This is a genomic window from Streptomyces sp. AC1-42W (assembly GCF_003248355.1).
In the GTDB taxonomy this organism is placed as follows: domain Bacteria; phylum Actinomycetota; class Actinomycetes; order Streptomycetales; family Streptomycetaceae; genus Streptomyces.
The window spans coordinates 1934814-1992484 of record NZ_QKWY01000002.1; the positions used below are offsets into that span (position 1 = coordinate 1934814).

General features: G+C 71.2%; 45 protein-coding genes and 2 pseudogenes (2 of these 47 cut by a window edge). 36 read left to right on the forward strand and 11 right to left on the reverse strand.

Annotation, left to right across the window (positions count from 1 at the left end):
* The 4 genes from DNK56_RS26780 to DNK56_RS26795 all read left to right on the forward strand — a co-directional run.
* Positions 1–161, forward strand: the 3' portion of a protein-coding gene (locus tag DNK56_RS26780) for an AAA family ATPase (RefSeq protein WP_241990095.1). The gene continues 1051 nt to the left of window position 1, outside the view; the window shows 161 of its 1212 coding nt (coding positions 1052–1212); its start codon lies beyond the left edge, outside the window; it ends in the stop codon at positions 159–161.
* Positions 158–1069, forward strand: a complete 912-nt coding sequence (locus tag DNK56_RS26785; protein WP_158558469.1) for an RloB family protein — start codon at positions 158–160, stop codon at positions 1067–1069. The genes DNK56_RS26780 and DNK56_RS26785 overlap by 4 nt, the downstream gene beginning before the upstream one ends.
* A gap of 70 nt (positions 1070–1139) precedes the next feature.
* Positions 1140–3761 (forward strand): type I restriction-modification system subunit M, encoded by a 2622-nt coding sequence (locus tag DNK56_RS26790; RefSeq protein WP_111338370.1) that lies wholly within the window; start codon positions 1140–1142, stop codon positions 3759–3761.
* Positions 3751–4986, forward strand: coding sequence for a restriction endonuclease subunit S (locus tag DNK56_RS26795; protein ID WP_111338371.1), 1236 nt, complete (start codon positions 3751–3753; stop codon positions 4984–4986). The genes DNK56_RS26790 and DNK56_RS26795 overlap by 11 nt, the downstream gene beginning before the upstream one ends.
* Before the next feature lie 160 nt (positions 4987–5146).
* On the opposite strand, the gene DNK56_RS26800 is transcribed toward DNK56_RS26795, so the two are convergent.
* The 4 genes from DNK56_RS26800 to DNK56_RS26815 all read right to left on the reverse strand — a co-directional run bounded on the left by DNK56_RS26800 (position 5147) and on the right by DNK56_RS26815 (position 7568).
* The gene (locus tag DNK56_RS26800) at positions 5147–5947 is read right to left on the reverse strand and encodes an HARBI1 family protein (protein WP_446750395.1); all 801 of its coding nucleotides are present in this window, start codon (positions 5945–5947) and stop codon (positions 5147–5149) included.
* A 129-nt stretch (positions 5948–6076) separates the two neighbouring features.
* Complete coding sequence (locus DNK56_RS36850; protein ID WP_111338373.1) at positions 6077–6217, reverse strand: DUF397 domain-containing protein; 141 nt, start codon at positions 6215–6217, stop codon at positions 6077–6079.
* A gap of 242 nt (positions 6218–6459) precedes the next feature.
* Positions 6460–6702, reverse strand: coding sequence for a DUF397 domain-containing protein (locus DNK56_RS26810; protein WP_111338374.1), 243 nt, complete (start codon positions 6700–6702; stop codon positions 6460–6462).
* Positions 6699–7568, reverse strand: a complete 870-nt coding sequence (locus DNK56_RS26815) for a helix-turn-helix domain-containing protein (protein ID WP_111338375.1) — start codon at positions 7566–7568, stop codon at positions 6699–6701. The genes DNK56_RS26810 and DNK56_RS26815 overlap by 4 nt, the downstream gene beginning before the upstream one ends.
* 185 nt (positions 7569–7753) lie before the next feature.
* On the opposite strand from DNK56_RS26815, the gene DNK56_RS26820 reads away from it, so the two are divergent.
* The 4 genes and pseudogenes from DNK56_RS26820 to DNK56_RS26835 all read left to right on the forward strand — a co-directional run.
* Complete coding sequence (locus DNK56_RS26820; RefSeq protein ID WP_199563612.1) at positions 7754–8065, forward strand: hypothetical protein; 312 nt, start codon at positions 7754–7756, stop codon at positions 8063–8065.
* Positions 8066–8095: 30 nt separating this feature from the next.
* The gene (locus DNK56_RS26825; protein ID WP_241990096.1) at positions 8096–11992 is read left to right on the forward strand and encodes a type I restriction endonuclease subunit R; all 3897 of its coding nucleotides are present in this window, start codon (positions 8096–8098) and stop codon (positions 11990–11992) included.
* Between the two features lie 41 nt (positions 11993–12033).
* Positions 12034–12792, forward strand: coding sequence for a M48 family metallopeptidase (locus DNK56_RS26830; RefSeq protein WP_111338377.1), 759 nt, complete (start codon positions 12034–12036; stop codon positions 12790–12792).
* Between the two features lie 53 nt (positions 12793–12845).
* Positions 12846–12956, forward strand: a pseudogene (locus DNK56_RS26835) (aminomethyltransferase beta-barrel domain-containing protein); the annotation flags it as partial.
* 94 nt (positions 12957–13050) lie between these two features.
* Here DNK56_RS26835 and DNK56_RS26840 read toward each other — a convergent pair.
* Positions 13051–13851 carry an alpha/beta fold hydrolase gene (locus DNK56_RS26840; protein ID WP_111338378.1) on the reverse strand — a complete coding sequence of 267 codons (801 nt, stop codon included), beginning with the start codon at positions 13849–13851 and terminating at the stop codon, positions 13051–13053.
* 110 nt (positions 13852–13961) lie between these two features.
* Between DNK56_RS26840 and DNK56_RS26845 the strand changes: the two genes are divergently transcribed.
* From DNK56_RS26845 to DNK56_RS26900, 12 genes are all read left to right on the forward strand, one after another.
* Positions 13962–14501: an LOG family protein gene (locus DNK56_RS26845; protein WP_111338379.1), complete on the forward strand. Its 540-nt coding sequence runs from the start codon at positions 13962–13964 to the stop codon at positions 14499–14501.
* Between the two features lie 80 nt (positions 14502–14581).
* On the forward strand, positions 14582–15271 hold the full coding sequence (locus tag DNK56_RS26850) for an SDR family oxidoreductase (RefSeq protein ID WP_111338380.1): 690 nt from the start codon (positions 14582–14584) through the stop codon (positions 15269–15271).
* 58 nt (positions 15272–15329) lie between these two features.
* On the forward strand, positions 15330–16355 hold the full coding sequence (locus tag DNK56_RS26855) for a methionine synthase (RefSeq protein WP_111338381.1): 1026 nt from the start codon (positions 15330–15332) through the stop codon (positions 16353–16355).
* Positions 16356–16384: 29 nt separating this feature from the next.
* Entirely contained in the window at positions 16385–18637 is a 2253-nt protein-coding gene (ligA, locus tag DNK56_RS26860) for an NAD-dependent DNA ligase LigA (protein ID WP_111338382.1), read from the forward strand.
* 231 nt (positions 18638–18868) lie between these two features.
* Positions 18869–21046 (forward strand): putative bifunctional diguanylate cyclase/phosphodiesterase, encoded by a 2178-nt coding sequence (locus DNK56_RS26865; protein ID WP_111338383.1) that lies wholly within the window; start codon positions 18869–18871, stop codon positions 21044–21046.
* 261 nt (positions 21047–21307) lie between these two features.
* Positions 21308–21604, forward strand: coding sequence for an Asp-tRNA(Asn)/Glu-tRNA(Gln) amidotransferase subunit GatC (gatC, locus tag DNK56_RS26870; protein ID WP_018102521.1), 297 nt, complete (start codon positions 21308–21310; stop codon positions 21602–21604).
* Positions 21605–21609: 5 nt separating this feature from the next.
* A complete protein-coding gene (gatA, locus tag DNK56_RS26875) occupies positions 21610–23112 on the forward strand; it encodes an Asp-tRNA(Asn)/Glu-tRNA(Gln) amidotransferase subunit GatA (RefSeq protein WP_111338384.1) in 1503 nt (500 codons plus the stop codon).
* Entirely contained in the window at positions 23109–23351 is a 243-nt protein-coding gene (locus DNK56_RS26880; RefSeq protein WP_111338385.1) for a hypothetical protein, read from the forward strand. The genes gatA and DNK56_RS26880 overlap by 4 nt, the downstream gene beginning before the upstream one ends.
* A 15-nt stretch (positions 23352–23366) precedes the next feature.
* Positions 23367–24875, forward strand: coding sequence for an Asp-tRNA(Asn)/Glu-tRNA(Gln) amidotransferase subunit GatB (gene gatB, locus DNK56_RS26885; protein WP_111338386.1), 1509 nt, complete (start codon positions 23367–23369; stop codon positions 24873–24875).
* A 234-nt stretch (positions 24876–25109) separates the two neighbouring features.
* Positions 25110–27332: an MMPL family transporter gene (locus DNK56_RS26890; protein WP_111338387.1), complete on the forward strand. Its 2223-nt coding sequence runs from the start codon at positions 25110–25112 to the stop codon at positions 27330–27332.
* A gap of 88 nt (positions 27333–27420) precedes the next feature.
* Positions 27421–27696, forward strand: coding sequence for a hypothetical protein (locus DNK56_RS26895; protein ID WP_241990097.1), 276 nt, complete (start codon positions 27421–27423; stop codon positions 27694–27696).
* Between the two features lie 75 nt (positions 27697–27771).
* A complete protein-coding gene (locus DNK56_RS26900; protein WP_199563611.1) occupies positions 27772–30858 on the forward strand; it encodes a helix-turn-helix transcriptional regulator in 3087 nt (1028 codons plus the stop codon).
* 57 nt (positions 30859–30915) lie between these two features.
* Here DNK56_RS26900 and DNK56_RS26905 read toward each other — a convergent pair whose 3' ends face one another.
* Positions 30916–32112, reverse strand: coding sequence for a PQQ-dependent sugar dehydrogenase (locus DNK56_RS26905; protein WP_111339632.1), 1197 nt, complete (start codon positions 32110–32112; stop codon positions 30916–30918).
* Between the two features lie 189 nt (positions 32113–32301).
* Positions 32302–33258: an aldo/keto reductase gene (locus tag DNK56_RS26910; RefSeq protein WP_199563694.1), complete on the reverse strand. Its 957-nt coding sequence runs from the start codon at positions 33256–33258 to the stop codon at positions 32302–32304.
* A 111-nt stretch (positions 33259–33369) separates the two neighbouring features.
* Here DNK56_RS26910 and DNK56_RS26915 point away from each other — a divergent pair, with 111 nt between their 5' ends.
* The 8 genes from DNK56_RS26915 (at position 33370) to DNK56_RS26950 (ending at position 44219) form a co-directional block, all read left to right on the forward strand.
* Complete coding sequence (locus DNK56_RS26915) at positions 33370–34332, forward strand: 2-hydroxyacid dehydrogenase (RefSeq protein ID WP_111338389.1); 963 nt, start codon at positions 33370–33372, stop codon at positions 34330–34332.
* Positions 34333–34614: 282 nt separating this feature from the next.
* Positions 34615–37458 (forward strand): putative bifunctional diguanylate cyclase/phosphodiesterase, encoded by a 2844-nt coding sequence (locus DNK56_RS26920; protein ID WP_111338390.1) that lies wholly within the window; start codon positions 34615–34617, stop codon positions 37456–37458.
* Between the two features lie 213 nt (positions 37459–37671).
* Positions 37672–39528 (forward strand): acetolactate synthase large subunit, encoded by a 1857-nt coding sequence (locus DNK56_RS26925; protein WP_111338391.1) that lies wholly within the window; start codon positions 37672–37674, stop codon positions 39526–39528.
* Positions 39529–39551: 23 nt separating this feature from the next.
* A complete protein-coding gene (gene ilvN / locus DNK56_RS26930; RefSeq protein WP_111338392.1) occupies positions 39552–40079 on the forward strand; it encodes an acetolactate synthase small subunit in 528 nt (175 codons plus the stop codon).
* Between the two features lie 107 nt (positions 40080–40186).
* Positions 40187–41188, forward strand: a complete 1002-nt coding sequence (gene ilvC, locus DNK56_RS26935; protein WP_111338393.1) for a ketol-acid reductoisomerase — start codon at positions 40187–40189, stop codon at positions 41186–41188.
* 267 nt (positions 41189–41455) lie between these two features.
* Positions 41456–43048 carry a phosphoglycerate dehydrogenase gene (serA, locus tag DNK56_RS26940; RefSeq protein ID WP_111338394.1) on the forward strand — a complete coding sequence of 531 codons (1593 nt, stop codon included), beginning with the start codon at positions 41456–41458 and terminating at the stop codon, positions 43046–43048.
* Positions 43049–43128: 80 nt separating this feature from the next.
* Positions 43129–43734 carry a TetR/AcrR family transcriptional regulator gene (locus DNK56_RS26945; protein WP_111338395.1) on the forward strand — a complete coding sequence of 202 codons (606 nt, stop codon included), beginning with the start codon at positions 43129–43131 and terminating at the stop codon, positions 43732–43734.
* The gene (locus DNK56_RS26950) at positions 43731–44219 is read left to right on the forward strand and encodes a hypothetical protein (RefSeq protein WP_111338396.1); all 489 of its coding nucleotides are present in this window, start codon (positions 43731–43733) and stop codon (positions 44217–44219) included. The genes DNK56_RS26945 and DNK56_RS26950 overlap by 4 nt, the downstream gene beginning before the upstream one ends.
* Here the strand turns inward: DNK56_RS26950 and DNK56_RS26955 are convergent.
* Complete coding sequence (locus DNK56_RS26955) at positions 44158–45303, reverse strand: PucR family transcriptional regulator (protein ID WP_111338397.1); 1146 nt, start codon at positions 45301–45303, stop codon at positions 44158–44160. The two genes, DNK56_RS26950 and DNK56_RS26955, sit on opposite strands and share 62 nt — an antisense overlap.
* 190 nt (positions 45304–45493) lie before the next feature.
* Between DNK56_RS26955 and DNK56_RS26960 the strand changes: the two genes are divergently transcribed.
* Both DNK56_RS26960 and pruA read left to right on the forward strand, forming a co-directional pair.
* Complete coding sequence (locus tag DNK56_RS26960; protein ID WP_111338398.1) at positions 45494–46420, forward strand: proline dehydrogenase family protein; 927 nt, start codon at positions 45494–45496, stop codon at positions 46418–46420.
* A gap of 42 nt (positions 46421–46462) precedes the next feature.
* Positions 46463–48094 carry an L-glutamate gamma-semialdehyde dehydrogenase gene (pruA, locus tag DNK56_RS26965; RefSeq protein ID WP_111338399.1) on the forward strand — a complete coding sequence of 544 codons (1632 nt, stop codon included), beginning with the start codon at positions 46463–46465 and terminating at the stop codon, positions 48092–48094.
* 99 nt (positions 48095–48193) lie between these two features.
* Here the strand turns inward: pruA and DNK56_RS26970 are convergent, their stop codons facing one another.
* Genes DNK56_RS26970 through DNK56_RS26980 form a run of 3 tightly spaced genes read right to left on the reverse strand, consistent with a single transcriptional unit; the run spans position 48194 to position 50828 of the window.
* Positions 48194–49402, reverse strand: a complete 1209-nt coding sequence (locus DNK56_RS26970; RefSeq protein WP_111338400.1) for a lysophospholipid acyltransferase family protein — start codon at positions 49400–49402, stop codon at positions 48194–48196.
* A complete protein-coding gene (locus DNK56_RS26975; RefSeq protein WP_111338401.1) occupies positions 49399–50259 on the reverse strand; it encodes a phosphatidate cytidylyltransferase in 861 nt (286 codons plus the stop codon). Before DNK56_RS26975 ends, DNK56_RS26970 begins: the two co-directional genes overlap by 4 nt.
* The gene (locus tag DNK56_RS26980; protein WP_111338402.1) at positions 50256–50828 is read right to left on the reverse strand and encodes a CDP-alcohol phosphatidyltransferase family protein; all 573 of its coding nucleotides are present in this window, start codon (positions 50826–50828) and stop codon (positions 50256–50258) included. The genes DNK56_RS26975 and DNK56_RS26980 overlap by 4 nt, the downstream gene beginning before the upstream one ends.
* A 352-nt stretch (positions 50829–51180) precedes the next feature.
* Between DNK56_RS26980 and DNK56_RS36520 the strand changes: the two genes are divergently transcribed.
* The 6 genes and pseudogenes from DNK56_RS36520 to DNK56_RS27005 form a co-directional block, all read left to right on the forward strand.
* Entirely contained in the window at positions 51181–51309 is a 129-nt protein-coding gene (locus DNK56_RS36520; protein WP_274543550.1) for a hypothetical protein, read from the forward strand.
* Between the two features lie 94 nt (positions 51310–51403).
* A complete protein-coding gene (locus tag DNK56_RS26985; RefSeq protein WP_111338403.1) occupies positions 51404–52477 on the forward strand; it encodes a 3-isopropylmalate dehydrogenase in 1074 nt (357 codons plus the stop codon).
* Positions 52478–52707: 230 nt separating this feature from the next.
* On the forward strand, positions 52708–53796 hold the full coding sequence (locus tag DNK56_RS26990) for a branched-chain amino acid aminotransferase (RefSeq protein ID WP_111338404.1): 1089 nt from the start codon (positions 52708–52710) through the stop codon (positions 53794–53796).
* Positions 53797–54145: 349 nt separating this feature from the next.
* Positions 54146–55753, forward strand: coding sequence for a citramalate synthase (gene cimA, locus DNK56_RS26995; RefSeq protein ID WP_111338405.1), 1608 nt, complete (start codon positions 54146–54148; stop codon positions 55751–55753).
* 331 nt (positions 55754–56084) lie between these two features.
* Positions 56085–57065 (forward strand): LacI family DNA-binding transcriptional regulator, encoded by a 981-nt coding sequence (locus DNK56_RS27000; RefSeq protein WP_111338406.1) that lies wholly within the window; start codon positions 56085–56087, stop codon positions 57063–57065.
* A 127-nt stretch (positions 57066–57192) separates the two neighbouring features.
* A pseudogene (locus DNK56_RS27005) lies at positions 57193–57671 on the forward strand (ABC transporter substrate-binding protein) (it continues 1198 nt past the right edge of the window).

Below are 57671 nucleotides of genomic sequence, written 5' to 3' on the forward strand. Positions count from 1 at the left end.
CGGGAGCGACGGAGATCTACCCGCTCACCGCAGCCCGTCCGGCGGACGACGAGAACCTGGAGCGCGGCTATCTACGGGGCCGGTACGGCGGTACCCCGCGTGTGAGCGCGGGCGAGATCGCCCGCGAGGTGTCCTGGCAGGAGGCAAAGGCGTCAGCGTGAGTACGTGGAACGACGAGCAGCAGCTTCGGTTGGCGCAGGACGGGAGCGGGGACACTCCTGAGGCTGCTCCCCGGAAGCCGAAGAAGCGTCGGAGTGGCAAGGGCGATGAGCAGCCCCTGATCCCGGCCCCGACTCCACCGCCGGACGATTCCCGGGCGGTGCGCGTGGTGTACGTCGGTTGCGAGGGTGAGTCCACCGAGCCGGACTACCTCAATCACCTCAACGCCAGATTCGGGGACGGCAGCGGTTACGAGGGACAGAAGTTCCGCATCCAGCCCGTCTACAAGAAGAATGGCCACACCCCGGCGGAGGCTGTGGCCGCTGTGCGGGACACGGCCATGGAAGACGACGCCTGGGCCATGTTCGACCGTGACGCGCACACCGACATCCCGAAGGCATTGAGGGAAGCGGCGGAGGACTCCACCGAGGTCTGCTTCTCCCACCCCTCCTTCGAGCTGTGGCTGCTGCTCCATTTCCAGGACTTCGGCGGGCGCCAGAGCGGTAAGAACAAGGACATCCTTGAGAAGCTGCGGAAGGCGCACCCCGCGTTCAAGAAGTTCGACACCAAGAATGACAAGAGCGTCAAGGACGACCGGCGAGCCGCACTGGACGAAGACGGGCTTCTGGCAGAGGCGGTGTCCCGGGCGAAGCGTCTGGTCAGCCAGTGCGAGCACGGTTCGTGCAAGGCGAGCAACGCCAAGACGAACCGGTTTAGCCGCGACAGCCCGCCGAAGACCACGCCCGCGTGGGCGGCACGCTCGGGGCACGCTCACGACTGCGAGACGCTTCGACGCGATCCTTCGACCGATGTGTGGCGCTTGATCGTGAGCCTGGGCATCGTCAAAGACTCCTCACGGACAGCGACGAACCGGGGCCACAGTTACTCGGCAGGGGCTTGGGACGTCTAGGCTGCCGTAGCACTTCCGCTTCCCCGGGCCTCTGGCCTGCCGGTCTCCCAGTCGTACGAAGGAATGGCGCGTGGCCAGAATCACCCTGCCCGAGCTTGAAAGGCACCTCTTCTCGGCCGCGGACATCCTGCGCGGACGGATGGACGCCTCCGAGTACCGCGACTACATCTTCGGCATGCTGTTCCTCAAGCGGGCCTCAGACGAGTTCGAGCCCGAGTGGAAGCGGGAGTACACGAAGGCGCTGGATGCGACGGGTGACCCGGCGAGGGCGCGAAAGCGGGCCAATAACCCCGATCGCTACACTCGCGTCTTCTATGTGCCGCCGCGGGCCCGCTGGTGGAAAGGCCCGCATGTAGTCGACCCGGTCACACCGGACGGTGAGACCACGACCGTGCCGGGTATCCGATACCTCACGGACAAGGTGGGCGAGGGACTCGACGAAGCGCTGGTCGCCCTCACCGAAGGCAACCCGAGACTGGCCGGCGTCACCTCTCACATCACCTTCAACGAGGTCATCGGCACGAAGCCTCGCTTCACCAACTCCGAACTGCGCTCCCTCATCCGGCATTTCAGCCTCTACCAGCTGCGCAACGAGGACTTCGAGTTCCCCGACATGCTGGGGGCGGCGTACGAGTACCTGCTCGGCAGGTTCGCCGATTCGGCGGGTCAACGCGGTGGCGAGTTCTACACCCCGCGTTCGGTGGTTCGAATGCTGGTCCGGTTGATCGATCCGAAGCCCACAGAAACCGTCTACGACCCGTGCGCGGGCTCTGGCGGCATGCTCATTGCGGCACGTGAGTACGTGGAGGAGCACGGGGGCGAACCGAAGGAGCTGGGAGTCAACGGGCAGGATAAGAACGCCCCGTCTTGGTCCATGGCCAGCATGAACATGGTGCTTCACGGCATCCATGAGTTCGAGCTGAAGCACGGTGACACCCTGACCGAGCCGCTGCACCTGACGCCGGACGGCCGGCTTCGTAGCTTCACCAAGGTCCTTTCGAACCCGCCCTTTTCCCTCAACTACGACGCGGATCTCGTTGCCAAGGCCGATGAGCTGCACGGCACCCGGATGAGGTGGGGCTGGGCGCCGGAGGGTGGCAAGAAGGCCGACCTGATGTTCGTCCAGCACATGGTCTCGGTGCTGGAACAGCGAGGCACGGCGGCGATCGTCATGCCGCACGGAGTGCTGTTCCGTGGCGGCAAGGAACGGGACATCCGGGAAGGGCTGCTGAGGGACGACTGCGTCGAAGCGGTGATCGGCCTCGGTCCGAACCTCTTCTACGGCACCGGCATCCCGGCGTGCGTACTGGTCCTGCGGCCCCCGCGCCGCAAGCGCGGAGAGCGCGAGAAGAAGGTCCTGTTCATCAACGCGGACCGAGACTTCACAGCGGGACGAAACCAGAACGAGCTCGGCCCCGAACACGTGGAGAAGATCGTCACCGTCTTCCAGACGTGGCGGCAGCTCCCCGGCTACTCGCGCGCCGTGAAGGCCGAGGACCTGCTTGCAGCGGAGGCGAACCTCAACATCCGCCGCTGGGTGGACAATTCCCCACCGGCCGAACCCCAGGATGTACGGGCGCACCTGTACGGCGGAGTGCCGGTGAGTGAGGTAGCAGGCAGGGAACAGCTCTTCACGGCATACGGGGTCGACGCGACGGAGCTCTTCGCCCAGCGGGACGAAGATCCGGAGTACTACGACTTCCTGGACGAGGGCCCGGAGGTGACAGCCCGACGTATTCCGAGTCTGGCGGCGGCCCGCGAGGAAAAGCTGTGGGAGGCGTACGGCACCTGGTGGGAGGAGCACGCTCCGGGCTTCGCCCAACTCGCGGCGGATCAGAAGCTGATGGACCTCCGAGGCCGACTGGTGACCGGATTCACCAAGTCGGTGGGTGAGGTCGGCGTCCTGGACGAGTACACGACGGCCGGAATTATGGCCGACTGGTGGACGGCGAACAGGTACGACCTCAAGGCACTCGCGGCCGGCGGCTTCGAACGGGTGCTGGCGGGCTGGGTCGACTCGGTCGAAGCGATCATCGACCCGGCGCTGCCGCCGACGGAGGAGGGTGACACCCCGGCGAAAAAGCCGACGGTGTCCGGAGCCGACCGCCGCAGGGCGATGGACCACCCGGTGGTGCGGGCGCTGATCCCCGAGTTCCTTGACGCAGCTTCCTCGGCTGATACGGCGGTGACGGAGGCGGACGCGGCGTATAGGGCGGCAGTGGAAGCGGTGGCGGAGGCGAAGCCGGCTTCGGCGGCCGACGCGGAGGACGACGCCGACGCCGATATCGACGCCGACGTGCCGTCTGACGGTGATACGGAGGCTACGGCCCCGGTATCTCCGGAGGAGATCGCCCGCCTGGAGAAGGTACTGGCCGTACTGAAGCGGGAGCTGGCGGCGGCGAAGAAGAAGCGGAAGGCACTGGACGACCGCTTCCTGAAGGACCTGCGCGCAGGGGCTGAGGCCGCCGTGGCAGCGGCGGGCGAAGTGGAGCGAGTGGTCCTTGAGGTCCTGGACGGCGACCTGAGCCGCCGCCTGGGCGCGTCGGTCGCTTCGGGCCGCCGCGAATTGGTGGCGACATTCCGGCGCTGGGCCGAGAAGTACGCCGTGTCGCTGGAGCAGCTTGAGGCGGAGAGCGACGTGGCGGCGGGGGAGCTGGCGGGGTGGCTTAAGGAGCTTGGGTATGCGCGGTGAGTCCAGGGGGCAGGGCGCACCTAGCCTGTGGCCGTCCGGGTGGCGGCGGCTGACCCTCGCTGAGGCAGGGAAGTGGCTGTCTGGCGGCACACCGGCGACGTCAAATAAGGCGTACTGGGGTGGCGATATTCCGTGGATCAGCGGCGCCAGCATGAAGGAATTCCACATCAGGGATTCCGATCGGCGAGTCACGCCGCTCGGAGCCAAGAACGGCTCGCGTCTGGTTGGCAAGGGTGCCACACTCTTCGTTGTGCGCGGGATGAGCTTGAAGTCCGAGTTCCGTATTGGTGTCGCAGAGCGTGAAATTGCCTTCGGGCAGGACTGTAAAGCGGTGATTCCGGTCGACGGGATTGATCCGTACTTCCTTGCTTACGCGATCAAGGTGCGTACGCCGGAAATTCTCCGCATGGTCGAGGAGACTAGTCACGGTACGGGGCGGTTGGATACGGCGCGCCTTCAGGATTTGGAAATCGGAGTTCCGTCGATGGCGGAACAGCGTCGGATCGTTGCCGCTCACGCTGCCTTTGAGCGACGCATTTCTGGACTTCAAGGAATGCTCTCTAAAATTGGTGTTACCGAGCAGGCTGTTGTGGCGCAGTCGATTTTTGAGACGAGAAACAGAATTTCACTAGGGGACTGGCTGGATCGTATCGATGCAGGGAAGAGCCCGCTGCTCGAGGACGTTCCAGCCGGAGACGCGGAGTGGGGCGTACTAAAAGTAAGCGCAGTGCAGGCAGGATGGTTCAAGGGAGCAGAGAATAAGGTGGTGCGATCCCTTGAACTGATCAACCCTCAGTATGAGGTTCGACCAGGTGATCTGCTTATGACGCGGGCTAATACTGAACAGCTGGTTGGTCTTGCCTGTATCGCCCGTGATCCTGCGCCCAAACTCATGCTTAGCGACAAGACACTGCGACTCGTTCTGAAATCAGCGCGAGCAGAAGTTGGGTTTGTTGAGCTAGCTTTGTTGAGTTCCGATGTCCGCAGGCAGATTATGGGCTCCGCAACCGGAACGAGTGGCAGTATGAAGAACATCGGGCAGGCCGCAGTTAGTCAACTTCTCGTGCCGGATGTTCCTGTGAAGACTCAGCGTCAGATCGTTGCTGCCACGGCGGCGAGTAGACGTCGGTGCAGCAATATGCGTGACCAGATCGCCAAGCTGCGAACAGTGCGTCAAGGGATGGTTGAGGATCTGCTGAGTGGGCGTGTGCTTCTCGGCGCGTAAAGCGCCGGAAGCGCACTTGCTGTCGGTCTATTGTGCTTCCGATGCGTGCGCTGTGTTCTGAGTTTCGGGTGTGCGCAATATCACCTTGCCTGAAACGGGTCGCTCGGTCTGTCCAATGAATCCTTCTCGGTAACCATTCGTGACGTTTTGTGATCTTGGTTCAGGTGGTGCGGCTGTGTTCGAGCTGGAGCAGGACGAGGGCGGCTCGGGCGATCCTGGTGATGGCAGCGGGGTCGAGACTGACCCTGCGCAGCGCCTTGAAGGTGACCTCCAGCAGGGCGTTGGCGCGCTCGGCGACACCGTGGATGCCGCGGATGGCGGCGTTGAAAGTCCGTTGCTCTTCTGTGAGTTCGCCTCCCTTGGGCTTCTTGACGGGGTGACGGAAGCCATCGGCGGCGTTCTCGTAGCCGAGGTCGGTCAAAGTGGGGATGCCCAGAGTAGCGGCGAACCGGTTCAGGGCATCGACCAGACCGTGGGTGCGGGCGCAGGTGGTGTCGTGCTCACGGCCCGGCCGGACCGGGGAGACCCAGATGGGCCAGCCGTCCGGGGCGGCGATGACCTGCACGTTCCCTCCGTGATGCTTGTGTTTGCCGGACCACCACAGGTCGGCCTTGTTGGGGCCGGCGGCGGCCACGCGGTCGGTGCGGATGACAGTGCCGTCGAGGTTGAGGTGGGTGTACCCGGCCGCCGCCGCTCGTTCAAGAGCGGTGGACAGATCGGGTGCGTGGTCGGCCAGGACGGTCAGCCCCTCGTGCAGGTAGCGGTAGGCGGTCGGCACCGAAATGCCGTTGTCCCGGGCGAGTTGGGCCAGCCGGGTGCCGTCGACGAACCAGCGCAGCACGAGCACCGCCTGCCTGAAGACGCCCAGCGCGCGGGTGCCCCTGCGGGTCCCGAGCCGCTCGCGCTGTCCGAGCAGCAGCCTCGCGAGGTGCTCGGCGGTCGCCCTGCGGACATCGAGCACGGCGGTGTAGGTGATACTGGACGTTACGTGGAGCCTCTGGTTGTACGGAACGTGATCTTCGCAGACCCGTTCCTACCAGGGGCTTCACTCATGTCCGGCCTCGAGTCACCATCCCGCCGCCCGGCATCATCACGCACCGCAACCGTCACGTTGCCGAGAAGACCTCACTGTCCCGAAGAGTCGCGAGGCTTTCCCTGCCATGGCCACCTCCACGCAGTTATTGGCCGAGGCCTCGGAGTAGGACGACTTCAGCCACTTCGGGTCAGGCAAGACTCTTACCTCTCACAGATCTCTGGTGATTTGACGGATGGCGTCTCTCGACGCACTCGGATTCAACGCCACCTGTTCGACGGAGTCCGGTCGTGTTCGGAAGTTGGCCAACCACATAGACGGGCCGTGGCGGTTGAAAACAACAGGTGAGTCCACTTGTTTCGTGTCCCAAAAGTGAGATCAACCTGTGGCCTGCTGAGAGTTGGAGACCAGAGCGCGAACTGTAGGACAAGGAGCCTTGGCTATCCCTGAGCCCCAAGGTCGTCGAATTCGCCCGCTTTCACGCCCTTGAGCCAGGCGTCCATCTCGGTACGGGTGAAGAATACGGTCCCCGCTCCGGGGTGGTTGCTGTTGCGGACTGCTATGCGGCCGTCTTGCATTGGGGCGGCCTCCACGCAGGCTCCCTGGTCTCCGCTGAAACTGGACTTGCGCCAGGGAGCGGAGTCGAGTTCGGCCCGCTGGGGAGCGGATTCGGAGGTGGTCATGCGTACTCCTCTGCGATGTCGCGCACCATCTTCACTGACTCGTCCGGACTCAAGGCGAGTGCAACCAGGTGCTCGAAGGCCACCGTATGCGCTTCGATCTCGTGGGGAGCTTCGAGGTAGAACGCTCCCGCACGGTGTTCAACGTAAGCCACGCCGGAATCCGCGGGCCACGGGAAGCCAAGGATCTGGAACGGTCCTGCGGCCATGCCTGGGTGTGCGCCGTGAGAGAAGGGGATGACTTGGACGGTGATCTTTGGATGGCGTGCTATCTCGGCCACGTGTAGGAGCTGGTCCCTCATGGTGGCTGGGCTGCCGACGACTCGACGGAGTACTGCTTCGTTGAGCACTGTCCACAGGCGAAGCGGGTCGGATGCGCGGTTGAGGGCTCCCTGCCGGGTCAGACGCAAGTCGATCTGGCGCTCGACCTCGTCTTCTGCGCGTTCGGCTGTTCCCCGGCGGGTGATGGCGTCGGTGTAAGCGCGGGTCTGGAGGAGGCCTGGGATGGCTTCGCTCTCATACGCGCGGATCTGTGAAGCTCCCTGCTCCAGCCCGACGAAGAGCGAGAACCAGCTGGGAATGGGTGGCCCGCCGCGCGTCTCCCACCAGCCCTTCTTCCGTGCGTCCTTGGCTGCGCGAAGGTAGGCCGCCCAGCGGTTCTCTGGGACGTTGAAGAGGGGGAGTAGTACTTCATCGAGGTCTTTGACGACGACGGGCCGGTCTGCGGTCTCGTAGTACGAGACTTTGGCGACCGTGCACCGCAGTGCCTTGGCGACGTCCTTCTGCTCAAGGCCAGCTTCCCGGCGTAGCCGAGTGAGTTCGAGGGCGAGCCAGCGCCGCCAGACGGTGGGGCTGGACGGATCGGTCACGGCTCTGCCTCCTGCGCTCTGCTCATGAATCGGGAACGACGGTAGCGCCTGTGTCTCCCCGGCGTGCGATCGCGCTGTAACCCGCTCGGCTGGGGCCGGCTAGATGTCACCCGATCGTGTCATGGCGTTCCGTTGAATGAAAATTTAGACTTAACAAAAATGTGGCGACAGGCGAGGAGAGACCCATGACCGAGGTTCCGACGACGGAAGTCCGTTCAGAGCCCGAGCTGCTGCCCCCGCTCAGGCGCGACGAGTACGCGACCCTGCTCGCTGAGGTCGTGGCCGAGTCCATGCCCCGGCTCTTTGCCGTCGTTCAGGAAGTGGGCGACCGGGAAGACGGCTGGGTGGCCGCCTGGGGCCTGGCTTTCGACGATCGGGCCGAGGTGGTCCCGTACGGGAGGGGTGTCCGTATGAGTCTGCCGTCGGCCGAGAACGCCCTCCGGTACTTCGGACGGGGCGGAGGTGTCCGGGCGAGCCTGCACTGGATCGGCTCCTGAGCCGCCGGGGCGTGATATCGGCAGGTGCGCTTGACACCTACCCACGTACGGGCCGAGGCCGGCCTCGGTGGAAAGTACGCCGGCCTCGGCAACCGAATTGCCCCTTCCGCGCTGGTCAGCGCAGAAGCAGGCCGCCCGGCCCGCATTCCCGTCCCCCGCTCACCCGCAGGTAGAGTTTCGCGCACATGCTTTCGGGGAGTGCGCGGGACGTACGGCGACGGGCGGACGGGGAGACCAGCGATGGGGCAGCCGGAGTACGACAAGACCGAGAAGCCCCTGATCGACCAGCTGGTCGCGATGGGGTGGAACCATGTGCAGGGAGGGGCACCTGGCGAGCCCGCGACCCTCACAAGCGCTTCTGAGCGTACCTCCTTCACGCAGGTCGTGTACGAGCACCGGTTCCGTGACACCGTTGCCCGGCTCAACCCCGACCCACGCTTCGACGACGGCCGGACCTGGCTCTCCCCGGCGCAGTTGAGTCACCTTCTCGCGCGCATCCAGGGGACCGCGCCCGGCCAAGGGCTCGCCGGACGGGGATCGGCCGGGAACCGCGAAGCGACCGACATGCTGCGGAACGGCATCAACGCCCGTACCGTCCCCGGCTGGCGGCCCGAAAATCCCGAGCACATCCGCCTGATCGACTGGGACGGCCAGTTCGGGCCCGTAGCCAAGGGCGAGGAAGCGGGCACCGCGAGAGGAAACGATCTTCTCGTTGTTTCTCAGTTCCGGGTGGAACGCAAGGGGGCCGAGCCGGTCACCCCCGATCTCGTTCTGTTCGTCAACGGGCTGCCCTGGGTGGTGATCGAGTGCAAGGCCCCCCTGCTGACAGAGAGGGACAGCAGGGCGGCGCTGGATGCCGCCGTCGACCAGGTCATCGGTTACGCGGGTGCGGACTCCGCGGCTCCCGTCGCTGAGTTCGTGCGGTACGCGCAGGTGATCATCGGTACCGACCGTGACCATGCGGAGCTGGGTACGGTGACCGCCGGGCCGGAGCACTTCGCGCCCTGGCGAACGGTCCGGCCCCGTTCGGAAGCCGACGTGCGCGCCGATGTGGGTAAGGGCGAGAGCACGCCGCTGACGCCCCAAGATGTACTCGTAGCTGGTGTTCTGCACCCCGACCACCTGCTCACTCTCGTTCGCGACTTCACCACCTGGGCCGGACACGGCAACCGCGCGGGGAAGATCATCGGTCGCTATCAGCAGTTCCGGGCCGTGCTGACCCTCTCGGCACGGCTTCGGGACCGGAGCGAGGCGGTCGCGGCCGAGCGCGACGTGTCTCAGCGGGGCGGAGTCGTCTGGCACACCCAAGGCTCCGGCAAGAGCCTGACCATGGCGTTTCTCGTACGGCATCTGCGCAGCAACCCGGACCTCGCGGGCCACAAAGTGGTGGTCGTCACCGACCGGATCGACCTGGAGAAGCAGATCCGGCGGAGCCTCGGCGTCAGTGAAGAGAAGGTGCACCGGGCGTCGAGCGTGAAGAGCGCCCGCAAGTACCTGGCCGTCGATGTGCCCGACCTGGTGCTGATCACGCTCCAGAAGGCGCGCAAGGACGACATGGCGGACGACGGCAGCGCCGAGTCCCTCGGAGAGGACCCCGAGGACACCGACGAGGACGAGTCCGACGAGAAGATCAACGAAGCCCGGATTCACAACCTGGTCGCCAACCCGCACCACACCGTCGTCGTCCTGATCGACGAAGCCCACCGGGGCAACTCCCACTGGCAGCACGCCAGGCTGCGCGCCATGCTGCCGAACGCTGTGCTGGTCGGCTTCACCGGTACGCCCATCATCGACAAGCGGCGCAAGACGACCGAGAAGATCTTCGGCGCGTTTGCGGACACCTACACCCTCCGTGACGCCGAGCGGGACGGGTCCGTGGTACCCGTGCGCTACGAGGCGTACGCGGTGCCCTTCGAAGTCATCGAGAAGGCGGCGCTGGACGCCAAGTTCGACGAGAAGATTCCCGGTGATCCGCAGCAGAGGGTCCGGGTGCTGAACAAGTTCGCGCGGCGCAAGGAGATCCTGGAAGCGCCTTCCGTGATCGCGGCGAAGGCCGATCGCATCCTCCACCACTGGGCTACGTCGGCCCTCCCGGACCGGTTCGGCGCACAAGTGGTCGCGGTCTCCAGACTCGCGGCCGTCCGCTACCGAACGGCACTGCTCACGGCACGGGACCGGCTGCTGGAACGCTTGGACGCGCTGGACCCCGATCTCGCACACGATCCGCTCGCCGCACTGCATACCACGGATGAGGAGCGTGAACTGCTCAACCTGCTGCCGCACCGGCACATCCTCGCCTCCCTGGATGCGGCAGTGGTCATTTCCAAGGGCCAGCCAGGAAAGCCCAAGGACCCGGAGGACTGGAAACCCTGGACCACGAAATCCCACCAGGACGCGCACATCGCGCGGTTCAAGGACGGCATCGGGGATCCGCTGGCCGCCGCCGACGATCCCTCCTGGGACGTCGATCCGCACGGCACGGTCTCGCCGGGGTGGGGGACTGCCGCTGAGAGCGGCGAGGTCTGGCACGAGACGCCCCAGGGGGAGGAGGCCGGTCGGCGCGAGTCGGCCCCGACGGAGAGCGACGATGACAACGGGGAGGCGCCGATGGCCTTCCTCCTTGTCCAGTCCATGCTCCTCACTGGCTTCGACGCACCCGTCGAGCAGGTTCTCTACCTCGACCGCGCCATGAAGGGAGCGGGTCTCCTCCAAGCTGTCGCGCGTACCAACCGCCCCTACCGTTCGAAGAAGTGGGGGCAGGTCGTCGACTTCATCGGCATCGGTCCCGAACTGGCTCGGTCCCTCGCCGCTTACGACCAGGAACATCTGCGCCAGGTGTTCGGCTACGACGACGTTTCGGTCGATCAGCTAGACCGGGCCTTGGGGGCTGGCCCGACCGAGGGGGCCGGCACGCGATCCGACGACTCCCGCCAGGCCGGGCCCGCTCGTGAGGGTCTGCTGCTCCAGTCGGACATGGCCGCCAATGTTCTGCTGTCCGATCTGGACAAGAAGATCTGTGCGTTCCTCGGCATGGACGCCGTGCTGCTCGCCGACGAGACCAGGCGTGAGGATCTGCTCGCCAGGCTCGCGGACCCGTCGCTGCGGGGCGAGTTTGATGAACTCGTACGCGACTTCCTCACGGCCGTCAACGCCGTACTGCCACGTCCCGAAGCCCTGAGGTACGAAGACGCTGTCCGGCAGCTCGGGGAGACCCAGATACTGGCCAGGCGGCGCTATCTGGACGGGCGGGACCAGTTCAGCCCCCGCCGCTACGGTGCGAAGGTACGACAGCTGATTTCCCAGCATCTCCGGGTGACCGGCATCGAGCAGCGCGTCCCGCCGGTGGAGCTCACCGACGCCGACTTCATGGAACGGATCAACGCCAACCACGACCCGCGCGCCAGGACCGCGTACATGACCAGTTCGCTCGATCTGCACATCACCGCGCACATCGCCTCCGACCGAGGGCGGTACACCAGGTTCAGCGAGCGCCTCGACGAGATCACCCGACGCATGGCGCAGGACTTCGAGCAGGCTGCCGCTGACCTGGGCGATCTGATCCGCGATGTGAACGCGCCCGCCGAGGAACCTGACGGGGCGGGCGGGCTGGCGCCCCGGACAGAGCAGCCCGTGTACCGGCTGTTGTGTCAGCAACTCGATGAGGCGGGGGCGACGAGTATTCCAGAGGGGGCCGACTTCTACCAGGCTGCCCGAGGACTGGCGGCGGACATCGCTGTACTGGTGCGGCCGGCCCAGTTCGTCACACTGGCCGATACACAGGACCGGGTGCGCAAGGAACTGCGCTTCCAACTGGAGGCGCATCTTGACATGGACTGGGAGCACACCGGCCCGCTCGCCAACCTTCTGCTGGAGCTGGCGGTCGAGCGGCGGGAGGACTTTCTCGGGTATCGCCTGGACGCTGCGTAGGTCCCGGCGGCGCTGACAGACACGGGTGGTAGGAATGTCGGGTGAGCGCATCTGTCCAGCAGGCGATCGCGGCCCTGCCCGTCCCTGGTGAGTGGCTGTGGGAGGTCGTCGTGCGGCCTCGGCGGCGCACTCTGGGCATCGAGGTGACGCCCGACGGTGGTGTGTTGTTCGCCGTGCCGGCGGATGCCGATCCTACTGCCGTCGCTGCCGCCGTACGGTCGAGGCTGCCGCGGTTGGCCCGTGAGGTCCGGCGGAGGCAGGAGCGCCCTGCTGAGCTGGTCAAGGACCTGATCGGCGGCACCAGCTTCAGCTACCTCGGAAGGCGCCATCGGCTGAGGGTTGTCTCTTCTGATTCTTCAGGCTCTTCGAGGGAGGCTCAGCGGGTGCGGCTCCACCGGGGCTGGCTGGAGTCGCCACGGCTGGAGACGACGCGAGAGGAAGCGCTCCAGATCACCGAGTGGTACATGGCGTGCGGAGATCGCTGGCTGTCGGCGCGGCTGCCTTCCCTCGCGTCGCGCATAGGGGTGGCGTCCCGTCCGGTCGTGGCTCGAGATCTCGGCCGCCGCTGGGGCGCTCTCGAACGGGACGGGTCTGTCTCGATCCACTGGGCATTGATGCAGCTGCCCCCCGCGCTGGTCGATTTGGTTCTGGTTCATGAGCTGTGCCACCTGCGAGCTACCGGACATGGGGCCGCGTTCCGTCGAGAGGTCAGGCTCGCGCTACCGGGTGTAGACAAGCTGGAACGCTGGTTCACTGACGAGACGTCTCATCTTTGGCGTGGAGCGGTTCGTCCACGATGAAGGCGACAGTTCGACGGTTCGGCGAAGTCGGGGTCCATCTGGTGCTCGCACGGGTCCGGGGCGTGGCCCCCGGCCAGGCGGTCGTCCTGTACGACGGCACCCGCGTGGTCGGCTCCGCGACGATCGCGACGACGGTGCGCCGGGAGCGCGCGGCGACCGCCTGACATACGAAAGCCCCGCGCGGCTACGCCCGACCCCAGTACGGGCGTGGCCGCGCGGGGCGCCTTCACGGCCCCCGGTCCGCCCGGCGCGGACCGCTCAGGACGCCTGGCGGGCGTACGCGTCCCGGCCGAAGAAATCCGCCAGCACCGGGGCCACCGCCTGCGGGGCCGGCTCGCCGGTCTGGCCCGTCAGGGTGCGGTGACGGCCGCGCGGCAACGCCCGCGCGAGCAGCAGGGTCGCCGACCGCGCGGTGGCCGGGCTGAAGCCGCCGCAGACCACCAGGGTCCGCGCCCCGACCGCCGCCAGCCGGTCGGCCGGTACCGAGCCGTCGCCCAGCAGCGCGTCGTCGTACGCCAGTGTGTGCGCCACGGACTCCAGGTTCCGCCACAGCGGCGCCCGCCGCATCCTGGCGACCGTCGCGGCCGGGACCCCGGAGACCGTGAGGAACAGCTCCACCGCCCCGGCCCGGTCCCCGCCCGCCAGCAGCCGGTCCAGCCGGGCCGCGCAGTCGGCCCGGAACAGCAGCCCGGCCGGCCCCGGCGCGTACGGCGGCTCGTACACCGCCAGCCGGTCCGCCGGCAGCCCGGCCGCCGCCGCCTCCAGGACCAGCGCCCCGCCCGCCCCGGAACCGAAGACCGCCGGCCGGCCGCCCGCCGCGGCGGCCACCGCGGCCAGGTCCTCGATCTCGCGCTCCACCGCGTAGGGCCCGCCGTCCCCGCTGCCGCCCCGGCCGCGCCGGTCGTACGTGACGACCTCGAAGTGCGGCGCGAGCAGCCGGGCGAGCGGCTCGTCGGTCCCGGCCGTGCTCAGGGCCCCGCCCACCAGGACGACGGGCGGCCCCTCGCCCCGGCGCCGGTATGCGATCGGGGTGCCGTCGCTGGAGAGAATCGTGTCCATGAGGGGGTGGACTGCCGGGCCGCCCCGAACTCATCGGTCCCGGCGGAAAGTTCTCCGGAATCCCTTCCCCGGCCGCCGGGGCGAGGAGGGCGGGCTCTACCGTGGCAGCCATGAACATCTGCGTCTTCCTCTCCGCCGCCGACCTCGACGACCGCTACACCGTGCCCGCCCGCGAATTCGCCGAACTGCTCGGGCGCGGTGGGCACACCCTGGTCTGGGGCGGCTCGGAGAGCGGCCTGATGAAGGTCGTCGCCGACGGCGTCCAGGGGGCGGGCGGCAGGCTCGTCGGCGTCTCGGTGGACTTCCTGGCCGCCAAGGCGCGCACGAACGCCGACGAGATGGTCATCGCCCGCGACCTCGCCGAGCGCAAGGCCCTGCTGCTCGCCAAGTCCGACGCGATCGTGATCATGGTCGGCGGCACCGGGACGCTCGACGAGGCCACCGAGATCCTGGAGCTCAAGAAGCACGGCAAGCACACCAAGCCCGTCGTCCTGCTCAACACCGCCGGCTTCTACGACGGCCTGCGCGAGCAGTTCCGGCGCATGGAGGAGGAGGGCTTCCTGCCGCTCCCGCTCACCGAGCTGGTCTTCTTCGCCGAGGACGGCGTCGGCGCCCTCGCCCACCTGGAGGAGTCGGCCGGCATCCAGTGAGGTGCGGGCCCCCGGGCGGCGGAGGCAGGCTCCCGGGCAGCGGGGGCGGGCTCCCGGGCGGCGGGTGCGACGATGGGGCCATGTCCACTCACCTCATCACCGGTGCCGGCTCCGGCATCGGCGCCGCCGTCGCCCGGCGCCTGGCCGAACGCGGGGACGACCTCGTGCTGCTGGCCCGTGACGCGGGCCGCGCCAGGGAACTGGCCGCCCTGTACCCCGGCGCCCGCACCCTCGTCGGCGACCTGTCCAACCCCGAGCGGCTCTCCTGGGCCTTCGCCCAGCAGACCATGCCCGACCGGCTCGACTCGCTGCTGCACATCGCGGGCGTCGTCGAACTCGGCCCGGTCGGCGAGCTGACCCCCAGGGCCTGGCGCATCCAGCTCGACGCCAACCTCGTCGCCCCCGCCGAGGTGACCCGCCTGGTGCTGCCCCAGCTGCGCGTCGCCCAGGGCCACGTCGTCTTCGTCAACTCCGGCGCCGGGCTCTCCGCGAGCCCCGGCTGGAGCGCGTACGCCGCCGGCAAGCACGGCCTCAAGGCGCTCGCCGACTCGCTGCGCCAGGAGGAGCACGCCGCCGGCGTCCGCGTCACCACCGTCTACCCCGGCCGCACCGCGAGCCCCATGCAGGAGAAGGTCCACCGGCAGGAGGGCAAGGAGTACGACGCCGCCCGCTGGATCGACCCCGAGTCCGTCGCCACCACCCTCCTGATGGCGCTCGACCTGCCCCGCGACGCCGAGGTCAACGACCTCACCGTGCGCCCCGGCCGCTGAGCCCCCGCCCGCCGGGCCCCTGTCCGCCGGGCCGCCGCCGCGCCCGTAGGCTTCCCGCGTGAGCGAGAACACCGTGTTCAGGAAGTGCCCGGCCACCGGGATCGGTTCGATGCCCGGAGGCGACGCGCGGGAGGCGGCCAAGACCGTCACCGGCTCCTTCGGCGACGGCGAGGGCATGCCGTACCTGGCGGAACTCCCGGCGCGCGGCCCCGGCGCCGACATGATCGGCCGGACGGTCGGACTGCTCGCCGAGCTGTACGGGCACGTCGAACCCAGCGGCTGGCGCGTCAGCGACCGGCCCGGCCGCGACACCCGCCGGGCCAGGTCCTGGCTGGGCGAGGACCTGGACGCCCTGGAGGAGTTCACCCAGGGCTACGAGGGCCCGCTCAAGGTCCAGGCCGTGGGCCCCTGGACGCTGGCCGCCGCCCTGGAACGCCGGGGCGGCGAGGCGTTCCTCGGCGACCCCGGCGCCTGCCGCGACCTGGCGGACTCGCTCGCCGAGGGGCTGCGCGGCCACCTCGCCGAGGTGCGCCGCCGGGTGCCCGGCGCCCGCCTCGCCCTCCAGCTCGACGAACCCTCCCTCACCGCCGTACTGCGCGGCCGGGTCAGGACCGCGAGCGGCTACCGTACCCACCGGGCCGTGGACCGCCAGATCGTGGAGGCCACCCTGCGCGAGGTGCTCGGCGCGGCCGGCGACACCGCCACCCTGGTGCACACCTGCGCGCCCGAGGTGCCCTTCGCGCTGCTGCGCCGGGCCGGCGTCGACGGCATCTCCCTCGACCTCTCCCTTCTCACCGAACGTGAGGAGGAGGCGATCGGGGAAGCCGTCGAGTCGGGCACCCACATGTTCTTCGGCGTGCTGCCCGGCACCGACCCGGCCTCGGGCCGATTGTCCGATCCGGGCGGTAGCGTCATGGGTGTCAGGACGCTGTGGCGCAGGCTGGGGCTGAATCCGGGGACTCTCATCGAGTCCGTGACGATCACCCCCGCGTGCGGACTCGCGGGTGCGTCGCCGGCGTACGCGCGGGCCGCGCTCGCCCATTGCGGCCGGGCCGCGAGATCGCTCGCGGACAACCCTGAGTGACGGGCGCTGGGTAACGGGAGGACGGGACGATGGCCGGCGAAGAGCGGACCACCGGGCAGGACGCTGGGCAGAGCGCGGTGCCGGCGGAGGCGCGGGAGCGGCACAAGCTCCTCGCGGAACAGATCGAGGAGCACCGCTTCCGGTACTACGTCAACGACCAGCCGGTCGTCAGCGACGCCGAGTTCGACCGGCTGATGCGGGAGCTGGAGGCCCTGGAGGACAGCCACCCCGAGCTGCGCACCCCGGACTCCCCGAGCCAGAAGGTCGCCGGTCCGTACCGCACGGAGTTCACCTCCGTCGAGCACCGCGAGCCGATGCTCTCGCTGGACAACGCCTTCGACGACGAGGAGCTGGCCGCCTGGGCCGAGCGCGTCGCACGGGACGTCGGCTCGCCCGGCTACCACTTCCTGTGCGAGCTGAAGATCGACGGACTCGCCGTCAACCTCACGTACGAGAACGGTGTGCTGACCCGCGCCGCGACCCGGGGCGACGGCCGGACCGGCGAGGACATCACCCCCAACATCCGCACCATCGCGGACATCCCGCACCGGCTGACCGGCGACCGCGTCCCGCCGCTGGTCGAGGTGCGCGGCGAGGTCTTCTTCCCGATGGAGGGGTTCGAGGAGCTGAACGCCCGGCTGGTCGCCGCCGACGAGAAGCCCTTCGCCAACCCCCGTAACGCCGCCGCAGGTTCACTGCGCCAGAAGGACCCCAAGGTCACCGCCACCCGCCCGCTGCACATGGTGGTGCACGGCATCGGCGCCCGAGAGGGCTTCGACATCGACTGCCTCTCGCACGCCTACGAACTGCTGCGCGAGTGGGGGCTGCCCACCGCCAAGTACAACAAGGTGGTCGACTCCCTCGCGGGCGTACGGGAGTTCATCGCGTACTTCGGCGAGCACCGGCACTCCGTGGAGCACGAGATCGACGGCGTCGTCGTCAAGCTGGACGAGATCCCGCTCCAGGGCCGGCTCGGCTCCACCTCCCGCGCGCCGCGCTGGGCCATCGCCTGGAAGTACCCGCCGGAGGAGGTCAACACCAAGCTCGTCAACATCCGCGTCGGCGTCGGCCGCACCGGCCGTGTCACCCCGTACGCCCAGGTCGAACCGGTCGTGGTGGCCGGCTCCGAGGTCGAGTTCGCCACCCTGCACAACCAGAACGTGGTCAAGGCCAAGGGCGTCCTCATCGGGGACACGGTGGTGCTCCGCAAGGCCGGTGACGTCATCCCGGAGATCCTCGGCCCGGTCGCCGACCTCCGCGACGGCACCGAGACGGCGTTCGTCATGCCGACCCACTGCCCCGAGTGCGGCACGGAACTGAAGCCCATGAAGGAGGCGGACGTCGACGTCCGCTGCCCCAACGCCCGCTCCTGCCCCGCCCAGTTGCGCGAGCGCGTCGCCTACCTCGCCGGCCGCAAGTGCCTGGACATCGACCACTTCGGCTATGTCGCCGCCGCCGCGCTGACCGCGCCGCTGGAGCCCGACCGGCCCCCGATGCGGGACGAGGGCGACCTCTTCGGCCTGACCATGGACGAGCTGCTGCCGATCCGCGCCTACGTCCTGGACCCGGACAGCGGGCTGCCCCGGCGCGACCCGAAGACCGGCGAGGAGAAGATCGCCCGCGTCTTCGCCAACCAGCAGGGCGAGCCCAGGAAGAACGCCCTCGCCATGCTGGACACCATCGCCGCGGCCAAGCAGGCCCCGCTGGCCCGCGTCCTGACCGGACTCTCCATCCGCCACGTCGGCCCGGTCGCCGCCCGCGAGCTGGCCCGCCAGTTCCCGTCCATCGACCGCATCGAGGAAGCCACCGAACAGGAGCTGGTCGACGCCGACGGGGTCGGGCCCATCATCGCCGCCTCCGTCAAGGAGTGGTTCGCCGAGGACTGGCACCGCGAGATCATCCGCAAATGGCGCGAGGCCGGAGTCCGGATGGAGGACGAGAGGGCCGGCGAGGACGAGGGACCCCGGCCCCTCGAAGGACTGACCGTCGTGGTCACGGGCACCCTGACCGGGCACACCAGGGATGGCGCGAAAGAGGCGCTGCAGAGCCGGGGAGCCAAGGTCACCGGTTCCGTTTCCAAGAAGACCTCCTTCGTGGTCGTCGGCGACAACCCCGGATCGAAGTACGACAAAGCGGTTCAGCTCAAGGTTCCGGTTCTGGACGAGACCGGCTTCGCCGTCCTGCTCGACCGGGGTCCGGACGCCGCCCGCGAAGCGGCCGTCCCCGCCGGGGAGCCCGCCCCCGACGAGACGGCGGGCGACGCGGGCACACCCGGGGCCTGACAGCCCGCCGACACACCGTCCGGGTCACCCGATCGGCGCATAGCAGATGCTGACGGACAGTCGGTTCGCATTCGGGCAAGAGCGGTAGACCGCTGCCCGTAGCAGCCTTCCGCGGCCTACTGTGGTCAGATGCGCCCTCGGACCCGGCCACCGGGCGGGGCCCGGAGCGCGTCGTGGCACGGAACACAGACATCGGGTGACATCGGCATCGCCGGCTGTGAGAGGGACGGAATGAAACCGACCGAGAGCGCCGCACCGGTGACGCGGCTGCAAGGTTTCGTGGGGCCGGCGCCCCAGGTGGGCGCCGTCGTCGTGGCCCTCGCCGCGGTCCAGCTCGCGACCGGCTTCTACCGTGCCCTCAGCGAGGGCCGCGCCCTCTTCCCGGACGGCCGGGCCGGCTGGTCGCTCGCCGTCCTCACCGGCATCGTCGTCGGCCATCTGGTCGCCCTCGGCCGGGACCGCTGGTGGGGCGGCACCGGCTCCGGCGCCGCCCTCACCCTGGCCGTGCTGCTGCTCTACGGCTGGGTGCCCGCCGGACTGGTCAGCCTCGTCGTGGTCGTCCTCGTCGGCGTTGCCCGCCGGCACCGCTGGTGGCAGGGGCTGCTGCACGGCGCGGTGGACATCCTCGGGGTGGGCGCGGCGGCCCTGGTACTCGCCGCGTTCGGCGAGGTGCAGTCCGTCGAGACCCCCTGGCGGCCACTCGACTGGGGGATCGACGCCGTTCCGGAACTCCTCCTCGCCGCCACCACCTACCTGGTCGTCACCCGCGTCCTGCTGTGGTACTCGCGCGCCCAGCCGGGCAGCGGCCTGCCCACCGTCGCCCGCACCGCCATGCTCCGCCAGGGGCTCGTCGCGGTCGCCCTGCTCGGCATCGCCCCGCTGATCTGCGTCGTCGCGATGGCCCGGCCGGTCCTGCTGCCGCTGTTCGCGGTCCCGCTGATCGCGCTCGACTCCACGCTCTGGATCGCCCGTGCCCGCGCCGAGGAACAGCTCAAGGACCCGCTCACCGGGCTGCCCAACCGCCAGTGGCTGCTGGAGCGCACCTGGACGGCGCTGGAGGAGGCGGAGAACGCCGGCCACCGGGTCGGCCTGGTCCTGATCGACCTCGACCGCTTCCGCGCGGTCAACGACACCCTCGGCCACCTCGCCGGCGACCGGCTGCTCCTCCAGATCGCGGAGCGGCTGCGGCTCGCCCTGCCGCGCGGCGCGGAGACGGCCAGGCTCGGCGGCGACGAGTTCGCGGTCCTGCTGCCCACGGCGGACTCCACCACCAGCGCCCAGCGCGTCGCCCGGCACCTCGTCGCCGAGCTGTCGTCCCCGCTGGACCTGGACGGGCTGACCCTGGTCCTGGAGGCCAGCGCCGGCCTCGCCGTCTTCCCGGACCACGCGCTGGACGCGGAGGGCCTGCTGCGCCGGGCCGACGTCGCGATGTACCAGGCCAAGCGGGACCGCACCGGCGTCGAGGTGTACGAGTCCAAGCGCGACAGCAACACCCCGGACCGGCTGGGCCTCCTCGGCGACCTGCGCCGCGCGCTGGACGCCGGCGAGGTGGAGCTGCACTACCAGCCCAAGGTCCGCTTCGACGGCCAGGTCGCCGGTCTTGAGGCGCTGGTGCGCTGGGTGCACCCGGAGCGCGGCCGGGTCCCCCCGGACGAGTTCATCGCGATCGCCGAGTCCTCCGGGCTGATGCCGCACCTCACGGAGTACGTCCTGGAGACGGCGCTCGCCCAGGTCGCCCGGTGGCGGGCGCAGGGCCTCTTCGTGCCCGTCGCGGTCAACGTCTCCCCGCGCGACGTGCACACCCCCGGGTTCGCCGGCGGCGTCGCGGCCCGGCTCGCCCGGCACGGCGTCCCGGCCGGCGCGCTCCAGCTGGAGATAACGGAGCACGTGCTCCTGGAGGACCCGCAGCGCGCGGCGGACACCCTCGCCGGGCTGACCGGGCACGGCGTGAAGATGTCCCTCGACGACTTCGGCACCGGCTACTCCTCGCTGGTCCATCTGCGCCGGCTGCCCGTCAGCGAGCTGAAGATCGACCGGTCCTTCGTGGCCCGGCTCGCCATCGACCAGGAGGACGCGGAGATCGTCCGCTGCACCATCGACCTGGCCCACTCGCTGGGCCTGCTCGTCGTGGCGGAGGGCGTCGAGGACGACGAGACCTGGGAACGGCTGCGGGACCTGCGGTGCGACGCGGTGCAGGGCTGGCTGGTGGCCGCCGCGATGCCGCCGCAGGAGATGACGGCCTGGCTGCGGGCGCGCGGCGAGCACGGCTGGCGCCGCCCGGCCGAGCTGGCCGCGGCAGCGGCGGCGGCAGCCGCGGCGGCCTCCGCCGTGAAGGCCCCGGCCCCGGCGGCCGAGCTGGAACAGCGCCCCTCCGGCCGCACATCGGGCCCCCGCCCGGCAACCACGTAACCACCCCTTCCCACGGGTGGCCGCCGGTGGTGTGGCCGACCCCATAGGATTGGGGGCCGGCGGCACATTTCCACCTGCCGCGCGACGCCTGGCACGCACGCTCGCCGCGTTGCCGAAACGCCCGAGTGGCTCCGCCACGAGGGCGCTTCGGCGCCTTGCGAGCGCACGCGCCAGACGCCGCGCGGCCCGTCCTTCGGACGGACGGTGGAAATGTGCCGCCGGCCCCCGGCCAACCACACACCAACCCTTGAGGATCGCTGCATGCCTGGCATCACGCGCGAGGAGGTCGCCCACCTCGCCCGGCTGGCGCGTCTGGAGCTGAAGGGCGAAGAGCTCGATCACTTCGCCGGTCAGCTCGACGACATCATCGGCGCGGTCGCCCGCGTCTCCGAGGTCGCCGACCAAGACGTACCGCCGACCTCCCACCCGCTGCCGCTGACGAACGTCATGCGGGCGGACGTCGTCCGTCCGTCTCTCACCCCCGAGCAGGCGCTCTCCGGCGCCCCGGCCCAGGAGCAGCAGCGTTTCAAGGTGCCGCAGATCCTGGGGGAGGACTGACAGCCATGACGGACATCAGCAGCATCATCAAGCTCACCGCGGCCGAGATCGCCGCGGGCATCGCCTCCGGCGAGCTCACCGCCGTCGAGGTCACCGAGGCCCACCTCGCCAGGATCGAGGCCGTCGACGAGAAGGTGCACGCCTTCCTGCACGTCGACCGCGAGGGCGCGCTCGCCCAGGCCCGCGCCGTGGACGCCAAGAAGGCGGCCGGCGAGAAGCTGGGCCCGCTGGCCGGCGTCCCGCTCGCGCTCAAGGACATCTTCACCACGAAGGACATGCCGACCACCGTCGGCTCCAAGATCCTCAAGGGTTGGGTGCCGCCGTACGACGCGACGCTCACGCGGAAGCTGAAGGCCGCCGACGTGGTCATCCTCGGCAAGACCAACATGGACGAGTTCGCCATGGGGTCCTCCACCGAGAACAGCGCCTACGGCCCCACCGGCAACCCCTGGGACCTCACCCGCATCCCCGGCGGCTCCGGTGGCGGCTCCTCGGCCGCCCTGGCCGCCTTCGAGGCCCCGCTCGCCATCGGCACGGACACCGGCGGCTCCATCCGCCAGCCCGCCGCCGTCACCGGCACGGTCGGCGTCAAGCCCACCTACGGCGGGGTCTCCCGCTACGGCATGGTCGCCTTCTCGTCCTCCCTGGACCAGGGCGGGCCCTGCGCCCGCACCGTCCTGGACGCCGCCCTGCTGCACGAGGCGATCGCCGGCCACGACCCGATGGACTCCACGTCGATCGACGCGCCGGTCCCGCCCGTGGTCGAGGCCGCGCGCAACGGCTCCGTACGGGGCATGCGCGTCGGCGTCGTCAAGCAGTTCTCCGGCGAGGGCTACCAGGCCGGTGTCGTCCAGCGCTTCAACGAGGCCGTCGAGCTGCTCGAATCGCTCGGCGCCACCGTGGTCGAACTGGACTGCCCCAGCTTCGACCTCGCCCTTTCGGCGTACTACCTGATCGCGCCGTCCGAGTGCTCCTCGAACCTCGCCCGGTTCGACGCCATGCGCTACGGCCTGCGCGTCGGGGACGACGGCACGAAGTCCGCCGAGGAGGTCACCGCGCTCACCCGCGAGGCCGGCTTCGGCGACGAGGTCAAGCGCCGCATCATCCTCGGTACGTACGCGCTCAGCTCCGGCTACTACGACGCGTACTACGGCTCCGCGCAGAAGGTCCGTACGCTGATCACCCGCGAGTTCGAGCAGGCGTTCGAGCAGGTGGACGTGATCGTCTCGCCGACCACGCCCACCACCGCCTTCCCGATCGGTGAGCGCGCCGACGACCCGATGGCGATGTACCTGGCCGACCTGTGCACCATCCCGACCAACCTGGCCGGCAACTCCGCCATGTCGCTGCCCTGCGGCCTGGCCCCGGAGGACGGCCTCCCGGTCGGGCTGCAGATCATCGCGCCCGCCATGAAGGACGACCGGCTCTACAAGGTCGGAGCCGCCGTCGAGGCCGCCTTCGTGGAAAGGTGGGGTCACCCGCTGCTCGAGGAGGCTCCGTCGCTATGAGTGCCATGGCCAAGAAAGCCAAGAACTTCAAGAAGTCGAAGACCGGGCTGTACGTGTCGATGGGCAGCACCGCGTTCGGTGCGCTCGGCGTCGCCAAGCAGGCGAGGCTCGCACGCGAGGACAACGACACGCTGCGGCTCATCGACGCCGCCGTGTCCGCGGCCGCCATCGTGACCGGCCTCGCGATCCTCTATCGCGAACTGAAGCGTCTCGGCGACGACGACGTACTGCTGGGCTGAGAGGGAAAGTTTTCCGTGACTGTCATCGACCTGGAGTCGTACGAGGACGCCCTCGCGACGTACGACCCCGTCATGGGCCTTGAGGTCCATGTGGAGCTCGGCACCAAGACGAAGATGTTCTGCGGCTGCTCCACCGAGCTGAAGCAGGACGCCAACTCGCAGACCTGCCCGGTCTGCCTCGGCCTGCCCGGCGCGCTGCCGGTCGTCAACGCGATCGGCGTCGAGTCCGCGATCAAGATCGGCCTCGCGCTGAACTGCGAGATCGCCGAGTGGTGCCGCTTCGCCCGGAAGAACTACTTCTATCCGGACATGCCGAAGAACTTCCAGACCTCCCAGTACGACGAGCCGATCGCCTTCAACGGCTATCTGGACGTCCAGCTGGAGGACGGCGAGATCTTCCGGGTGCAGATCGAACGCGCCCACATGGAGGAGGACACCGGCAAGTCGACGCACGTCGGCGGCGCCACCGGCCGTATCCACGGCGCGTCCCACTCCCTGCTCGACTACAACCGCGCGGGCATCCCGCTCATCGAGATCGTCACCAAGCCGATCGAGGGAGCGGGCGCACGCGCCCCCGAGGTCGCCAAGGCGTACGTCGCCGAGCTGCGCGAGCTCATCAAGGCGCTCGGCGTCTCCGAGGCCCGCATGGAGATGGGCCAGATGCGCTGCGACGTCAACCTGTCGCTGCGCCCGCACGGCACCGAGACCTTCGGTACGCGCTCCGAGACGAAGAACGTCAACTCGCTGCGTTCCGTCGAGCGCGCCGCCCGCTTCGAGATCCAGCGCCACGCCGCGGTGCTGAACTCCGGCGGCACCGTCGTGCAGGAGACCCGGCACTTCCACGAGGAGGACGGCTCCACCACGGCCGGCCGCATCAAGGACAACGCCGAGGACTACCGCTACTTCCCCGAGCCGGACCTGGTGCCGGTCGCCCCGGCCCGCGAGTGGGTCGAGGAGCTGCGCAAGGGGCTCCCCGAGCTGCCGCGCGTCCGCCGCGCCCGGCTCAAGGAGCAGTGGGGCGTCTCCGAACACGACATGCAGTCCATCCTCAACGCGGGCGCGGTCGAGCTGATCGTGGCCACGATCGAGGCGGGCGCCCCTGCGGACCAGGCCCGCAAGTGGTGGATGGGCGAGCTGGCCCGCAACGCCAACGAGACCGGCCGCGGCCTCGACGAGCTGCCCGTCACCCCGGCGCAGGTCGCCCGGGTCGCCGAGCTGGTCGCCGCGGGCGACCTCAACGACAAGCTCGCCCGCCAGGTCCTGGAGGGTGTGCTCGCCGGCGAGGGCGACCCGGACACCGTCGTCGAGAAGCGCGGCCTCAAGGTCGTCTCCGACGAGGGCGCCCTGTCCACCGCAGTGGACGAGGCCATCGCGGGCAACGCGGCCATCGCGGACAAGATCCGCGGCGGCAAGGTCGCGGCGGCCGGTGCGCTGGTCGGCGCGGTCATGAAGGCGACTCGCGGCCAGGCCGACGCGGCCCGCGTCCGCGAGCTGATCCTTCAGAAGCTGGGCGTCGAGGGCTGAGCCCTTCTCGTACGCCGAAGGGGCGATGGGTCCGGTCGCGAACCGGGCCCACCGCCCCTTCGCATGGGCGTACTTATGTCGTCCATAGGTGGATCTGCCCGCTGTGACCCTCCCCACGAAACGGGCAAATGATCTCGAATGGCTGCGAGAGTGGCGGTCTCAGGTCATGCGTTCTCCCGCGGGCGGCAGTGCCGGTCGCCGGGAAGACCACGAACCCGCAGGGAGCGTGTCCTCTTGGCTGCCATCGCCCGCTGGTGCGTCACGCACCGCCTCATCGCCGTACTGATCTGGCTGCTCGCCCTCGGGGGCACGGCCGCCGCGGCCGGGTTCGCGGGGTCCGCGTACTCCAACGACTACGAGGCGCCGGGCACCGAGTCGGGCCGCGCCGCCGAACTGCTCAAGAGCGGCTTCACCGACCTCGGCGGCGACACGGACACCATCGTCTGGCACACCGAGGACTCCACGGTCCGGGCCACCGACGTCGAGCAGAAGATGACCCGCACCCTGCACGCCGTCGAACGGCTGCCCGGCGTCGGGGCGGTGGCCGGGCCCTATACGGAGACCGGCGCCGCGCAGATCAGCGCCGACGGGCACACCGCGTACGCCACCGTCACCTTCGACCAGCGCGCCGACGACGTGCCGGTGGCCCAGGCGCAGGCGGTCGTGGACACCGCGAAGGCGGCCGAGAGCCCGCATCTGCGCGTCGAACTGGGCGGTTCGGCCGTCGCGCTCACCGAAGCCCCGGCCGCCCACCTCAGCGAGATCATCGGGGTCGCCGTCGCGGCCGTCGTGCTCTTCGTCGCCTTCGGCTCCCTCGCCGCCAGCATGCTGCCCATCGCCACCGCGCTCGTCTCGGTCGGCACGGCGTACGCGGGCATCGTGCTGCTCGGCCATCTGATGACCGTCGCCGACTTCGCGCCCATGCTCGGCATGCTCATCGGCCTCGGCGTCGGCATCGACTACGCCCTGTTCATCGTCACCCGGCACCGCAGAGGACTGCGGCGCGGCATGACCGTGCCCGAGGCCGCGCAGCACGCGGTGGCCACGACCGGCCGGGCCGTCGTCTTCGCCGGCGCCACCGTCTGCATCGCGCTGCTCGGCATGCTGATCCTGCGGCTCAGCTTCCTCAACGGCGTCGCCATCGCCGCCTCGCTGACCGTCGTGCTGACCGTGGCCGCCTCGGTGACCCTGCTGCCGGCCCTGCTGTCGCTCATCGGCCTGCGCGCGCTCAGCCGGCGCGAGCGCGCCCGGCTGGCCGCGCACGGGCCGCAGCCCGAATCACCCACCGGCTTCGCCGCCCGCTGGTCCGCCTTCGTCGAACGGCACCCCAAGCTGCTCGGCTCGCTGGCCGCCGTCGTGATGCTGGCCCTCGCGCTGCCCACCTTCTCGCTCCACCTCGGCACCTCCGACCAGGGCAACAACGCGGAGTCCAGCACCACCCGGCAGGCGTACGACCTGCTCGCCGACGGCTTCGGCCCCGGCGTCAACGGACCGCTCACCGTCGCCGCCCACCTGGACGGCGCCGACGACCGGCTCGCGATGGACGCCCTGCCCGCCACCCTGCGCGCCGTCGACGGGGTGGCGCGGGTCGACCCGGTCACCTACAACGCCGCCGGCGACACCGCCTTCGTCACCGTCGTCCCCGACTCGTCCCCGCAGTCCCGCGACACCAGCGACCTGGTCGAACGGCTGCGCGCCGACATCCTGCCGAAGGCGGCCGACAACACCTCGCTGGAGACCCACGTCGGCGGGGTCACCGCCAGCTACGACGACTTCGCCCAGGTCGTCATCGGCAAGCTGCCGCTGTTCGTCGGCGTCGTCGTCGGACTCGGCTGCCTGCTCCTGCTGCTGGCCTTCCGGTCCATCGGCATCCCGCTCAAGGCGGCGGCCATGAACATCGCGGCGGTCGCCGCGTCCTTCGGCGTCGTCGTCGCGATCTTCCAGTGGGGCTGGGGCAGCGAACTGCTCGGGCTGGGCAGCGCGGGCCCCATCGAACCCTTCCTCCCGGTGATCATGGTCTCGGTGCTCTTCGGCCTCTCCATGGACTACCAGGTCTTCCTGGTCGGCCGGATGTACGAGGAGTGGCTGGAGACCCGGGACAACCGGCGCGCGGTCCGGGTTGGCCTCGCCGAGACCAGCCGGGTGATCAACTCCGCCGCCGTCATCATGATCTCGGTGTTCCTCGCCTTCGTCCTCAGCGGCGACCGGGTCATCGCGATGTTCGGCATCGCCCTGGCGGCGGCCGTCGCCCTGGACGCCTTCGTCCTGCGCACCCTGCTCGTCCCGGCCCTGATGCACCTGCTGGGCGGCGCCAACTGGTGGCTGCCCCGCTGGCTGGACCGCCGGCTGCCCCGTCTGTCCGTCGAACCGCCCGACCACCCGGTGGCCCCCGTACCGGCACCGGGCCGGGGTACGTACGCGGACGAGCCGGCCGGGGCGGTCCGCGAGAGCGTCTAAGGCATCTCCGGGTGGTTTCACCGGGCCCCTGCGGTGGTACGCCGCCGCGTCTAAGGCCCCCCTGCGGCACAGATGCGGAAGACGCCCGATGCGGCGCACCCCCCTGGGGAACGAGAGTGGTGGCACGGCGGAGGAACCGCCGCCACCGAGGCCCGAAGGGCCCGTCACCCAGGGGGACACCACCATGTACGAGTTCGAACTCCACAAGATCCTGCACGCCGAACTGCTGCGCCGCGCCGACCTCCGGCGCCTCGCCGATGAGGCCCGCCGCTCCCGCCGCTTCGCCCGCCGCAGCGGACGCCAGGAACCCGGAAGGACGGTGAGCAGCGGCGGCGTACGGGACCGGTTCACGCCCGCCGCGTAGGGGGCGGCGGTGAACCGGAGCCGGGGGCCGCGTGGTCCCCGGCACATTCCGCCCGCACTGTCGGACCCGTGTGCGATGCTCGGCGGCGTGGAGACCAGGTCAGTCAGCCCCGTGTTCGTCGGCCGCACCGGCGAACTCAACTCGCTCACCGGCGCGCTCACCCGCGCCACCACCGAACCCTCCGGCGCCGCCGGGGGGTTCTGCGGTGAACCGCAGGCCCTGCTCATCGGCGGCGAGGCCGGAGTCGGCAAGACCCGCCTCGTCGAGGAGTTCCTCGCCGTCGCCGCCCGCCGGGACGCCGTCGTCGCCGTCGGCGGCTGCGTCGAGATCGGCGCCGACGGCCTGCCCTACGCCCCCTTCTCCACCGCCCTGCGCGCCCTGCGCCGCGCCCTGCCCGACGAGATGGCCGCCGCCTGCGCCGGCCAGGAGGGCGAACTGGCCCGGCTGCTGCCCGAACTCGGCGAAGCCGGCCGCGACGGCTCCGACGAGCACGGCACCGCCCGCCTCTTCGAACTCACCGTCCGGCTGCTGGAGCGCATCTCCGCCGACCGGGCCGTGGTGCTCGTCCTGGAGGACCTGCACTGGGCGGACTCCTCCACCCGCCACCTCCTCGCCTACCTCTTCCGCACCCTGCGCGGCGGCCGCCTCGTCGTCGTCGGCACCTACCGCGCCGACGACATCCACCGCCGCCACCCGCTGCGCCCCCTCCTCGCCGAGATCGACCGGCTGCGCACCGTCCGCCGCATCGAACTCGCCCGGTTCACCCGCTCCGAGGTGCGCCGCCAGCTCGCCGGCATCCTCGCCGACACCCCCGACCCCGCCCTGGTGGACGAGATATTCCAGCGCTCCGACGGCAACGCCTTCTTCGTCGAGGAACTGGCCTGCATCCTGGAGTGCGGCGACGGGGACGGCGACGGACTGCCCGACTCGCTGCGCGACCTCCTTCTCGTCCGCGTCGAAACCCTCTCCGACGACGCCCAGAAGGTCGCCAGGATCGTCGCCGAGGGCGGCTCCGCCGTCGAGTACGAACTGCTCGCCGCCGTCGCCGGCCTCGCCGAGGACGACCTCATCGAGGCCCTGCGCACCGCCGTCGGCGCCAACCTGCTGCTCACCACGCCCGACGGCGACGGCTACCGCTTCCGCCACTCCCTGGTCCGCGAGGCCGTCAGCGACGACCTGCTCCCCGGCGAACGCTCCCGCCTCAACCGCCGCTACGCCGAGGCACTGGAGGCCGACCCGGCCCTCGTCGGCGAGAGCGAGCGCGCCACCCGGCTCGCCAGCTACTGGTACGGGGCGCACGACCCGGCCAAGGCGCTGCCCGCCGTCCTCAAGGCATCCGTCGAGGCCCGCCGCCGCAACGCCTACGCCGAACAACTGCGCCTGCTCGAACGGGCGCTGGAGCTGTGGGACGACGCGCCGTGCGCCGTGCGCCGCACCCTGCGCCCCATCGACTACGCCGAGGTCTACCCCACCTGCGGCCGCGACGACACCTCCCCGCTGCGCTATCTCGACCTGATGGCCGAGGCCACCGTCGCCGCCCGCCTCGGCGGCGAGCGCGAACGGGCCTTCGCCATCTGCAAGAAGGCGCTGCGCATCCTGGCCGGCGAGGACGACTCCCTGCGCGCCGCCTGGTTCTGGGTGCAGCGCTCCCGCCTCGTCCAGGACCTCACCCGCGGCGACGGCTGGGAGGAGCTGGCCACCGCCGAACGCCTGGTCCGGGGCCTGCCGCCGTCGGCGGTGCACGCGGACGTGCTGATGATGGTGGCCGGCTGGGGCGCCCTGCACCGCCCCGGCGCCGACACCCTGGCCGCCGCCGAGCGGGCCGTGGAGTACGCCCAGCTGGTCGGCGACGAGTACATCGAACTGCACGCCCGGCTCACCCGCGGCTGGCTCAACGCGGACGCCGGCGCCGTCGACGAGGGCATCGCCGAGATGTACGCCGTCCGCGACCGGGCCGACGAGCTGGGCCTCATCGACATCATGGGCCGGGCCGGCATCAACCTGCCCTCCACCCTGGAGGCGATGGGCCGCTCCCCGGAGGCCGTCGCCGCCGCCGACCACGGCATCCGCATCTGCCACGAGCACGGCGTCGCGGACATGGAGGCGTGGGTCCGCACCAACCAGGCCATGTCGCTGTTCTCGCTGGGCCGCTGGGACGAGGCCGTCGCCACCACCGAAGCCGCCGCCCGCAAGTCCCTCTCCCGCAAGTCCCAGGGCCTGGTCGCCGCCCGCCGCACCGAGATGGCCCTGGTCCGCGGCGACCTCGCCGAGGCCGAACGGCAACTCGCCCTGACCCGGCGCTGCTTCGGCTCCAGCGACCCCCAGCCCCAGCACTTCATCAACCCCGTGCGGCACGCCATCCAGCTCGCCGTGCAGCGGGGCCGGCTCACCGAGGCGCGCGCCGCCTTCGAGGCCCAGGCCGCCGAGGGCTTCCCGACCGGCACCCAGCGCTACGCCTTCCCCATGCTGCACGCCGTCGCGGCGGCCGAGGCCGACGCCCGGGGACTGCCCGCCACCGAACCGGGCCTCCCCGCCGTCCTCGACCTCGTCCGCGCCCAGCTCAAGCGGCTGCCCACCCTCGTCCCCGTCTGGGCCGCCCATGTGCCGCTGATCGACGCCGAACTGGCCAGGGCCGAGGGCACCGACACCCCCGGCCACTGGGAGGAGGCCGCCCAAGCGTTCGCCCCGCTGCGACGCCCGTACGAGCTGGCGCAGATCCACCACCGCTGGGCGGAGGCCCTGCTCACCGCCTCCGGGGACCGGGCCACCGCCACCCGGCTGCTGCGCGAGGCGCACACCACCGCCGTACGGCTGGGGGCCCGCCCGCTCACCGAGACCATCGAGCTGCTGGCCGGCCGGGCCCGCATCGCCCTCACCGGCACGCGGGCATGCGCCGAAGGAGCCCCCGCCGACAAGGCCACGGCAGACAAGGCGACCGCCGCCGTGGAGTCCTTCGGGCTCACCCCGCGCGAGCAGGACGTGCACCGGCTGGTGGCCGCCGGGCTCACCAACCGCCGCATCGCCGAGGAGCTGTACATCTCGCCCAAGACCGCGAGCGTGCACGTCTCCAACATCCTGGCCAAGCTGGGCGTCGCCGGCCGCGGCGAGGCCGCCGCCCTGGCCCACCGGCTGCGCCTCTACCCGGCACCGGAGTCCCGGTGAGGCGCCCCGGCCGGGCAGAGCGCCGGCCGGGGCGCCTCACCGGGCAGGGCAATACAGCTAGCGCACCCGGAGCAGCAGGATGCGGTCGTCGCCGGGCTTCGGGGAGCCCCGGCCGTCCGTCTCGCTGGTGACCAGCCACATCCGGTCGCCGCCCGCCGCCAGGACCGTGCGCAGCCGACCGTACTCGCCCTTCAGGAACGCCTGCGGGGCGGCCAGCGGCTCCTGCGCGGCGCCGCCCTCGCGGGACAGCGGAATCCGCCACAGCCGCTCGCCCCGCAGCCCGGCCATCCACAGGGAGCCCTTGACGTACGCGAGGCCGCTCGGCGACGCCTCGGAGGTCTTCCACTGGGCGACCGGGTCGTGGAAGCCCTTCTCGTGCGCCACGCCCTCGGCGTCCGGCCAGCCGTAGTCGCCGCCCGGCTCGATGAGGTTCAGCTCGTCCCAGGTGTCCTGGCCGAACTCGGAGGCCCACAGCCGCTTGTCCGCGTCCCAGGCGAGCCCCTGCACATTGCGGTGCCCGTACGAATACACCACGGAGTCGGCCTTCGGATTGCCGTGCAGCGGCTCCCCGTCCGGCGTCATCCGCAGGATCTTCCCGGCCAGCGAGTCCTCGTCCCGGGCGCGGTCGCCGTCGCCCGTCTCGCCGGTGCCCGCGTACAGCATGCCGTCCGGGCCGAAGGCGATCCGGCCGCCGTTGTGGATCGCGCCCTTGGGGATGCCCCGCAGGATCGTGTCCGGGGCGCCGAGCGACTGCCCCGGCGTGGAGGCGTTCTCGTCGTAGATCATGCGGGCGATGCGGTTGTCGGACGCGGTGGTGAAGTACGCGTACACCAGATGGTCCGAGCCGAAGTCGGGGGAGACGGCGATGCCGAGCAGCCCGCCCTCGCCCTCCGGCGCGACTCCGGGCACCGCGCCGATGAGCTTCTTCTCGCCGCTCTCGGCGTCGACACGGGTGATCGTCCCCTTGTCGCGGGAGCCGACCAGGAGGTCGCCGCCGGGCAGCGCGGCCAGCCCCCACGGGGAGTTCAGCCCCTCGGTGACCGTGGACACCAGCTCGACCGCGCCCTTGGCCGGCGGCAGGCCCGCCGGGGTGCGCGAGACGGAGGGCGACGGCGAAGCCGACGCGTCGGGGGAGGGAGAGGCACTGGGGGAGTGCGCGGGGGAACGCGCGCCCTGGCCCGCCGAACTCTCCATGCCCTCCTGCGAGGTGCACCCCGCGGCCAGCAGCAGCGCACCGGCCGCCGCCACCGCCACCGCGCCCCGCCGGGCCCCCCGCCGCGCCACCCGGCCGCCTCCGCCGGGGCCCGTCCGGCGCCCCACCGGCTCCTGCACTGATCCGAACACCGTACCGATCCCTTCAACGGCCGTCTGTCCCCTGTTCTTACACCGCGTCCCACCCCGAACCGGGCCGCTTTCCCACATCGGCGACCGGCGCGGCGGTGATCAGTCCCAGGACTCCTGCGGCGCCGGCAGCCGGTCCAGCTCCGCCAGGTCGCGTGCGGTCAGCGCCAGCCCGGCCGCGCCCGCGTTCTCCACCGCCCACCGCTCCCGCTTGGTGCCCGGCACCGGCACCACCTGGGGGCCCTGGTGCAGCACCCAGGCCAGCGCCACCTGCGCGGGCGTCGCCCCGTGCCGTTCGGCGACCCGGCGCAGCCCCACCACCAGCGGCTGGTTCGCCGCCATCACCTCGGCGGTGAACCGGGGGTGCCGGGCGCGCAGATCCTCCGGCTCGAATCCCTGACCGGGCGTCAGCGTCCCCGTCAGGAAACCGCTGCCCAGCGGCATCGCGGCCAGGAAGCCCACGCCCCGGTCGGCGCACCACGGCAGCAGCGACTCCAGCGCCTGCGGCGACCACACCGACAGCTCCGCCTGCACCGCGCTGACCGGGAAGACCTGCTGCACCCGCTCCAGCTGACGGATCGTTCCGTCATGCGTGCGCGCCCCCGGCCGGCGGGCCGCCCGCGCCCCGACCGCGCACAGCCCCAGCGCCCGGACCTTGCCCGCGCCCACCAGCTCCGCCATCGCGCCCCAGGTCTCCTCGACGGGTACCTCCGGGTCGGCGCGGTGCAGCTGGTACAGATCGATCACATCGGTCTGCAGCCGCCGCAGCGAGGCATCGCAGGCCCGCCGCACATAGCCGGGCCTGCCGTTGGCCACGATGTGCTGATCACCCACCAGCAGACCGCACTTGGTGGACACGAACGCCTGCTCGCGCCGCCCCTTCAGGGCCCGCCCCACCAGCAGCTCATTGGTGAACGGGCCGTACATGTCGGCGGTGTCGAGCAGATCGACCCCCGCGTCGAGCGCCGCGTGCACCGCCCGCAGCGCGCGGTCCCCGCGCTGCTGGGACGCGCTGTACGCCCAGTTCATCGGCATGCAGCCGAGCCCGACCGCCCCCACGGCGAGCGCCGCCGCACCCAGACTCCTGCGCTCCAACTCCCGTAACCCTTCCTCGCACCGCCCCCAAAGCTAACCTCTGCGTCCCCGTGACCTTCGCATAGCCTCCTGGCCATGACTTCCACCACGCATTCCGCCCCCGCCCCCGAGGTCTGGCTGCCGCTGCGCGCGGACGAGATCGAGGGGCTGCCCGAGGGCCTGACGTACCACTTCTGGGACGGCGCGCCGGAGTACCCGGCCGACCCCGCCGACTGCGCCTACTACGTCGTCCCCTACATGAAGAGCCTGGAGGTCGCGATCCGGCCGCTGCCGCTGATGAGCGGGGTCCGGGTCGTGCAGACGCTCTCGGCCGGCATCGACCACGTCGAGCCCGCCCTCGACCGGCTGCCCGCCGGCGTACGGCTGTGCAACGCCAAGGGCGTCCACGAGGCGTCCACCGCCGAGCTGACCCTCGCGCTGATCCTGGCCTCGCTGCGCGGGTTCCCCGGCTTCGTGCACGGCCAGGACGAGGAGGAGTGGCGGTCCGGCTTCTACCCGGCGCTCGCCGACAAGTCCGTACTCATCGTGGGCTACGGGTCGATCGGCGCGGCCATCGACGACCGGCTCGCGCCCTTCGAGTGCGCGCGGGTCGCACGCGTCGCGCGCTCCGCCCGGACAACCGCACGCGGCCCCGTACACGCGATCGAGGATCTGCCGGCCCTGCTGCCCGAGGCGGACGTGGTCGTCCTGGCCACCCCGCTGAACCCCTCCACACAGGGCCTGGCGGGCGCGGACTTCCTCGCGGCGATGCGCGACGGGGCCCTCCTGGTCAACGTCGCCCGGGGCCCCGTCGTCGACACCGGGGCTCTGCTGTCCGAACTCAGGTCCGGCCGGCTGCACGCCGCCCTCGACGTCACCGACCCGGAACCGCTGCCCGCCGGCCACCCCCTCTGGCATGCTCCGAACGTCCTGATCACCCCGCACGTCGGCGGCAGCACCTCCGCGTACCTGCCGCGCGCCAAGCGGCTGATCGCCGGACAGCTCACCCGCTTCGCCGCGGGCCGGCCGCTGGACAACGTCGTCCGCACCACCGGCTGACCACGCACCGAGCACACCCGGCCGCACCCCGTGTTCACGACCGCCCCGATCAGTCACGGAGCGTAGAGAAGCTATGTCCCTGAGTGACGAGTCTGGTGTATCGTCCCGAAAGGGGTGCTGCGCCGTGGCAGGGACGGCGCCGGGGAGCCAGCCACACGCGAGGGGGCGACGGGCGATGGACGGCCGATGGGCGAACGACCGGACACGGCGCGAGGGACGGCTGCGGTCGCAGGGCCCTGTGAGCGCCCGCCGCAACCGGCCGGAAGCCGGGGGAGGGCCGCGGTGAGCGCCCCGGCGAGCACCCGCGGAGCGCTCCTCGCCCGGCAGTTCCGGGCGGGACGGTCCTCCGCGCTGCTCCCGCAGTCCGTCCTCGGCCTCGTCTGCGGCGGCTACGCCGTGGGCGCGGCCACCGGCTGGGGCTCCGAGCGACTGGCCCTGATCATGGGCGACTTCGGCCTCGCCGCCGCCGCCCTCGCCGCCGCCGTCTCCTGCTTCCTCTTCGCCCGCGCCGCCGACATCCGGTTCCGGCCGGCCTGGCTGCTGTTCTCGCTCTCCTCGCTGATGGCCGCCTGCGGCAACGCCGTCTGGGGCTGGTACGAGTGCGTGCGCGACGTCCCGGTCCCCAGCCCCTCCCCGGCCGACGTCTTCTTCCTCTGCTTCGCGCCGCCCGCCATCGTCGGCCTGCTGGTCCTCGCCAAGCGGCCCGTCACCCGCGCCGGCTGGGTCTGCCTGGCCCTGGACTCCTGGCTGATCGGCGGCTCGCTCCTCACCCTGTCCTGGAGCCTGGCCCTCGCCCACACCGCGCACGTCGCGGACGCCGAGGGCGACAGCGTGGCCCGCGCCGCGCTCACCCTGGCCTATCCGCTGCTCGACATCGTGCTCGTCTCCATGGTGCTCGCCCTGCACTTCCGGCGCACCAGCGTCAACCGCGCCGCCGTGAACACCGCCATCGCCGCGCTCGCCCTGACCGTCCTGTGCGACGCCCTGTTCACCTCGCCGCTGCTGCGCCAGACCTACCATTCCGGCCAGTTGCTCGACGCCGGCTGGTTCGCCGGCTCGCTGCTGCTGGCCTACGCCCCCTGGGGCGCCGCGCGCCACGCGGACCCCGCGGTCCCCGGCGAGGACCCGGAGTCCCCGCGCACCACCAGCCGCCCCATCGCGGGCTCGCTGGCCGCCCTCACCCCGTACCTCGCCGCCGCCGTCTGCACGCTCGGCATCCTGTACAACGTCATCGAGGGCCGCCGGGTGGACCGCGTCGTCGTCCTCACCGGATGCACGGTGGTGCTCGCGCTCGTCGTCCGGCAGGGCATCATGCTCGTCGACAACATCGCCCTCACCCAGGAACTGGCCCAGAAGGAGAACCACTTCCGCTCCCTGGTGCAGGGCTCCAGCGACGTCATCATGATCGCCGCCCCCAGCGGGGTCCTGCGCTACGTCAGCCCCGCCGCCGCCGGGGTCTACGGGCGCGACGCGGACGAGCTGGTCGGCGCCGAGCTGTCCTCGATCATCCACCCCGACGACCTGGGCCGGGTCGTCCACGAGGTGCGCCGGTTCCTCGCCGCCCCGCCCGGCGAGGAACCCACCACGCGCATCGAGTGCCGCTTCCGCTCCGGCTCCGGCGACTGGCTCAACGTCGAGTCCACCATCAACCGCCACCAGGGCGGCCTGATCCTCAACAGCCGGGACGTCACCGAACGGGTCCGCCTCCAGGCCCAGTTGCAGCACAACGCGGAGCACGACCCGCTCACCGACCTGCCCAACCGCGCCCTGTTCACCGCACGGGTGCGCCAGGCCCTGGCCGGCCGCCGCGCCGGGGACGCGGGCACCGCCGTGCTCTTCATCGACCTCGACGGCTTCAAGGCGGCCAACGACCGCCTCGGCCACCAGGCGGGCGACGAACTGCTCGTCCAGGCCGCCCGCCGCCTCCAGGAGTCCGTCCGGGCCGGGGACACCGCCGCCCGCCTCGGCGGCGACGAGTTCGCCGCCCTCATCACCGGCGACGGCGGCCGGGAGCAGGACGCCCGCGAGTTCCAGGTGCACGAGATCGCCGACCGGCTGCGCCTCACGCTCTCCGAGCCGTACCGCATCGGCGACGGCGAGGTCCGGGTCACCGCCTCCATCGGCGTCGCCTTCGCCGAGCCCGGCATCACCCCCAACGACCTCATGCGCAACGCGGACCTCGCCATGTACCGCGCCAAGGCCGGCGGCAAGAACCGCGTCCAGCTCTACGCCCCGCAGATGCAGGCCGACGTGGTCCGCCGCTCCGAGCTGGCGACCCGGCTGCGCGGCGCCCTGCGCGACGGCGAGTTCGCCCTGCTCCACCAGCCCGTGGTGCATCTGGCCACCGGCACGATCGCGGCCGTCGCCGCCCAGGCCCGCTGGCGCTCCGCCCAGGGCATCCTGTTCACCCCCGCCGAGTTCCTGCGCATCGCCGAGGACGGCGACCGCAGCGCCGAGCTGGGCCGCTGGCTCCTGGAGGAGGCCGTCGAGCAGGCCGCCGACCGCGCCGGGGCGGGCCACCAGGCGCCCGTGTGCGTCCGCCTCCCGGCCCGCAGACTCCTCGACCGGGGATTCCCGGCCGGCTCCGTCGAGGCGCTGCTCACACGCCACGGGCTGCCGTCCGCCGCGCTCATGATCGAGATCGCCGACAGCGATCCGCGGGTCCCCTTCGAGGAGCTGGAGCAGCGCCTGGCCGCCCTGCGCCGGCTGGGCGTACGGATCGCGCTCGACGGCTTCGGCAGCGGTTACGCCGCGATCAACGCCCTGCGCCGGCTCCCGATCGACGTGCTGAAACTGGACCGGGGCCTGGTCGAGGGCGTGGTCGAGTCGGCCCGGCTGCACAAGATCACCAGCGGGCTGCTGAGGATCGCCTGCGACCTCGGGATGCAGTCCGTCGCCGACGGCGTGGACGTGCCGGAGCAGGTCCTCGCGCTGCGCGCCATGGGCTGCACCCACGGCCAGGGTGCCGCCTTCTCCGGACCCCTCGACGAATACCGGCTGCGCCGCGTGCTGGCCCGCGGCACCTTCCCGGTCCCCGGCGCGGTGCCCGCGCAGCCGGTCCTCGCGGGCGGCTCGCTCCCCTCGCTCACCGGCTCACATGGTGAGACACCTGTCCCACCCACTTGACACCCCGCGTGCGTCGGAGAGAGGGTCAATGCCATGCGCACCCGAATTCTCGTACTTGGAAAGCGCGTCGGCTGAAGCAGGGTTCCTCCATGACACCCTGCGGACCGCACCGGCGCGCTCCCCTCGCTTGCCTCACGGCACGAGGGGTTTTTTGTTGCACCGGACCAGGCAAAACGTCGTAAAACACTCGCAAAACTCAGCTTCGAGAAGAGAATGCCGATGACCGAGCAGGCCACAGGGGCCCACCATCCCCAGCCGCGGGCCCGTACCGGCGGATCGCCCTCCGCCTCCGTCGAACACGTCACGGGCGCGCAGTCCCTCATTCGCTCCCTCGAGGAGGTGGGGGCCGACACGGTATTCGGCATTCCCGGCGGCGCCATCCTTCCGGCGTACGACCCGATGATGGACTCGAAGCGCGTCCGCCACGTCCTGGTCCGCCACGAGCAGGGGGCCGGCCACGCCGCCACCGGCTACGCACAGGCCACCGGCCGGGTCGGTGTCTGCATGGCCACCTCCGGCCCCGGCGCCACCAACCTGGTCACCCCGATCGCCGACGCCTACCTGGACTCGGTGCCGATCGTCGCCATCACCGGCCAGGTGGCCTCCGCCGCCATCGGCACGGACGCCTTCCAGGAGGCGGACATCTGCGGCATCACGATGCCGATCACGAAGCACAACTTCCTGGTCACCAAGGCCGAGGACATCCCGCACACCATCGCCGAGGCGTTCCACATCGCCGCCACCGGCCGTCCCGGCCCGGTCCTGGTCGACATCGCCAAGGACGCCCTCCAGGCGAAGACCACCTTCAGCTGGCCGCCGGTCATGGACCTGCCCGGCTACCGCCCGGTGACCAAGCCGCACGCCAAGCAGATCCGCGAGGCCGCCAAGCTCATCGTCCAGGCCAGGCGCCCGGTGCTCTACGTGGGCGGCGGCGTCATGAAAGCCGGGGCCACCGCCGAACTCAAGGTGCTGGCCGAGCTGACCGGAGCGCCCGTCACCACCACCCTGATGGCGCTCGGCTCCTTCCCCGACAGCCACCCGCTGCACGTGGGGATGCCCGGAATGCACGGTGCGGTCACCGCCGTCACCGCGCTCCAGAAGGCCGACCTGATCGTCGCCCTCGGCGCCCGCTTCGACGACCGCGTCACCGGCAAGCTGGACAGCTTCGCCCCGTACGCCAAGGTCGTCCACGCCGACATCGACCCGGCGGAGATCGGCAAGAACCGCGCCGCCGACGTCCCGATCGTCGGGGACGCCCGCGAGGTCATCGCCGACCTCGTCCAGGCGGTCCAGGCCGAGCACACCGAGGGCAACACCGGTGACTACAGCTCGTGGTGGAAGGACCTCAACCGCTGGCGCGAGACCTACCCGCTCGGCTACGACCTGCCGGAGGACGGCAGCCTCTCGCCGCAGCAGGTCATCCAGCGCATCGGCGAACTGGCCCCGCCGGACACGATCTTCGCCGCGGGCGTCGGCCAGCACCAGATGTGGGCCTCGCACTTCATCCAGTACGAGCAGCCCGCCACCTGGCTGAACTCCGGCGGCGCCGGGACCATGGGCTACGCGGTGCCCGCCGCGATGGGCGCCAAAGCCGGCATGCCGGACCGCACGGTCTGGGCGATCGACGGCGACGGCTGCTTCCAGATGACCAATCAGGAACTGACCACCTGCGCCCTGAACAACATCCCGGTCAAGATCGCCATCATCAACAACGGCGCGCTCGGGATGGTCCGCCAGTGGCAGACCCTGTTCTACAACCAGCGGTACTCCAACACCGTGCTGCACTCCGGCGCCGACACCGACGGCAACGCGGCGAAGGGCACCCGCGTGCCCGACTTCGTGAAGCTCTCCGAGGCCATGGGCTGCTACGCGATCCGCTGCGAGGACCCGGCCGACCTGGACAAGGTCATCGCCGAGGCCAACGCGATCAACGACCGCCCGGTCGTCATCGACTTCATCGTCCACGAGGACGCCATGGTGTGGCCGATGGTCGCCGCCGGCACCTCCAACGACGAGGTCATGGCCGCGCGCGGCGTCCGCCCCGACTTCGGCGACAACGAAGACGACTGAGAGACAGAGAGAGACCGACTTCCATGTCCGAAAAGCACACACTCTCCGTCCTGGTCGAGAACAAGCCCGGCGTCCTGGCCCGGATCACCGCCCTGTTCTCCCGCCGCGGCTTCAACATCGACTCGCTCGCGGTCGGCACCACCGAACACCCCGACATCTCCCGCATCACCATCGTCGTGAATGTCGAGGACCTGCCCCTGGAGCAGGTGACCAAACAGCTCAACAAGCTGGTCAACGTCCTGAAGATCGTCGAACTCGAGCCCACCGCTGCGATCCAGCGCGAGCTCGTCCTGGTGAAGGTCCGCGCCGACAACGAGACCCGCTCCCAGATCGTCGAGATCGTCCAGCTGTTCCGCGCCAAGACCGTGGACGTCTCGCCCGAGGCCGTCACGATCGAGGCCACCGGCGGAGCCGACAAGCTGGAGGCGATGCTCAAGATGCTGGAGCAGTACGGCATCAAGGAGCTCGTCCAGTCCGGAACCATCGCCATAGGGCGTGGCGCGCGTTCGATCACCGACCGCTCGCTGCGCGCCCTGGACCGTACGGCGTAACCCCCTCCGGGCCCGCCGCGCCGCTCGTATGGCGAGACCCCGAAACGTATCTGACGCACCCCGCCGTACGGTGGGACGCAACACCTGCACACCAAGGAGAAGACCCAGTGGCCGAGCTGTTCTACGACGACGATGCCGACCTGTCCATCATCCAGGGCCGCAAGGTCGCGGTCATCGGCTACGGCAGCCAGGGCCACGCCCACGCGCTGTCGCTGCGTGACTCGGGTGTCGACGTCCGTGTCGGTCTGCACGAGGGTTCCAAGTCCAAGGCGAAGGCCGAGGAGCAGGGCCTGCGCGTGGTGACCCCGGCCGAGGCCGCCGCCGAGGCCGACGTCATCATGATCCTCGTCCCGGACCCGATCCAGGCCCAGGTCTACGAGGAGTCCATCAAGGACAACCTCAAGAAGGGCGACGCGCTGTTCTTCGGCCACGGCCTGAACATCCGCTTCGACTTCATCAAGCCGCCGGCCGACGTGGACGTCTGCATGGTCGCCCCCAAGGGCCCGGGCCACCTGGTCCGCCGCCAGTACGAGGAGGGCCGCGGCGTCCCGTGCATCGTGGCCGTCGAGCAGGACGCCTCGGGCAACGGCCTGGCGCTCGCCCTGTCGTACGCCAAGGGCATCGGAGGCACCCGCGCCGGCGTCATCAAGACGACCTTCACCGAGGAGACCGAGACCGACCTCTTCGGCGAGCAGGCCGTTCTCTGCGGTGGCACCGCCGCCCTGGTCAAGGCCGGTTTCGAGACCCTGACCGAGGCCGGCTACCAGCCGGAGATCGCCTACTTCGAGTGCCTGCACGAGCTGAAGCTCATCGTCGACCTCATGTACGAGGGCGGCCTGGAGAAGATGCGCTGGTCCATCTCGGAGACCGCCGAGTGGGGCGACTACGTCACCGGCCCGCGCATCATCACGGACGCCACCAAGGCCGAGATGAAGAAGGTCCTCGCGGAGATCCAGGACGGCACCTTCGCCAAGAACTGGATGGCCGAGTACCACAACGGCCTGCCCAAGTACAACGAGTACAAGAAGGCCGACGCGGACCACCTGCTGGAGACCACGGGCCGTGAGCTGCGCAAGCTCATGAGCTGGGTCAACGACGAGGACGCGTAACACCCCGGTCCCGGGGGGACGGGTCACGGCCCGTCCCCCCGGCACCACCCACCCACCGCTGGAAGAGGCGGCCTCGTACGCGCGTACCCGTCGCCGGGTCTCGTGCGGGTGATCTTTTCGCGGAGCGCGGACGGCGTCCCCGCGCAGGACTACACTGCTCCACATACACGCGTCAGGCCCACAGTGTCGTGCGTCTTCCACGCGGCAAGCCCCTCCACGCCTGCGGCCGTCGGGACGGCCGTCCGCACTGGATCTGTGAGGACTCACGTGAGCTCGAAACCTGTCGTACTCATCGCTGAAGAGCTGTCGCCCGCCACGGTGGACGCCCTGGGCCCGGACTTCGAGATCCGGCACTGCAACGGCGCGGACCGCGCCGAGCTCCTCCCCGCCATCGCCGACGTCGACGCCATCCTGGTGCGCTCCGCCACCAAGGTCGACGCCGAGGCCATCGCCGCCGCGCAGAAGCTCAAGGTCGTCGCCCGGGCCGGCGTCGGTCTGGACAACGTGGACGTCTCCGCCGCCACCAAGGCCGGCGTCATGGTCGTGAACGCCCCGACCTCCAACATCGTCACCGCCGCCGAGCTGGCCTGCGGTCTGCTGGTGGCCACCGCGCGCCACATCCCGCAGGCCAACACCGCCCTCAAGAACGGCGAGTGGAAGCGCTCGAAGTACACCGGCGTCGAGCTGAGCGAGAAGACCCTCGGCGTCGTCGGCCTCGGCCGCATCGGCGTCCTGGTCGCCCAGCGCATGTCCGCCTTCGGCATGAAGATCGTCGCCTACGACCCCTACGTGCAGCCCGCGCGCGCCGCGCAGATGGGCGTCAAGCTCCTCTCGCTGGACGAGCTGCTGGAGGTCGCCGACTTCATCACGGTGCACCTGCCCAAGACCCCCGAGACGCTCGGCCTCATCGGCGACGAGGCGCTGCACAAGGTGAAGCCCACCGTGCGCATCGTCAACGCCGCGCGCGGCGGCATCGTGGACGAGGAGGCGCTGGCCTCCGCGCTCAAGGAGGGCCGCGTCGCCGGCGCCGGTCTCGACGTGTACGCGAAGGAGCCCTGCACGGACTCCCCGCTGTTCCAGTTCGACCAGGTCGTCTGCACCCCGCACCTCGGCGCCTCCACCGACGAGGCGCAGGAGAAGGCCGGCATCGCCGTCGCCAAGTCGGTGCGCCTCGCGCTCGCCGGTGAGCTCGTGCCGGACGCGGTCAACGTCCAGGGCGGTGTGATCGCCGAGGACGTGCGCCCCGGTCTGCCGCTCGCCGAGAAGCTGGGCCGCATCTTCACCGCGCTGGCCGGCGAGGTGGCCGCCCGCCTCGACGTCGAGGTGTACGGCGAGATCACCCAGCACGACGTCAAGGTGCTCGAACTCTCCGCGCTCAAGGGCGTGTTCGAGGACGTCGTCGACGAGACCGTCTCCTATGTGAACGCCCCGCTGTTCGCCCAGGAGCGCGGCGTCGAGGTCCGCCTCACCACCAGCTCCGAGTCGGCCGAGCACCGCAACGTGGTCATCGTCCGGGGCACCCTGGCCGACGGCCAGGAGGTCTCCGTCTCCGGCACGCTGGCCGGCCCCAAGCACCTCCAGAAGATCGTCGCCATCGGTGAGCACGACGTGGACCTGGCCCTCGCCGACCACATGCTCGTCCTGCGCTACGAGGACCGCCCCGGCGTCGTCGGCACGGTGGGCCGCATCCTCGGCGAGGCCGGCCTGAACATCGCGGGCATGCAGGTCTCCCGCGCCGACGTGGGCGGCGAGGCGCTGGTCGTCCTCACCGTCGACGACGACGTCCCGGCGGCCGTGCTGGCCGAGATCTCCTCGGAGATCGGCGCCGCGTCGGCCCGCTCGGTGAACCTCGCCGGCTGACCTCTGCCCCTGGGCAGCCCGTACCCGGTATGTAGACATCCGTCTTACACAAATGTCTGCATGCCGGGTACGCTGCTGTCATGGGACATCGTGAGGATCTACTCGAAGGCGCCAAGCGCTGCCTGCTGGAGAAGGGGTACGCGCGCACCACGGCGCGCGACATCGTGGCCGCCTCGGGCACGAACCTCGCCTCCATCGGCTACCACTACGGCTCCAAGGAGGCGCTCCTCAACCTCGCCTTCATCAAGGTGACCGAGGAGTGGGGCGAGACCCTCACCCGGAGCGGCGACGAGGACGCGGCGGAGCCGGAGATCCCCGCCGCGCCGCTCGACCAGTTCCGCGAGACCTGGGAGCGGGTGATCGGGAGCTACGAGCAGACCCGCGCCGTCTGGCAGCTCCAGATGGAGGTCATCTCCCGCATCGACTCCGACCCCGAACTCCAGAAGGCCCTGGCCGGACCCCAGCGCGCCGGACGCGACGGGCTCGCCGAGACCATGATGGGCATCGACCCCGAGACCGAGCCGGAGAAGGCCCGCGTGGCCGGACTCTTCTGCCAGGCGCTGCTCGCCGGGGTGATGGTCCAGTGGCTGATGGACGCCGATTCGGCACCGTCCGCCCAGGACCTGACGGACGGCCTCAAGGCGGTCCTGGAGGGCCGCCCGCCGGCCCCCGGGGCCGCACGATGACCGCCCGGTCCGGCGAACCCTTCGACCCCGCGCGCGCCGTCGCCGACGTGGAGGCACTGCTCGCCGCCCCCCTCCCGGCCACCGGCCCCACCGCCGCCGAGGGCGACCCGGACACGGGGGAGTGGCGGGCCACCACCGGCGAGGGCTTCCGGATCGTCCCGCTCTGGGAGTCCCCGGACGAAGGGGACGACGTGGACGACGAGGACGCGGTGGAGGAGGCGGCCGAGGCCCGGCTCGCCGCCCTCGTCGCGGAACTGGAGACCCGCTGGGGCCCGCACCACGCGGTCGCCGTCCATGTCGCGCTGCTCCTGCGCCAGGAGGGCGCGTCGGTGCCGCCGCTGTTCGAGGCCCTGCTGGACGAGGACTGCTACGGGGACCTGGCGGTCTGGGGCCCGCTGCCCGGACGGGGCCGCCATGTCGGGTTCAGTGCAGCCGGGCCGCCTTCAGAGCCATGTGCAGCAGCAGCCGGTCCTCGCCGTCGTTGAGGTCGAGGCCGGTGAGCTGCTGGACCCGGGAGAGGCGGTAGTACAGCGTCTGGCGGTGGATGCCCAGCTCGGCGGCGGTCCGGGACGCCTGGCCCGCGCAGTCCAGGAACACTTCCGCGGTGCGGGCGAGGTCCCGCTGCGCCGGGGTCAGCAGTGGGCGCACCGCCGGGTCCGGCAGGACGTCCGGGTCGAGCGCGGTCAGCGTCCGGTACGGGCCGATGGCCGACCAGTCGGCGACCGGGCCGAACCGGGCCTCGGCGGCCGCCGCGCGGGCCGCCGCCGACGCCTCGTGCCAGGCGTCGGCCAGCTCCGCGAGGCCCCGGCGGGGGACCGCGATCCCGGCGGTGGCGGCCGTTCCGGCGTCGGCGCGCAGCCGGCCGGCGGCGCTCAGCGCGGGGTCCAGCACCTCGGGGGAGCGCAGCCGGATGAGCGCGGCGAGCGCGGGCGGCCCGGAGCGGCCGGCCGGCGGTGCCCCGGTGAGCGCCGCGGCCGAGGGGACCGTGCGCACGGCGGGCGCGCCGTCCGTCCAGGGGGCCACGCACACCACGGTGTGCAGCCCCTGTGCGTCGGGGCCGAGCGCCTCGGCGAGGGCGGCCACCGCCATGTCCCGCTGCCAGCCGCGCCCGGCGGTCAGGACCGCGCCGAACTCCCTGGACAGGTCGGTGCCCGCCCGCTCCTCGTCGGCGAGCAGCGCGCCGATCCGGGCGGCCACCTCCATCGCGGCGTCGAGCTGCCGGTCGGTCGGTCCGGGGTCGGCGCCCAGCAGCCACACGTAACCGAGCACGACACCCCGATGGCGTACCGGCAGGCAGATGCGGTCGCGGTAGACGCCGGCCTCGGGGGTGGCGGGGATGCGGACCGGGCCGGTGGCGCGGGTGATGCCGAAGTTCTCGAACCAGGCGCGGACCGCCGGGGTGGAGCGGCGGGTGAGGATCGAGCGGGTGCGGACGGGGTCCATGGCCGTGGTGTCGTCGCTGTCGTGGGCCCCGAAGGCGACCAGGCCGAAGTCCCGGTTCTCCAGCGTCGCGGGGACGCCGAGCAGTGCCGAGATCTCGTCCACCAGCTCCTGGTAATCGCCCTTCACCCGGCCATTCTCGCACCCCCTTCAGACATATGTCTGAGATCCAGTCCACGGATGTGTGGCAGCTGTCGATGGAAGTGCGGGGAGGCGATGCCTAGATTTCACGGTGGTTCTCCGCGCTGTACCGCTTATGTTCGTTACACGGCATATACGGCGGTGTGGCTTCGTTCGTACTTTCCGTGGGAGGTGCCCCGTGCTGGGTCCCGTGATTCTCGCCGCGTCGCGCAGCGACCGGATGCGCCGATTCGTCTCGGCCGCGCCCGGCACCAAGCAGGTCGTGGACCGCTTCATCGCCGGCGAGACCGTCGAGCAGGTCGTTCCGGTCATCGAGGACGCGGCGGCCAAGGGCCTGGAGGTCACCCTCGACGTGGTCGGCGAGGACATCACCACGCCGGAGCAGGCCGCCGCCGCGCGCGACGCCTATCTGGAGCTGGTCGGCCGGCTGGAGGGCCTCGGCCTGGGCACCCGCGCCGAGATGTCCGTGAAGCTGTCGATGTTCGGCCAGTCCCTGGACGGCGGCCACGAGCTGGCGCTCGCCAATGTGCGCCCGGTGGTCGAGGCCGCCGCCGCGATCGGCACCACGGTGACGCTGGACGCCGAGGACCACACCACCCTCGACTCGATGTTCGCCATCCACGAGGAGCTGCGGAAGGACTTCCCGGAGACCGGCTGCGTCATCCAGGCGTACCTCTTCCGCACCGAGGACGACGCCCGCCGCCTCGCCGACGCCGGCAGCCGCGTGCGCATCGTGAAGGGCGCCTACAAGGAGCCCGCCTCCGTCGCGTACCAGGACAAGGCCGAGATCGACAAGGCGTACGTCCGCATCCTGAAGATCCTGATGCGGGGCGAGGGCTACCCGATGATCGGCTCCCACGACCCCCGTCTGATCGCCATCGCCCAGGAACTGGGCCGGCAGGCCGGCCGCAAGCTGGACGAGTACGAGTTCCAGATGCTGTACGGCATCCGCAGCGAGGAGCACCTCCGGCTCGCGGCCGAGGGCCACCGCATGCGCGTCTACACCGCGTACGGCACCGACTGGTACGGATACTTCATGCGCCGCCTCGCCGAGAAGCCGGCCAACCTGCTGTTCTTCGGCCGCTCCGTCCTCACCAAGGGCTGAGCCCCCTCCACCCCTCCCACGACTGAAGGAGCCAAGGACGCCATGGACGCTGTGACCCAGGTCCCCGCACCGGTCAACGAGCCGGTTCACTCCTACGCCCCGGGCACTCCGGAGCGCGCCCGCCTGGAGGCCAAGCTCAAGGAGCTCGGCCAGAACCCGATCGACCTGCCGATGACCATCGGCGGCGAGAAGCGGATGGGCGGCGGCGAGCGCGTGGACGTCGTCCAGCCGCACAACCACAAGGCCGTCATCGGCACGTTCGCCGGCGCCACCGAGCAGGACGCGCAGGACGCGATCGACGCCGCCCTGGCCGCCGCCCCGGCCTGGCGCGCGATGTCCTTCGACGACCGCGCCGCGATCATCCTGCGCGCCGCCGAGCTGCTGGCCGGCCCGTGGCGCGAGACGCTGGCCGCCTCCACGATGCTGGGCCAGGGCAAGACCGCCCAGCAGGCCGAGATCGACTGTCCCTGCGAGCTGGTCGACTTCTGGCGCTTCAACGTGCACTACGCGCGCCAGATCCTCGCCGAGCAGCCGCCGGCCAACTCCCCCGGCGTGTGGAACCGCATGGACCACCGCCCGCTGGAGGGCTTCGTCTACGCGATCACGCCGTTCAACTTCTCGGCCATCGCCGCCAACCTGCCGACCGCGCCCGCCCTCATGGGCAACGTCGTGGTGTGGAAGCCGTCCCCGACGCAGACCCACGCCGCCGTGCTGCTGATGCGGCTGCTGGAGGAGGCCGGTCTGCCCAAGGGCGTCATCAACCTGGTGACCGGCGACGGCATCGCCGTCTCCGAGGTGGCCCTGAACCACCGCGACCTGGCCGGCATCCACTTCACCGGCTCGACCCCGACCTTCCAGCACCTGTGGAAGACCGTCGGCAACAACATCGCCAACTACCGCACCTACCCGCGGCTCGTCGGCGAGACCGGTGGCAAGGACTTCGTCGTCGCCCACCCGTCGGCCGACCCGGCCGTCCTGAAGACCGCGCTCACCCGCGGCGCCTTCGAGTACCAGGGCCAGAAGTGCTCGGCGACCTCGCGCGCCTACATCCCGGCCTCCATCTGGAACTCGGGCTTCAAGGAGGCGTTCGCGGCCGAGGTCGACTCCATCACCATGGGCGACGTCACCGACCTGTCGCACTTCATGGGCGCCGTCATCGACGACCGCTCCTTCGCGAAGAACAAGGCCGCGATCGACCGCGCCGCCGCCGACCCGGCCTGCACGATCGTCGCGGGCGGCACCTACGACGACTCGGTCGGCTACTTCGTCCGCCCGACCGTCATCGAGTGCACCGACCCGGAGAACGAGGTCTTCACGACCGAGTACTTCGGCCCGATCCTCGCCGTCCACGTCTACGAGGACGACCGGTACGACGCGATGCTGGAGCAGATGGAGTCGGTCTCCGACTACGCCCTGACCGGTTCCGTCATCGCGAACGACCGCGCGGCGGCCGCGTACACGATGGAGAAGCTGCGGTACGCCGCGGGCAACTTCTACATCAACGACAAGTCGACCGGCGCCGTCGTCGGCCAGCAGCCCTTCGGCGGCGGCCGCGCCTCGGGTACGAACGACAAGGCGGGCGCCCCCCAGAACCTCCAGCGCTGGACCCTCACCCGGGCCATCAAGGAGACCCTGGTCCCGCCGACCGACTACACCTACCCCCACCAGGGCTGAGCAGCCGCCCTCCGGGGCCGCCCCGCACTCCGCCCCCCGCCCGGTTCCCCTGCCGGGCGGGGGGCGGTTTCCATGCCCGCACGGGAACCGGGCGCGGATTCAGCCCCAGCCGTGCACGATCACCCCGAGCCCCACCGCGAAGCCCCCGCCCAGCAGCGCCGGATAGCGGCCGTACAGTCGGCGGTGGCGGCGCAGCAGCAGCCCGAACGCGGCGAAACCGAGCCCCACCGTCACCGTCCGCGACCCGCGCGCCGCCGCCGAGGCCGCCAGCCAGTCGGCCGCCGGCACCGAAGCCCGGCCCGCCTCGGCCCCGTACACCTTGAACGGGATGCCGTTCCACGGCTGGTGGCGCACGGCCGACGCGCCCTCGACCGCCAGCTCCGCGCGGACCTCCGCCCGCATCCGGTCCGTGGTCAGCGGGGCCGGCAACGCCACGCCCGCCGCCGCCAGGTGCAGGGCGAGCAGCCCGCCCGCCAGGCTGCCGGCCAGCGCGCCCAGCGACAGCCGCAGCGCCGCCCGGGGCACCGCCACGCACACCACGCCGAGCAGCAGCTCCGGCATCAGCGGCCAGCTCAGCGCCTCCGCGAACGCCCAGCAGAAGGCCAGCGGCACCCCCGCGCGCGACGCGGCGACGGCGGCCACCCGCCTGCGCACGGCCGAGTCCCGCAGCGGTTCGGCGGCCGTACGCTCCTGGAGCGCGCGCACCGCGTCGCGCGCCTCCTGCGGGGAGACCCCGGCGGGCAGCGGCTCCCCGATCGTGACGCGGACCAGGGCGGAGCGCAGCCGGCCGTGCTTGGGCAGCAGCCGCCCCGTGCCCGCGATGCCCACCGGCACCACCGGCACGCCCGCCTCCGCGGCCAGGACCAGCGCGCCCCGGTGGAAGGCGCCGAGGGTGCCCTCCTTGGCGCGGGTGCCCTCCGGGAAGAGCACGACCGCCCGGCCCTCGCGCAGCTCGCCGGTCATCGAGAGCAGATCGGCCGTCCCGCCGCCCGAGCGCCGGACCGGGAAGCCGGCCGCCAGCCTGCGGCAGATCCGCCGCCGCCAGGGGGAGGCGAACCAGTAGTCGGCCGCCGCGCCGATCGCCGGTCCGTGCCGGGCGTCGAGCGCGGCGAGCAGCGCCGCGGTGTCGGCGTGCGAGGTGTGGTTGGCGACCACGACACAGCCGCCGCGCGGCAGCCGGCCGCGCCGCTCGATCCCGCCGGTCAGGCTGAGCACCCCCCACCACAGGCCGCGCCGCAGCGCGGACGCGATCCGCGAGCGGACCGGCAGGACCGTGTCACCGGGGGTGCGCACCAGGGTCGTCGTCACGTCATCACCATCGCCAGGAGAAGGGCCACGAGCAGGGAGTCGATCCGGTCGAGCAGGCCGCCGAAGCCGGGCAGCCAGCTGCCCGCGTCCTTCACCCCGGACTCGCGCTTGACCATCGACTCGACGAGATCGCCCAGCACGCAGCCGCCGACGACCGCCGCCCACAGCGGCAGGCTGAACGCGCCGAGCATCAGCAGCAGGGCCGCCGTGGCCACCACCGCGCCCAGCACCCCGGCCCACGTCTTGTTCGGCGAGAGCGGCGACAGCGGCCGGGCGAGCGGACCGCGCCGGCCCAGCGCCGTACCGCCGCACCAGGCGCCGACGTCACCGAGGGCCACGGCCAGGCCCACCACCACCGCCGTGTCCCCGAGGGACACCAGACCGGTCAGCGCGACCGGTATCCACAGCAGCCCGAACGCGGTGCGCGCGGTGCGGGTGAAGCCCGTACAGTCGTCCCCGCCCAGCACGGCGGGCAGCGCCGCCGCGACGAGCAGCAGGGCCGCCGCGCGCAGGTCCAGGACGTGCGGGGCGAGCCAGGCCAGGGCCGGCAGCACGCCGGCCGCCGCCACCAGTACGGTCAGGTCGCCGCGGCGCAGCCCCGCCATCCGGGCGTACTCGCCGGCCGCGACCGCGCCCAGCCCGGCGGCCAGCGCGTAGCTGCCGCCGCCGCCCAGGAAGTACGCGCCCAGGAAGACCGGGGCGACCAGGGCCCAGGTCCGCCAGCGCCGGCGCAGTTCGGCGCGCATCCGCACCCCGGCCGGCAGCACGGCCACCGCGACCCCGCCCGCGCCCAGCACGCCCGCGACCAGCGGTACCGCGCGGGCGGCGGCCTCCTCGGCGATCAGTACGGCGCTCATGCCGTCTCCCGCCAGAGGCCGGCCAGCCGGAGCAGCGCGGTGAGCAGGGAACCGGCCGCGATCACGGCCAGCACCGGGACGGCCCAGCCGCTCGCGGCGGCGATCACCACGAGCAGGCAGCGCTCGGTCTTGCCGACCGGGCCGCCGTTGCGGCGGGGCGCCCCGGCCGCCGCCCCGGCCAGCGACACCCAGGAGGGCAGCGTCGCGGCGAGACCGGCGAGCGCGACCAGCCAGAGCGGGGCGAGGGTGAGGAAGCCCGCCAGCACGACCAGGTCGGCCATCCGGTCGCCCAGCTCGTTGAGGATCGTGCCGCGCCGGGTGGTCCGGCCGGTGTCGCGGGCCAGCGCCCCGTCCAGGTTGGCGAAGGCGAGCCGCGCCGCGAGCAGCACGGCGACCGGCAGGGCGGCGACCGGGGCGGGCAGCCGGGCCAGCGCGGCGGCCGCACCGGCGGCGGCGACCACCCCGGCGGCGGTGAGCGTGTCGGGCGACACCTCACGGCGGGCCAGCGCGGCGCGGACACCGGCGAGCCGGTCCGCGTACCAGGGCTTGAGAGCGTAGAGGCCGTTCATGAACCCAACTCTCGTGCGACGCACATGTCTTCGACACGGGTCGGCTACTCAGGTACGCCTGAGTACCCGCGCGGGCCGTACCCGGGGGGCGAGAGGCCCGCCCGAGCCCGCGTCTCAGATAGTAGGAAGTCCGAGTAATCGTGGAGACAGACAGGCCGGGCTGTTCTAGCTTTGTAGAAGCCGAACGTCTCGCTCGATCGAGCGACCGGCGGTAGAGAGTGCGCGCCCCCGCGCAGGCAACCCCTGCGGCGCCCGCCCCCCGCCCCTTCCGGCACCTCGAAATCACTGATCTCGACATCACCCCACGCTGTTCGATCTCGAAATCCTCGCGATCTCAAGGAGTCGATCCACCATGGCCGAAACCACCGTCCGCCGCGTCCGCCACACCCACCGCCCGACCGAGTCGGAGCGCCGCGCCGCCGCTGCCGCCCTCCAGCGCGCCCTCGACCGCCGGGACAACGGCGGCTCCACCGGCCACTGAACCGAACGCCTCCGCCCCGCCCCGTACACCCGTCCGGGTGTCCGCATGATGGACGTGACGTGTCATGGGGTGGGACGAGCAGTAGGGTGCGCACATGTCTCGCAGCATCAATCTCGCAGTGATCCCCGGTGACGGTATCGGCCAGGAGGTCGTGGCCCAGGGCCTCAAGGTCCTCAACGCTGTTCTCCCGCAGGATGTGAAGCTGGAGACCAAGGAGTACGACCTTGGCGCCCAGCGCTGGCACCGCACCGGCGAAACCCTCCCCGACGCGGAGCTCGAAGCCCTCAAGGGGCACGACGCCATCCTGCTCGGCGCGATCGGCGACCCGTCCGTGCCCTCCGGCGTCCTGGAGCGCGGGCTGCTGCTGAAGCTGCGCTTCGCCTTCGACCACTTCATCAACCTGCGGCCCTCGAAGCTCTTCCCGAACACGGACACCCCGCTGGCCGGCCGCCCGGACATCGACTTCGTCGTCGTCCGCGAGGGCACCGAGGGCCCGTACACCGGCAACGGCGGCTCGCTGCGCACCGGCACGGAGCACGAGGTCGCCACCGAGGTCAGCCTGAACACCGCCTTCGGTGTCGAGCGGGTCGTGCGCGACGCCTTCGAGCGCGCCGCCGCCCGTCCGCGCAAGAAGCTGACGCTGGTCCACAAGAACAACGTCCTCGTGTACGCGGGCCACCTCTGGAAGAACATCTTCGACCGGGTCGCCGCCGAGTACCCGCAGGTCACCACCGACTACCTGCACGTCGACGCCGCGACGATCTTCTTCGTCACGCAGCCGGAGCGCTTCGACGTCATCGTCACCGACAACCTCTTCGGCGACATCCTCACCGACCTCGCCGCGGCCGTCTCCGGCGGCATCGGCCTGGCCGCCTCCGGCAACATCAACCCGACGGGCGCCTTCCCGTCGATGTTCGAGCCGGTCCACGGCTCCGCCCCCGACATCGCGGGGCAGGGCAAGGCCGACCCGACCGCCGCGATCCTCTCCGTCGCCCTCCTGCTGCGCCACCTCGGCTACGACGCCGAGGCCGTGCGCATCGAGGACGCCGTCTCCGCCGACCTCGCGGAGCGAGGGGGGCACCTCCCAGGCCTTTCGGGCTCTGGGGGAGGCAGCGCCCGTACGACCGACGAGATCGGCGACGCCCTCGCGGTACGCGTAGCGGGCTGACCCGACGACTCCCCAAGAAGCCGCCGGGTCGCAGACGCACCCGGCGGCTTCTCCTGTGCGGCCTTCGGGTGTCACCATCGAACCCTGGATCGCATTCGCGCCATTTCGTGCGCGGCACCTGTCGAGCGATAATCGAACAGGGCCGTGTCCCGCAGCAATGCTCGGACGTCCTAGCACCTGATGGCGCGCATGCGGTCCTACCCACACAAAACGGTGAAGGACACGCACTCATGACGACGCCCACGATCGAGCTCAAGCCCTCCGCGCACCCGCTGTCCGACGCGGAGCGCGAGGCGATCCTGGCCCAGCCCGGATTCGGCCGCCACTTCACCGACCACATGGTGACGATCAAGTGGACCGAGGGCCGCGGCTGGCACGACGCCCAGCTCGTCCCCTACGCGCCGCTGTCGATCGACCCCGCCAACATGACGCTGCACTACGGCCAGGAGATCTTCGAGGGCCTCAAGGCGTACCGGCAGCCGGACGGCTCCGTCGCCACCTTCCGCCCCGAGGCCAACGCCGAGCGCTTCCGCGCCTCCGCGCGTCGGCTCGCCATGCCCGAGCTGCCCGTCGAGACCTTCGTCGCCGCCTGCGACGCCCTCGTCCAGCAGGACGCCGCCTGGGTTCCGGCGCATGGCGGCGAGGAGTCCCTCTACCTGCGCCCCTTCATGATCGCCACCGAGGTCGGCCTCGGGGTGCGCCCGGCCAACGAGTACCTCTTCCTCGTCATCGCCTCGCCGGCCGGCGCCTACTTCCCCGGCGGTGTGAAGCCCGTCTCCATCTGGCTCTCCGAGGACCGGGTGCGCGCCGTCCCCGGCGGCATGGGCGACGCCAAGACCGGCGGCAACTACGCCGCCTCCCTGCTCGCCCAGGCCGAGGCCGCCGCCAAGGGCTGCGACCAGGTCGCCTACCTCGACGCCGTCGAGCACAAGTGGGTGGAGGAGCTGGGCGGCATGAACCTCTACTTCGTGTACGGGGACCGCATCGTCACCCCGGCCCTCACCGGCTCCCTGCTCGCCGGCATCACCCGCGACTCGCTGCTCAAGCTGGCCGGCGACCTCGGGTACACCGCCGAGGAGAGCCGCGTCTCCATCGACCAGTGGCGCGACGACACCGCCGCCGGCACCCTGACCGAGGTCTTCGCCTGCGGCACCGCCGCCGTCATCACCCCCGTCGGCACCGTGAAGTGCGCCGGCGGCGAGTGGAACCAGGGCGACGGCACCCCCGGCCCGGTCACCCTCAAGCTGCGCGAGCGCCTGCTCGACATCCAGCGCGGCACCGCCGAGGACACCCACGGCTGGATGCACTCCCTCGCGTAACCGGCGCCCGTACCCCCGCGGACCGCGCCCGGCGTCTCGCCGGACGCGGTCCGCGCGCCCGCATCCTGAGACGGGGCGGGAGCCCGGGCCGCTCCTGTGCCACACTGCGTCCGTGCCCTCGTTCGTCATGATTATTGGCAGCAGGCGCGCCGGTCCGCAGTGACCGTTCCGTACCACGACGTACGGCACGGCCACCGTGCCCCAGACCCGCGCGCAGACCTCTCGCACCCGCGAGGGGTTTTTTGTTTTGCGGCCTCACCACGGCCGGAACGCGAGGCGCGCGGGATGATGGGGGCAAGTGGAGCCAGATCGTCCGGATTCCACTCATCCGACAGGAGTCAGACCAGCAATGACCACCAAGGCCAAGCCCACCGACGACAGCTTCCATGTCTTCGACACCACGCTGCGCGACGGCGCCCAGCGTGAAGGCATCAACCTGACGGTCGCCGACAAGCTGACCATCGCCCGGCACCTGGACGAGTTCGGCGTCGGCTTCATCGAGGGCGGCTGGCCGGGCGCCAACCCCCGGGACACCGAGTTCTTCGCCCGCGCCCGCCAGGAGATCGAGTTCAAGAACGCCGAGCTGGTCGCCTTCGGCGCGACCCGCAGGGCGGGCGGCTCGGCGGCCGACGACCCCCAGGTCAAGGCGCTGCTGGAGTCCGGAGCCCCGGTGATCACGCTGGTCGCCAAGTCCCACGACCGCCATGTGGAGCTGGCCCTGCGCACCACCCTGGAGGAGAACCTGGAGATGGTCCGCGACACCGTCTCCCACCTCCGCGAACAGGGCCGCCGGGTCTTCGTCGACTGCGAGCACTTCTTCGACGGCTACCGCGCCAACCCCGAGTACGCCAAGTCCGTCGTCAAGACCGCCGCCGTGGCCGGCGCCGACGTCGTCATCCTCTGCGACACCAACGGCGGGATGCTCCCGGCCCAGGTCCAGGCCGTCGTCGCCACCGTCCTCGCCGACACCGGCGCCCGGCTCGGCATCCACGCCCAGGACGACACCGGCTGCGCCGTCGCCAACACCCTGGCCGCCGTGGACGCCGGCGCCACGCACGTCCAGTGCACCGCCAACGGCTACGGCGAACGCGTCGGCAACGCCAACCTCTTCCCGGTCGTCGCCGCGCTGGAACTCAAGTACGGCAAGCGGGTCCTGCCCGACGGCGCGCTGGCCGACATGACCCGCGTCTCGCACGCCGTCGCCGAGGTCGTCAACCTCACCCCCTCCACCCACCAGCCCTACGTCGGCGTCTCCGCCTTCGCGCACAAGGCCGGGCTGCACGCCTCCGCGATCAAGGTGGACCCGGACCTCTACCAGCACATCGACCCCGCCCTCGTCGGCAACACCATGCGGATGCTGGTCTCCGACATGGCCGGACGCGCCTCCATCGAGCTCAAGAGCGACGAGCTGGGCATCGACCTCGGCGGCGACCGCGAACTCGTCGGCCGGGTCGTCGAGCGGGTCAAGGAGCGCGAACTCAGGGGCTACACCTACGAGGCGGCCGACGCCTCCTTCGAACTGCTGCTGCGCGCCGAGGCCGAGGGCCGGGTGCGGCGCTACTTCCGCACCGAGTCCTGGCGCGCCATCGTCGAGAACCGGCCGGACGGCACCCACGCCAACGAGGTGACCGTGAAGCTGTGGGCCAAGGGCGAGCGCATCGTCGCCACCGCCGAGGGAAACGGCCCGGTCAACGCCCTGGACCGGGCGCTGCGCGTGGCCCTGGAACGGATCTACCCGCAGCTCGCCAAGCTGGAGCTGACGGACTACAAGGTCCGCATCCTGGAGGGCCGCACCGGCACCGACTCCACCACCCGCGTCCTGATCACCACCGGCGACGGCACCGCCGAGTGGTCGACCGTGGGCGTCGCGGAGAACATCATCGCCGCCTCCTGGCAAGCGCTGGAGGACGCGTACACCTACGGGCTGCTGCGCGCCGGCCTCGAACCCACGGACTGACCCGTACGGGGCGACGCCCCCGTCCGCCCGCCGTCAACCGGCGCGGCGGGCGGGGGCGTTCGCGTGCACGGCCCGTACGGGCACCGAGTGAACGGGATTCGGCGGACCGCGTCAAGGGTTTGTCCGTTCAGGAGTTGAAGCCAAGGGTCGTCTTCTCCTCGTTGCCGGATGGGTACGGACCAATCTCGACGTGAAGTATTGACGGCGTTGTTCGAGCGGGGTTAACTCACGCCACCAACGCCGGTACCGGTTCCGGAACCGGTTGCGGTACCGGTTCCACCGCAGGCCGCTCCGGCCGCTCCCACCGCCCCGCCGTGCCCTGGAGGCCCCGATGCGTGTCACCATCGCCGACGTCGCCCGCGAGGCCGGCGTCAGCAAGACGACCGTGTCCCGGGTCATCAACACCAAGGGCGAGGTGGACGGCACCACGGCCGCCCGCGTCCGCGCGGTGATCGCGCAGCTCGGCTACGTACCCAGTTCGGGCGCCGTGGGCCTGGCCCGCGGCAGCAGCCGCACCGTCGGCATGCTGGTGCCCTCGCTGACCTGGCCCTGGATGGGCGAGGTGCTCCAGGGCGTCGTCGACACCGTCGAGGCCGCCGACTACGGGCTGCTGCTGTTCACCTGCAACCGGGGGGCCGAGTCCGTCCAGCGCTTCACCAGCCAGGTGTCGGCGCGCGCCTTCGACGGACTGGTCGTGGTGGAACCCGAGAACACCCTGGACCACCTCACCGAACTGCACCGCGACGGCCTGCCGATCGTGCTGATCGACGATCGCGGCCACCACCCCGAGTTCCCCTCCGTCGTGACCACCAACCACGAAGGGGGCGCGTCGGCCGCCCGCCATCTGCGGGACGCCGGACGCACCCGGCCCGTCGTCATCACCGGCCCCGAGGGCTTCGGCTGCGTACGCGACCGGCTGGCCGGGTTCGGCTCGGTCCTGCCCACCGACCTCGTCGTCCGGGGCGACTTCACCGAGCGCTGCGGCCGGCTCGCCGTGGAGGAACTCCTCGCCGCCGGAACCGAGTTCGACTCGGTCTTCGCCCACAACGACATCACCGCGGCCGGGGTGCTGCGGGCGCTGCGCGCCGCCGGGAAGTCCGTGCCCGGTGACATCGCGGTCGTCGGCTTCGACGACATCCCGATGGCCGAACACACCGAACCGCCCCTGACCACCGTGCGCCAGCCCACCCGGCGGATGGGTGAGACGGCCGCACGGATGCTCCTCGCGCACCTCGGCGGCACGCCCGCGCCCGACGCCCCGGTCGTGCTGCCCACCGAACTGGTCGTGCGCCACTCGGCGCCCTGGCGGTAAGGGCTCCCCAGGCCCACCACCGCACCCGCAACGCACCACCCGCAACGCCGTCACCCCCGTACCCGGCGCGCCGAGCGCTGCCCGTTTCCGGATCTTCCAGACCCGCCGGTTCCCACCTGGAGTCGCCATGTCCGCACGCCGTCACACGCTCAGAGCCGCCGCGCTCGCCACCGCGGTGGTCGCCCTCGCCGCAGGCTGTTCCTCCGCCAACTCCGACCGCGACAAGAGCCGCGGGGGCGCCGCCTCCGGCGTGCTGACCCTGGGCAAGCCGGACGGTCCGCAGACCGACAACAGCAACCCGTTCCTCAACACCTCGGCCGGCGCGACCCTCGGCTACCGCTACATGATCTACGAGCCGCTGGCGATGACGAGCCAGATCCGGCCCGCCGACAAGGCCGACCCGTGGCTGGCGACCGACTGGAAATGGGACCTCGACTTCCACCAGGTCACCTTCACGCTCGACGCGCGCGCCAGGTAGGCGGACGGCAAGCCGGTCACCGCCGAGGACGTGGCGTTCACCTTCGAACTGCTCAAGAAGCACCCCGCCCTCAACGGCAACGGCATCGCGTACGGCGACATCGAGGTCCGGGGCAAGCAGGTCGTCCT

Bases quoted from the DNA above. Each gene is read 5' to 3' on its own strand.
- DNK56_RS26845 (WP_111338379.1), top strand. From the start codon at position 13,962: ATGAACATCTGCGTCTTCCTCTCCGCCGCCGACCTCGACGACCGCTAC.
- DNK56_RS26820 (WP_199563612.1), top strand. From the start codon at position 7,754: ATGACCGAGGTTCCGACGACGGAAGTCCGTTCAGAGCCCGAGCTGCTG.
- DNK56_RS26945 (WP_111338395.1), top strand. From the start codon at position 43,129: ATGGGACATCGTGAGGATCTACTCGAAGGCGCCAAGCGCTGCCTGCTG.
- cimA (WP_111338405.1), top strand. From the start codon at position 54,146: ATGACCACCAAGGCCAAGCCCACCGACGACAGCTTCCATGTCTTCGAC.
- DNK56_RS26865 (WP_111338383.1), top strand. From the start codon at position 18,869: ATGAAACCGACCGAGAGCGCCGCACCGGTGACGCGGCTGCAAGGTTTC.
- DNK56_RS26880 (WP_111338385.1), top strand. From the start codon at position 23,109: ATGAGTGCCATGGCCAAGAAAGCCAAGAACTTCAAGAAGTCGAAGACC.
- DNK56_RS26900 (WP_199563611.1), top strand. From the start codon at position 27,772: ATGCTCGGCGGCGTGGAGACCAGGTCAGTCAGCCCCGTGTTCGTCGGC.
- DNK56_RS26985 (WP_111338403.1), top strand. From the start codon at position 51,404: ATGTCTCGCAGCATCAATCTCGCAGTGATCCCCGGTGACGGTATCGGC.
- pruA (WP_111338399.1), top strand. From the start codon at position 46,463: ATGGACGCTGTGACCCAGGTCCCCGCACCGGTCAACGAGCCGGTTCAC.
- gatA (WP_111338384.1), top strand. From the start codon at position 21,610: ATGACGGACATCAGCAGCATCATCAAGCTCACCGCGGCCGAGATCGCC.
- DNK56_RS36520 (WP_274543550.1), top strand. From the start codon at position 51,181: ATGGCCGAAACCACCGTCCGCCGCGTCCGCCACACCCACCGCCCGACC.
- DNK56_RS27000 (WP_111338406.1), top strand. From the start codon at position 56,085: ATGCGTGTCACCATCGCCGACGTCGCCCGCGAGGCCGGCGTCAGCAAG.
- DNK56_RS26895 (WP_241990097.1), top strand. From the start codon at position 27,421: ATGCGGCGCACCCCCCTGGGGAACGAGAGTGGTGGCACGGCGGAGGAA.
- DNK56_RS26925 (WP_111338391.1), top strand. From the start codon at position 37,672: ATGCCGATGACCGAGCAGGCCACAGGGGCCCACCATCCCCAGCCGCGG.
- DNK56_RS26950 (WP_111338396.1), top strand. From the start codon at position 43,731: ATGACCGCCCGGTCCGGCGAACCCTTCGACCCCGCGCGCGCCGTCGCC.
- DNK56_RS26795 (WP_111338371.1), top strand. From the start codon at position 3,751: ATGCGCGGTGAGTCCAGGGGGCAGGGCGCACCTAGCCTGTGGCCGTCC.
- DNK56_RS26975 (WP_111338401.1), bottom strand. From the start codon at position 50,259: ATGAGCGCCGTACTGATCGCCGAGGAGGCCGCCGCCCGCGCGGTACCG.
- DNK56_RS26840 (WP_111338378.1), bottom strand. From the start codon at position 13,851: ATGGACACGATTCTCTCCAGCGACGGCACCCCGATCGCATACCGGCGC.
- DNK56_RS26810 (WP_111338374.1), bottom strand. From the start codon at position 6,702: ATGACCACCTCCGAATCCGCTCCCCAGCGGGCCGAACTCGACTCCGCT.
- DNK56_RS26915 (WP_111338389.1), top strand. From the start codon at position 33,370: ATGACTTCCACCACGCATTCCGCCCCCGCCCCCGAGGTCTGGCTGCCG.
- ilvN (WP_111338392.1), top strand. From the start codon at position 39,552: ATGTCCGAAAAGCACACACTCTCCGTCCTGGTCGAGAACAAGCCCGGC.
- DNK56_RS26850 (WP_111338380.1), top strand. From the start codon at position 14,582: ATGTCCACTCACCTCATCACCGGTGCCGGCTCCGGCATCGGCGCCGCC.
- ligA (WP_111338382.1), top strand. From the start codon at position 16,385: ATGGCCGGCGAAGAGCGGACCACCGGGCAGGACGCTGGGCAGAGCGCG.
- gatC (WP_018102521.1), top strand. From the start codon at position 21,308: ATGCCTGGCATCACGCGCGAGGAGGTCGCCCACCTCGCCCGGCTGGCG.
- DNK56_RS26990 (WP_111338404.1), top strand. From the start codon at position 52,708: ATGACGACGCCCACGATCGAGCTCAAGCCCTCCGCGCACCCGCTGTCC.
- DNK56_RS26980 (WP_111338402.1), bottom strand. From the start codon at position 50,828: ATGAACGGCCTCTACGCTCTCAAGCCCTGGTACGCGGACCGGCTCGCC.